General features: G+C 53.2%; 30 protein-coding genes, 2 tRNA genes, 4 pseudogenes and 1 other annotated feature (2 of these 37 running past the window's edge). Of the genes and pseudogenes, 16 read left to right on the top strand and 20 right to left on the bottom strand.

All coding sequences use genetic code 11. The features are described 5' to 3' along the window. The 3 genes and pseudogenes from FGL10_RS04460 to FGL10_RS12355 all read right to left on the bottom strand — a co-directional run. Positions 1 to 8,068, bottom strand: the 5' portion of a protein-coding gene (locus tag FGL10_RS04460) for a hemagglutinin repeat-containing protein (RefSeq protein WP_138251424.1). 1,160 nt of this gene lie to the left of the window's left edge; only the first 8,068 of its 9,228 coding nucleotides appear in the window; the start codon lies at positions 8,066 to 8,068; the stop codon falls past the left edge of the window. Between the two features lie 68 nt (positions 8,069 to 8,136). Further along, positions 8,137 to 9,882, bottom strand: a pseudogene (locus FGL10_RS12920) (ShlB/FhaC/HecB family hemolysin secretion/activation protein). A gap of 373 nt (positions 9,883 to 10,255) precedes the next feature. Continuing rightward, positions 10,256 to 11,494 (bottom strand): annotated as a pseudogene (locus tag FGL10_RS12355) (IS5 family transposase). A gap of 55 nt (positions 11,495 to 11,549) precedes the next feature. Between FGL10_RS12355 and FGL10_RS04440 the strand changes: the two are divergent. Then, complete coding sequence (locus tag FGL10_RS04440) at positions 11,550 to 11,792, top strand: hypothetical protein (RefSeq protein ID WP_036469680.1); 243 nt, start codon at positions 11,550 to 11,552, stop codon at positions 11,790 to 11,792. Positions 11,793 to 12,697: 905 nt separating this feature from the next. Continuing rightward, a complete protein-coding gene (locus FGL10_RS04430; protein ID WP_003708953.1) occupies positions 12,698 to 13,621 on the top strand; it encodes a DMT family transporter in 924 nt (307 codons plus the stop codon). Positions 13,622 to 13,685: 64 nt separating this feature from the next. On the opposite strand, the gene fumC is transcribed toward FGL10_RS04430, so the two are convergent. The 3 genes and pseudogenes from fumC to tkt all read right to left on the bottom strand — a co-directional run bounded on the left by fumC (position 13,686) and on the right by tkt (position 19,478). Then, on the bottom strand, positions 13,686 to 15,074 hold the full coding sequence (fumC, locus tag FGL10_RS04425) for a class II fumarate hydratase (RefSeq protein ID WP_036469683.1): 1,389 nt from the start codon (positions 15,072 to 15,074) through the stop codon (positions 13,686 to 13,688). Between the two features lie 139 nt (positions 15,075 to 15,213). Further along, positions 15,214 to 17,216: pseudogene (locus tag FGL10_RS04420) on the bottom strand (LTA synthase family protein). Between the two features lie 282 nt (positions 17,217 to 17,498). Then, positions 17,499 to 19,478: a transketolase gene (gene tkt, locus FGL10_RS04415; protein ID WP_003708965.1), complete on the bottom strand. Its 1,980-nt coding sequence runs from the start codon at positions 19,476 to 19,478 to the stop codon at positions 17,499 to 17,501. A gap of 528 nt (positions 19,479 to 20,006) precedes the next feature. Here tkt and ccoG point away from each other — a divergent pair. The 3 genes from ccoG (at position 20,007) to FGL10_RS04390 (ending at position 22,674) form a co-directional block, all read left to right on the top strand. Then, entirely contained in the window at positions 20,007 to 21,503 is a 1,497-nt protein-coding gene (gene ccoG, locus FGL10_RS04400) for a cytochrome c oxidase accessory protein CcoG (protein ID WP_003708970.1), read from the top strand. 2 nt (positions 21,504 to 21,505) lie between these two features. Next, positions 21,506 to 22,054 carry a FixH family protein gene (locus FGL10_RS04395; RefSeq protein WP_036469685.1) on the top strand — a complete coding sequence of 183 codons (549 nt, stop codon included), beginning with the start codon at positions 21,506 to 21,508 and terminating at the stop codon, positions 22,052 to 22,054. 461 nt (positions 22,055 to 22,515) lie between these two features. Beyond that, positions 22,516 to 22,674: a hypothetical protein gene (locus tag FGL10_RS04390; protein WP_003708978.1), complete on the top strand. Its 159-nt coding sequence runs from the start codon at positions 22,516 to 22,518 to the stop codon at positions 22,672 to 22,674. 136 nt (positions 22,675 to 22,810) lie between these two features. Here FGL10_RS04390 and FGL10_RS12485 read toward each other — a convergent pair whose 3' ends face one another. Together FGL10_RS12485 and FGL10_RS04380 are read right to left on the bottom strand one after the other, a co-directional pair. Beyond that, positions 22,811 to 22,948 (bottom strand): hypothetical protein, encoded by a 138-nt coding sequence (locus FGL10_RS12485; RefSeq protein WP_003708980.1) that lies wholly within the window; start codon positions 22,946 to 22,948, stop codon positions 22,811 to 22,813. Positions 22,949 to 22,966: 18 nt separating this feature from the next. Next, positions 22,967 to 24,142, bottom strand: coding sequence for an NAD(P)H-dependent flavin oxidoreductase (locus FGL10_RS04380; protein WP_003708982.1), 1,176 nt, complete (start codon positions 24,140 to 24,142; stop codon positions 22,967 to 22,969). Between the two features lie 129 nt (positions 24,143 to 24,271). Between FGL10_RS04380 and FGL10_RS13025 the strand changes: the two are divergent. Further along, a pseudogene (locus FGL10_RS13025) lies at positions 24,272 to 24,418 on the top strand (IS5/IS1182 family transposase); the annotation flags it as partial. A 283-nt stretch (positions 24,419 to 24,701) separates the two neighbouring features. On the opposite strand, the gene FGL10_RS04370 reads toward FGL10_RS13025, so the two are convergent. Then, a tRNA-Glu gene (locus FGL10_RS04370) sits at positions 24,702 to 24,776 on the bottom strand. A 17-nt stretch (positions 24,777 to 24,793) separates the two neighbouring features. Then, a tRNA-Arg gene (locus FGL10_RS04365) sits at positions 24,794 to 24,870 on the bottom strand. Positions 24,871 to 24,987: 117 nt separating this feature from the next. Between FGL10_RS04365 and FGL10_RS04360 the strand changes: the two genes are divergently transcribed. Continuing rightward, positions 24,988 to 26,373: a 3'-5' exonuclease gene (locus FGL10_RS04360; RefSeq protein ID WP_232043722.1), complete on the top strand. Its 1,386-nt coding sequence runs from the start codon at positions 24,988 to 24,990 to the stop codon at positions 26,371 to 26,373. 57 nt (positions 26,374 to 26,430) lie between these two features. Here the strand turns inward: FGL10_RS04360 and FGL10_RS12775 are convergent, their stop codons facing one another. Together FGL10_RS12775 and FGL10_RS04355 are read right to left on the bottom strand one after the other, a co-directional pair. Then, positions 26,431 to 26,553, bottom strand: a complete 123-nt coding sequence (locus FGL10_RS12775) for a hypothetical protein (RefSeq protein ID WP_003708989.1) — start codon at positions 26,551 to 26,553, stop codon at positions 26,431 to 26,433. 29 nt (positions 26,554 to 26,582) lie between these two features. Beyond that, on the bottom strand, positions 26,583 to 27,362 hold the full coding sequence (locus FGL10_RS04355) for a ferredoxin--NADP reductase (protein WP_036469689.1): 780 nt from the start codon (positions 27,360 to 27,362) through the stop codon (positions 26,583 to 26,585). A 273-nt stretch (positions 27,363 to 27,635) separates the two neighbouring features. Between FGL10_RS04355 and FGL10_RS04350 the strand changes: the two genes are divergently transcribed. Both FGL10_RS04350 and dinB read left to right on the top strand, forming a co-directional pair. Next, a complete protein-coding gene (locus tag FGL10_RS04350) occupies positions 27,636 to 30,725 on the top strand; it encodes a TonB-dependent siderophore receptor (protein WP_003708992.1) in 3,090 nt (1,029 codons plus the stop codon). A gap of 297 nt (positions 30,726 to 31,022) precedes the next feature. Further along, on the top strand, positions 31,023 to 32,081 hold the full coding sequence (gene dinB, locus FGL10_RS04345) for a DNA polymerase IV (RefSeq protein ID WP_036469694.1): 1,059 nt from the start codon (positions 31,023 to 31,025) through the stop codon (positions 32,079 to 32,081). Between the two features lie 69 nt (positions 32,082 to 32,150). On the opposite strand, the gene rep is transcribed toward dinB, so the two are convergent. Together rep and aroD are read right to left on the bottom strand one after the other, a co-directional pair. Further along, a complete protein-coding gene (gene rep, locus FGL10_RS04340) occupies positions 32,151 to 34,163 on the bottom strand; it encodes a DNA helicase Rep (RefSeq protein WP_036475098.1) in 2,013 nt (670 codons plus the stop codon). 22 nt (positions 34,164 to 34,185) lie between these two features. After that, complete coding sequence (aroD, locus tag FGL10_RS04335) at positions 34,186 to 34,950, bottom strand: type I 3-dehydroquinate dehydratase (RefSeq protein ID WP_036469713.1); 765 nt, start codon at positions 34,948 to 34,950, stop codon at positions 34,186 to 34,188. Positions 34,951 to 35,203: 253 nt separating this feature from the next. Between aroD and recA the strand changes: the two genes are divergently transcribed. After that, entirely contained in the window at positions 35,204 to 36,250 is a 1,047-nt protein-coding gene (recA, locus tag FGL10_RS04325) for a recombinase RecA (RefSeq protein WP_036475097.1), read from the top strand. 976 nt (positions 36,251 to 37,226) lie between these two features. Here recA and FGL10_RS04315 read toward each other — a convergent pair. The 4 genes from FGL10_RS04315 to mutL all read right to left on the bottom strand — a co-directional run bounded on the left by FGL10_RS04315 (position 37,227) and on the right by mutL (position 53,322). Continuing rightward, on the bottom strand, positions 37,227 to 47,123 hold the full coding sequence (locus FGL10_RS04315; protein WP_036475096.1) for a Hia/Hsf adhesin N-terminal domain-containing protein: 9,897 nt from the start codon (positions 47,121 to 47,123) through the stop codon (positions 37,227 to 37,229). Positions 47,124 to 48,712: 1,589 nt separating this feature from the next. Beyond that, on the bottom strand, positions 48,713 to 49,048 hold the full coding sequence (locus tag FGL10_RS04305; protein WP_002219073.1) for a YbaB/EbfC family nucleoid-associated protein: 336 nt from the start codon (positions 49,046 to 49,048) through the stop codon (positions 48,713 to 48,715). A gap of 79 nt (positions 49,049 to 49,127) precedes the next feature. Next, positions 49,128 to 51,251 (bottom strand): DNA polymerase III subunit gamma/tau, encoded by a 2,124-nt coding sequence (dnaX, locus tag FGL10_RS04300; protein WP_036469698.1) that lies wholly within the window; start codon positions 51,249 to 51,251, stop codon positions 49,128 to 49,130. After that, positions 50,023 to 50,062 (bottom strand) — a sequence feature (This ribosomal frameshift element is known only in the genus Neisseria.). (Overlaps the previous gene by 40 nt.) 94 nt (positions 51,252 to 51,345) lie before the next feature. Beyond that, the gene (gene mutL / locus FGL10_RS04295) at positions 51,346 to 53,322 is read right to left on the bottom strand and encodes a DNA mismatch repair endonuclease MutL (RefSeq protein ID WP_003709016.1); all 1,977 of its coding nucleotides are present in this window, start codon (positions 53,320 to 53,322) and stop codon (positions 51,346 to 51,348) included. Positions 53,323 to 53,465: 143 nt separating this feature from the next. Between mutL and FGL10_RS04290 the strand changes: the two genes are divergently transcribed. From FGL10_RS04290 to purE, 4 genes are read left to right on the top strand one after another with little or no spacing between them, the layout of a single operon-like run. Next, positions 53,466 to 53,651, top strand: coding sequence for a DUF3460 family protein (locus FGL10_RS04290; protein WP_002216929.1), 186 nt, complete (start codon positions 53,466 to 53,468; stop codon positions 53,649 to 53,651). A gap of 10 nt (positions 53,652 to 53,661) precedes the next feature. Next, positions 53,662 to 54,330 carry a class I SAM-dependent methyltransferase gene (locus FGL10_RS04285; RefSeq protein WP_003709017.1) on the top strand — a complete coding sequence of 223 codons (669 nt, stop codon included), beginning with the start codon at positions 53,662 to 53,664 and terminating at the stop codon, positions 54,328 to 54,330. Next, a complete protein-coding gene (locus tag FGL10_RS04280) occupies positions 54,330 to 55,043 on the top strand; it encodes a tetratricopeptide repeat protein (protein ID WP_003709018.1) in 714 nt (237 codons plus the stop codon). Before FGL10_RS04285 ends, FGL10_RS04280 begins: the two co-directional genes overlap by 1 nt. A gap of 49 nt (positions 55,044 to 55,092) precedes the next feature. Beyond that, complete coding sequence (gene purE, locus FGL10_RS04275) at positions 55,093 to 55,578, top strand: 5-(carboxyamino)imidazole ribonucleotide mutase (RefSeq protein ID WP_003709019.1); 486 nt, start codon at positions 55,093 to 55,095, stop codon at positions 55,576 to 55,578. A 114-nt stretch (positions 55,579 to 55,692) separates the two neighbouring features. On the opposite strand, the gene FGL10_RS04270 is transcribed toward purE, so the two are convergent. After that, the gene (locus tag FGL10_RS04270) at positions 55,693 to 56,136 is read right to left on the bottom strand and encodes a DNA cytosine methyltransferase (RefSeq protein ID WP_003709023.1); all 444 of its coding nucleotides are present in this window, start codon (positions 56,134 to 56,136) and stop codon (positions 55,693 to 55,695) included. A gap of 253 nt (positions 56,137 to 56,389) precedes the next feature. Between FGL10_RS04270 and FGL10_RS04265 the strand changes: the two genes are divergently transcribed. After that, positions 56,390 to 56,626: a FitA-like ribbon-helix-helix domain-containing protein gene (locus tag FGL10_RS04265; RefSeq protein ID WP_036469701.1), complete on the top strand. Its 237-nt coding sequence runs from the start codon at positions 56,390 to 56,392 to the stop codon at positions 56,624 to 56,626. After that, positions 56,626 to 57,045: a type II toxin-antitoxin system toxin FitB gene (gene fitB, locus FGL10_RS04260; protein WP_003709029.1), complete on the top strand. Its 420-nt coding sequence runs from the start codon at positions 56,626 to 56,628 to the stop codon at positions 57,043 to 57,045. The genes FGL10_RS04265 and fitB overlap by 1 nt, the downstream gene beginning before the upstream one ends. A 148-nt stretch (positions 57,046 to 57,193) precedes the next feature. Here fitB and FGL10_RS04255 read toward each other — a convergent pair whose 3' ends face one another. Then, positions 57,194 to 57,671 carry the 3' portion of a LutB/LldF family L-lactate oxidation iron-sulfur protein gene (locus FGL10_RS04255; protein ID WP_003709031.1) on the bottom strand. Its footprint extends 977 nt past the window's final position, so only the last 478 of its 1,455 coding nucleotides appear in the window; the start codon falls outside the window, past its right edge; its stop codon occupies positions 57,194 to 57,196.

Here is a 57,671-nt window from a genome sequence, read left to right as displayed (position 1 = left end):
CTTTTTTTCCGTCTTTCCGATGAAGATCCGAATAATATTTTCTATATAACTCATTGCTTTGCTGATCTTGGGCGGACAACCATTCAAATTCGGCCTTCTCCGCATTACTTGCTGTTCGGTTGAGAATTTTCTCTGCCAAAAGATCGTATCTTTGTTTGTCTTTGCTACTAAGCAGATTATTCTTTACCGCATTCTGCCCGACCGTCCCGGCAATCTGCGCATCAAACAACGCTCCGTTGCTGCTGTTCGTGCCGTTCAGGCTGCCTCCGGCGGCACCCACCACCGAAGCAAGCGCGCCGGTCTGCGCTTTGATCTCTTCTTTAATGTGCTCGGGCAGAAGGTTGGGATTGAATTTTCCGCTTATCGGGTCGATGGCAGTGCGGCCGTCGTCGTATTGTTTGGCCAGATACTCGGCTGCGCGTTCGGCAGCAACGGCAGCGCTGCCGCCGGCAAGCGGGTCGGCGCCGTTGGCGTAGGCCAAGGCCGCGCCGAGCATAAAGTGGCCGATTGCTTGCGCGGCTTCGTTTTTGTTTTCACCGTGGCCGAAGCGCTTGCCGATGGCGGCTGCGGCATACGGCGCCAACGTATTGGCCGCCAGCTGTAAATTACCCTGGCCGCCCAGGGCACCGGTAATCAGGGTTTCGGCGGCGGTAAGGGCGCGGCTTTTGCTGCCGCCTATGCCCCAGCTTCGGGCTTCTTGGTAGGCTTGGGCGTAGGCGGGGGAATGGGCCAGCATCTCCTGCTGCCGTTGTGCGTCGCTTAGGCTGAGATAGTGTTCGTAGCTGCCGTCGTTTTGTTCTTTCAGACGGCCTTCGTGGGCGGCTTGTTGTTTTTCCAGCTCTTCGGCTGCCGCTTTGGCACGGTTGCCCCTATAGGTGCCGACGGCACTGTGGATGACGGCAGTCGATTGGGCGACGGTTTGCTGTTTGTCGAGTAGGTTTTGCAGATCGGGAACGCTGTCGGCACCGTGATGGGCAGTGGCCGAATCGGTATGGATGCCGAGGGCGCGGGCACTGGTTTTTTTGCCGCCGATGGTGATGTTGCCTTCGCTGAGTACCGAGCGGGTATAGCCTTGGCTGTTGCCGCTTTCATGTTGCGGCAGGGTGGGGCTGTAGTTGAAGCCTTTATTCATGTTCTGGCCGGCGGTTTGGGACGCACGGCCGAAGGCGCTTTGATTGAAGCCGTCGCTTCCTTTCAGGCTGCCGCCGTAGCCGGCACCGATACCCATGCTTTGGGCACTGTAGCTGCTTTCGTTGCGGATGTCTTCAAAGCTGAAACTGCGGGCGGTCAGTTCGTTGTGATCTTTATCTGCGGCAGAAGCGATGGCACCACCTTTGAGCCGGACGCTGTCGGCTGTGATGTGGTAGCCGCCTTCGCCGGCAAAGAGACCGCTTTGGCTGCCGACGCTGCGGCTGTGGCCGCTGGCTTTGCTTTGGTTGTAGTTGCCGGATACGCTCCATGCGGTACCGAGCGCGACTTGGGCGCGAATGCCGCCGCCGCTTTGTTTGCTCTCCTGTTCGACAGTGTCCTGCGGGCTTTCGATATAAAGGGTGCCGCCGACATCGGCGTCGATGCGTCGGGCATGGGCTTGGGCACCATTCAACACGGTATTGCCCTTGCTGCTGAGCTGCAGTTTGTCCGATTGCAGCAGGGTGTTTTGATGGCTTTGGCTGTCGGTGCGGTTTTTGCCTTTGCCGTAGGCCGCTTCGGCATAGATATAGACGCCGGTTTGGGCACCAACGGAAACCCCGACGCCGACTTGTACGCCGGCATTGCGGTTTTTGCCGTCCTGATGTTGGCTGTCTTGGGCCGACTGCAGCAGGATATCGCGCGCGGAATCGAGGCGGATGGTGTCGCCCGCAGTAATGTTGCTGCCTTGGACGGTAATGTCGCCCTCGCGGCTGCGGATATTGATGTCGCCGCCGGCTTTCAGGCTGCTTTGCCGGCTTTGGCGGTAGTTTTGGTTTTGTTCCTTGCCGGCGGTTTTAAAGCCGAAGCCGGCTTCGACGGACAAGAGGACGGTGCCTTGCTGTCCGTTGTTGCTTTTAAGGGCGTCGGCCACTTTGCCGACGCCATCGGCCAGTTGGTAGGCTTGGGCACCGGCGGCCAGACCCTGCAGGGCGCGGGTGCGGTCGTCGGCTTTGCTTTTGGCAGCACCTTCGGCAGCGTTGACCAGATCGATCAGCGGTGAGGAGATTTTGGCGAAGGTGCCGATTTTAAGGTCGCGCTCGGACTGGCGGCTGCGGCCGTGATTGTCGGCGGTGCGGATATCGACGCTTTGGGCGCTGATGTCGATATCGCGTGCGGCGGCAACATCGCTGCCGGTTTGGCGGTAGGCGCCGCCGGCGTCGATGCGGACGCTGCCTTTCAGGCTGCCGATTTGGCTTTTGGCCTGCAGGGTTTCTTCACCTTCGCTCTCGCGGCGATTTTTCATCCAGCCGCTAAAGTGTTCGGTGTCGGAGATGACGGCGCTGCCGATGCCGGAAGAAACTTGGCGCTCGCTTTGGCTTTGGCGGTGTTCGGCGGCGCGGATGTCGATGTCGCCGCCGGCTTTGAGCAGCAGGTCGTCTTGGGAGACCAGACTGCTGCCGCTGACGGCGATATTGCCTTTTTCGGCAAGCAGACGGGTTTTACCGCCCACGGACAGGGTGCTGCCGCTGATGCTGCCGATCTCGCCCGCAGCCTGCCCCTGATCGTTAAAGGTGCCGAAGGGGGTAATATGGTCGCGGTTGTCGATGGAGAAACCGCTACGCTTGCTGCTGCCGGTTTGCCGGCGGCTGTCGGCTGCGGCCAGCAGTCGGATGTCGTCGCGGGCATACAGCAGGGCATCGCCTTCGGCGGAGATTTGTGCGCCTTTGGCTTCGATGTTGCCTTCGGTGGCACGGATGCTGAGATGGCGGCCGGCTGTCAGCGAGCTGCCGACGGCTTCGGCGCTGCTGCCATCCTGCACCTGCGTGCTGCGGCTGCGGCCGCCGCTGATGACAACGGGCGTGCCCGCCGCCTGGCTGGCTTTGGCTGAGGCGCTGCTGCGCTGCATCCAGTTACCGACGATACTGTCGCTGTACCCGCCGCCCTGCATGGCTTTGTCCCAGGCATTTTTGCCGGCGGTATAGGGGTCGTAAGTGATGCCGACCGAGAAGCCGCTCTGTTTGTGCTGCGCTTCGCTGTGCCGCTCGTTCCGTTTGTAGGCCTCGCCGAGGGAAACTTCGCGCCCCTGCAGATGCAGATCGCCGCCGGCATACAGTTGTGCGGCTTCGGTAGTCAGTTTGCCGCCCGCTGCTACGGTGGTGTTGCCTTTCAGGCTGCCTATCTGCGAGGAGATTACGGCAGACGATACGCTGTTTTGCTGCAGGTTTTCTTGGGTTTTGCCGTAACCGGCCATCGCCACACCGTTTTTCAGGCTGCCGGTTAGGCCGGACTTTTTGCGCTCGTGGTTTTCCCAATCTTGGTAGCGGTTGTCTGCGGCGTCGATGCGCACTTCGCCGCGGGCAGCAATCAGGGTCTGATCGTCGCTGATGACTTGGCTGCCGCGGATGCGGGTGTCGCCACCGGAAGCCGTTCTGACTTCTCGGCCGGTAATCACGCTGCCGGCTGCTTCGTCGTGTTGGCGCCGGTATTGGTCCAGCCGGCTTTTGCTGCCGACCAAACCGCGCTCTTTGCTGTAGGTCGATTCGTCCAGATCCAGGGTGCGGCGGCCTTCGCTGATGTCGATATTGCCGCGGGCGGCCAGGGTGGTGCGGCCGTTTTGGCTGTCGATTTGGCCTTGGCGGATGTTCAGGTCTTTGCCGGCGGATACGGTGATGTTGCCAAGCGCTTCGATGCGGCTGCCTGCTTCGGTGCTTTGGTGGACGTGGCGGTGGTTTTTGTCGTTTGCCGCGCCGTAGCTTTCGTGGTTTTCGGTGCGGACGGTGCCGAGTGTGACGCTGCCTTCGCGGGCAATCATTTGGCTGTGGCCGTCGCGGGCGCGGTTGGCCAGGCGGGCGCCGTTCAGTTTGATGTCGTGCCCTGCTTCGAGGCTGAGCAGGCCTTGGCCGTCTTCTGTGCCGCTGACATACAGTCCGGCCACACGGTCAACGGTGGTGCGGCCGTTGTGCAAATCGCCGCTTTGGGCGGTGCTGCTTTGGAGGGTGATGTTGTCGGCTTTGAGGCTGAGCAGCCGTTCGGCTTCGATGCTGCCGCCTTGCAGGGTGATTTGGTTTTGTGCTTCCAGCAGGTTTTGCCGCCCTTGGATGCGGCCGCTGTTACTGATGTCGCCGGCAGCCAGATCGACGATGCGCCGGCCGGCCAGGGTGCCGCGGTTGTCGATGCGGCCGGCTTTCAGCTGCAGGGCATCGGCGCTGATGAGTCCGCCGGTGCTGTTGAGATCGCCGGGGCGGGCGAGTACGTAGACTTTGGGTACGAGTACGCTTTGGCTGCTGCCGTCGGCCAGGGTAACGGTCTGGCTTTCAAGCCAGACGATGTCGCTGGTCAGCCGGGCAACCTGCTCGGGGGACAGGGCGATGCCGGGGGTCAGCTGCTGGGCGCGGGCGAAGCTGATGCCGGCGTCCATCAGGGCTTGGAATTGGGCTTCGTCGTTCGGGTAGCCGTCCAGACGGCGGTAGCCGGTCAGACGGGCAATCTGTTCGTTGATCAGGCGTTGCTCGTAATAGCCGTCGCCCAGCCGTTTGTGGGTGCGGTTGGGATCGGTTTGCAGGGCTTTGAGCATGTAGTCGCTGCCCAGCCAGGTGCGGTAGTCGGCATAGGCAGGATCGGTTTCCACCAGATAGCCGGGGCGGTCGGGACGGACGGTGTACAGGCTGCTTTCGGGCAGACTGAGGCTGCCGTCGGGACTTTTAATGCGCGGCGGGGCAACGGCCGCGGTGGCGGCATCGGCCGCGACGGCATGGCCGGCAGGAGGGTTCAGGCTGCCTGCCTGATCCTGATAGCTGATGTGGTTGGCAAATTTGCGGCGCTCAAGCAGGGTTTCGTTGTGTATGGGGGCACTGTAACCGGTGCGGCGTCCCCACCTTTGTCTAGATTTGCTTTTGCGGGCATAGCTGTTTTCGAAGATGCCGGACTCGATTTCGTAAACGCCGGCCAGATCGCTTAGATTTTTTAATACGCTGTCTTTTTCGCTGCCCTGCCAGACACCGCCGATCAGGATTTGGCCGTTTTGGTTGGCCAGCTCTTGGGTGTCGGCAGTAAAGTTGCCACCGATGGCAATTTGCCCGGGTTGGGAGTGGGCGATTTGGTCTTCGTGGCGTTGTATGGTGACGCGTTTTTCGTTCCAGCTGGATTGGCGAACCGGAGCACGGCCGTCGTTAAAGGTAAACTCGCCTTTGGCATGATTGGCAGTCTGCCGCCATGAGCCGTCTTTGCCAACCTGCCACCATTCGGGATTGCCGGGTTGGCTGTAGCTGTGCCGGTGTTCGGCTTGGCCGACGGCAACTTTGTGATTGACTTCCCAGCGGCTGTTGCTGTTATGGATTTTGGCAACCGACCATACGCCGTCCCCGGCCGCTTCGATGCGGCCGCCGCGGTTTTCCAGGCGCTCGGCCCGGCCTTCGGCCTGATGGCGCTCGTTCAAACGGCCGCCGATATGCAGTGTGCCTTCGCTGCTGATCAGGCTGGAGACGCTGCCGGTTTGTACTTGGCCGTTTTCAATCCGGCCAAAGCCGCTGCCGGTGTTGCTTATGCTGCGCATGCCGATGTCCAGTCGTTCGCGGGCGGCAATCACGGGGGCTTGGTTTTTGCCGTCTGCGCTTGCTTCTTCGCGGTTGTTCAGGCCGCCGCCGCCCAGGGCGAGACGGCTGCCGTAGATGCGGCCGCTGCCGATGTTGTTCAGGGCAGTCGCGGCATCAATGCGGGTCAGGCCGTTGCTGTTGATCAGGCCGCGGTTGTCCACGGTGTCGGCGCCAATACGGGTATTGCTGCCGGAAACCAGTTTGCCTTCGGCGCGGTTGTCGATGTGCCGGGCACGGATGTCGAGGGCTGCGCCGCCGGCCAAACGGTGGCGGTTGCGGATGCTGCCGCCGCTTTCGATGCTGAGTTTGCGGCCGGCTTCGATGTTGCCGCTGCTGTCAAAGTCGGCGCTGAGTTTGAGGGCGGCGTCGCGGCCGGCGGCCAGGGTGCCGCTGCCGTTCAGTACCCGGGCATCCAGTCCGATGTCCTGGCCGGCCAAGATGCTGCCGTCTTGGTTGGTGATGTTGTCGGCGGCCAGTTTCAGGCTGCCGGCAGTGGTGATTTCGCCTTGCTGGTTGTTCAGGCCGTCTGAAAGGCGGATGTCGCTTTGGCTGTTGCTGCGGATGATGCCTTGGCGGTTGTCGAGTCGGGTGCCATCCAGTTTCAGGCTGCCTGCGGCCAGGGCGCCGCCGCGGTTGTCGCTGTGGCTGCTGTGAATGTCGGCGCTGTGGGCGAGAATGTCGCCTTGGCGGTTGTCGAAACGGCTGCCGTCTGCTTTCAGGCTGCCGAGGGTGAGGTGGCCGCTGTTAGCCAGTTCGCTGCTGACGCTTAGCGCGGTGCGCCCGCCCGCTTCGATGGTGCCGCTGTTGTCCAAACGGCCGGAGACGCTGATGCGGCCGTCGGCAGGAGGGGGAACTTGGGTGTGGCTGCCGTTGCTGTTATTGCCGTTGCCGTTATTGGCGGAGGACCGCTTGTTGCCGGAGTTACCGTTTGCACCGCTGTTACCGTTGTTACCGCCGTTGTTGCCGCTACTGTTTCCACTGCTGCCGTTGTTGTTTTCCGGCAGGCCGATGCGGCCGCTGTTGGCCAGGCGGGCGGTATCGACGGCCAGATCCTGACTGCCGCTTTGGCTGATGCGGCCGCTGTTGTCCAATACGGGGGCGGCGATGTCGAGACGGCCGCCGTCGATTTGGCCGCTGTTGCCGATATGGGCGCTGCGGATGCGGGTTTCTGAGGTGCTGAGAATGCGGCCGCTGTTGTTCAGGCTGCTTGTGCTGTCGATGCTGCTTTGGCCGTGGGCGTAAAGGGTGCCGCTGTTGTCGGTTTGGCCGGCGTTAAGACGCAGGGCGCCGCCGTCTTGGGCGGCAACCGTGCCGCTGTTGGCCAGTGTTCCGTCGGCGCGGAGGGTCACGCCGCCGGCACCGGCGTAAATCTTGCCGGCATTGCGGATGCCGCTGCCGTTGTCGGCGGCAATCAGGGTGATTTTGCCGGCATACATGCCGCCAAGGGCGCCGGTGTCGATGGCAAAGACGGGGGCGGATGAAGATGGGGCGCGGGGTGCGGCGGCGTCTTTCAGGTTGCCTGCGGCATCGGTTTGGCCGCCGGCGGCAATCACTTGGACGTCCTGCCCCCAAATGCCGCCGTCAATCTTGGCGGCACGGCTGAGAATGCGGGTGTAGTCGGCATCGCGCCCGTCAAGACCCTGAGCGCCGATTTCGATGCGGCCGCTGCCGATGTCCAAACCGTCGAAACGGCCGTCTGCCAGGATGGGACGGCCGGTAGTGAGGGTGGCGCCTGCGCTGTTGATAAAGCCGCCGCCGTCGACGCGGATGCCGGCGGGGTTGGCCATTACCACTTCGGCGCGGCGGCCGGCGATTTCGATATAGCCGTTCAGCCGGCTCGGGTCGCTGCTGTTGATTTGGTTGACGATTACACGGGCTTCGCCGCGGGCGAGAAAGGGGTTGCCCTGTATCCAGCCGGCCTGGCGGGTGGATACGCTTTTATGGCTGTTGTTGAGAATGGTGCCGCGCGTGTCGACATCGAAACGGCGGTATTGGTTGACGGATACGCCGTGGGCGGTGGGGGTTTGGATATTGACCTGCGGCAGTCCGTTGCCGGTTTGCAGGATGACGGGCTGCTGGGATTTGGGGGCGGATTTGTCGGCTTGGATGTCGGCAGCGGCGGCGGGCACAATCAGGGCCGAACCGAAACCGAGCAGCAGGTTGAAAGTCAGCGTGCCCAAATGCAAACGGCAGCCTGAACGGGTTTTTAGGCTGCCGTCACCGCCACCGGTTTCTCCGCCTGAGCGCTCGCCGGGACTTTTGCCCTGCCCGATGGCAGTCTCGGCTACGGCCATCAGGATGCCGCAGGTGCGGTTGAAGACGGTTTTATGGCGGTGTTTGTTCATGTTCTTGCGTCCGTGTGGAAATGGGAAACAGGCAGCCCAAATGCAGGTGGTGCACGTGTTTTCTCCGGTTAAAACGAATAGTTTAGGTTGAAGCCGAAAACGGCGGTACGTTTGCTAAAGCCTTGCGGTTTTTTAATCGGTTTGCCGACAAACAGGTCGTAATTCAGGCTGCCGCCTGCTTTAAACTGGCCGCGCAGGCCGGCGGCGGCGCCGATTAGGGTTTGGCCGAGCAGGTATTGCGCCGAGTCGCCGGAAACATGGTCGCCGTCTAGCGCCAGATAAAACTGGTGGGCAGCCTGAAAATACCAGCCGGCTTCGTTGCGCCAGTACCAGCCGCGCTCGGCCGACAGTGAGCTTTCGCCGTCGAAGACGCGCACGGTGTAGCGACCGCCGATGGCGATTTTGTCCAAAGGCGTCAGCGGGGTTTTATTCCACTGGGCATGCAGGGCGGTGTCATATACGAAGTGCTGCCGGCCGATTTGGAAGGGGTGGTTATAGCTGATGTCGGCAGTGATCACCTTCATTCTCGAAGTGCCTTCATCAAACACCTCTTCAGGGGCGGCAATGGCATCGGCCATGCCGGTGCCGCGCTTGTAGCCAAGGCCGATATCCAAAGTGCTGCGGCCGATGTATTCCTTGTGTTTTAGGCTCAACTGCCAACCGGCGGTTTTACGGCGCTGTACTTCGACTTCGGCATCATCGATAAAACTTTGGTTTTCTTTCTGCCACAGTTTGAAGCCGATATGGCTCTTGCGCCGCTCATCACGGTACAGCAGGCGGGTAAATCCGATGTCGCTGCCACGGCTTTTGCCGTTGTAGTCGTACACTTCATTGATACCCGCCACGGCTTGGTGGTAGCGGTAGTAGTTGCGGTTCCAGCTCCACAGCCAGTTGCCCGCAGGAACGGAATAGTGAAAGGCGTAGCTTTGGGTGCCGCCGGCGGTTTTTTTGCCCTCGGAGTCGGTATGGGCGTCGGTATGGCCCAGATGGCGGCCGTAGGACAGATAAAACAGATCGCTTAAGCCGAAAGGGTTGTCGGCAGAGAAAGTCAGGCTGCCTTGGTATTTGCCGGTGGTTTTGCTGCCGGAGTCGTCCACACCGAGCGACAGGCGGTAGGGCAGCAGCCGCTGCCGCTAGGCAACAATGATGTCGCTTTCATCGGGTGCATCGGCGGGAACGATTTGAATATCGGCTTCCGCGGTGGGTACGCGCTTGAGATTTTCCAGCCCCTGCTCGATACGGCGCAGATTCAGAATATCGCCGCCTTTCAACGGAATTTCGTTTTGAAAGGCGGCAATGCGCGCGGCACGGGTTTGGTCGTTGTGCGAAGTATCAGTGCGAACCGAGCGCACTTTGCCGGGCAAAACGGTTAATTCCAAAGTTCCGCTGTTTAAATCCTGCGGTGCGGCCAAAATACGGGTAGTGGTATAGCCGCGGCCGATAACGGCGTTTTGTGCCGCAACCATAATGCGGTTGATGCCTTGCACACCCAAACATTGTCCGGATTGGAAGCCGGTTTCTTTCAAGGCTTTTTTAAGTGCAAACTGAAAACGGCCGGCAGCATCGCCGGTCAGGGTAACGGTATGAATGGGGAAACAGGGGGATTCGGCCGATTCGGCCGCAGACGGAGTAAGCGTACTTTGCCGCGTATCGTCCAAACGCACATCGACTTCGTGCTGCAGCTGCTGCTCCTGCTGCCGGCGTCGCATTTCCTGACGTCTGGATTCGCTTTCTTCAATGGTATCGGCAAGTGCAGCCTGAAAAGAAAAGGCTGCCAAAATAGCTAAACTCAGATGGGTGTGTATGGCGGACATAATGCTAAACCCAGTATATTTTCACTTGAAAATAAATTCACTAAATTTTACAAAATCATTGATAAAATGTCAATTTCTTAACTTTATCTATAGATATCTGGCGCTGTTTACAGTATCTGAAGATTTCAAGAATGATACTGTGAAGCCTTATGGCAGCCTGAAAGGGTTGCAGTGTTTGAGATGTTGCCGGCGTATTTTTCTTAAGCTGTTGTGTAAAACACTGTTAGAGACCTTTGCAAAAAAGCCCTTCCCTCGACAGCCGGAACCTAAACAAAGATTTTCGGCTGTTTCTCTCCCCCAATACCTCCTGATTTTACCCAAATACCCCCTTAATCCTCCCCGGACACCCGATAATCAGGCATCCAACCGCCTTTTAGGCAGCAACAGGCACACTTAGCCTGTTGGCGGCTTTCAACAGGTTCAAACACATCGCCTTCAGATGGCTTTGCGCACTCACTTTAATCAGCCCGAAATAGGCTGCCCGGGCATAGCGGAATTTACGGTGCAGCGTACCGAAGCTTTGCTCGACCACATAACGGGTTTTCGATAAATACCGGTTACGCTTCGTTTGATTTTCCGTCAGCGGACGGTTGCGGCAGGCTTTGCGCATAATGCCGTCCGGTAACCGATGCTCTTCCAGATGTTGCCGGTTTTCCGCACTGTCGTAGCCTTTATCGGCATAGACGGTCGTACCTTCGGCAATGCCTTCCAGCAAAGGCGACAGGTGGTTGCACTCATGGGTATTGGCTGGGGTGATGTGCAGTTTCTCGATATAGCCTTCCTCATCGGTACGGGTATGTTGTTTGTAACCGAGTCTGTATAAACCGTTTTTCTTTGTCCAACGGGCATCTTTGTCCTTACTCGGTGTGGTTTGGCCGCTGACTTGTCCTTCCTCATCGACTTCTATGGCCTGACGCTGTTTGCCGCCGGTGGTCTGAATAATGGTGGCATCAATGACGGCGGCGGATGCCTTCTCTACTTTTAGGCCTTTTTTCGGTCAGTTGGCGGTTAATCAGTTCCGGCAATTCGGACAGGGTGTCGTCTTGCGCCGCCGGTTGCGGTAGCGGCATAAGGTGCTGTAATCGGGGATGCCCAGTTCGTCAAAACGGCAAAACGGGTTGAAATCGATGCGGGTGATGAGGCTGTGTTCGAGTTCGGGATCGGAGAGGCTGTGCCATTGTCCGGGTAGGACGGCTTTGAACATGGGTAGCAGTGGATAGGCGGGGAGGCCGCGGTGGTCTCTAAGGTAACGGGTTCTTTGACGGTTCAGGTATTGCTCGATCGGTTGCCAATCAATCACCTGATCCAATTTCCACGTTGGCAATTCTGCTACATCAAAACGACTGGCGTGTTGCGGATAGGTGTGTAAAACACGAATTGCATCTTTTGTGCCTACACCCACAATTGGAATTTGCAACTCATTGCACAATATTTTAATCGCGTTCATCACTTGGCGTTGTAAACGCGGTGTTCCTACAAGCAACGAATGAAACTCATCAATAATCAGCATTTCTACTTTGTATTCATGGAATAAATGAATCGTTTGATAACGTAATTTAGCGATACTATCCGTTGCCCGATAAGGAATATAAAAACGTTCCAGTAAGGAGATATAAAGCTCTTATTTGTAACTTTGACAGCAAGGTGGCGGCACCGGTTGGCAAACCGTGCCGAAAAATCCCGAAAAAGTGAAAGCCGTGGTTTACTACGAACCCGGCACCGAGTTTGTTTTTCCTGAAGACGACTTGCCGAGTGTCGCCGCTTCCGCTAACGACGCTGCCAACATTTCACTCTCGCAGTCTATCAGTGCCGAACGCTTCGCCCTGCTGCCCAAAATGCCTATCGTCATCTACTTACGGCGACTACATTTCGGCAGACAACCCACATTGGGCATCACAGCGTCGGATTAAGCGCATCCATATGGTGCAAGCCTTCACCGACTGTGCCAACCGCCACGGCGGCTAAGCCAGCGTTGTGTGCTTGCCTGAAATCGGCATACGCGGCAACAGCCATTTCGCCTTTGCCGAAGCAAATAACGTGGAAGTCGCTGATGTGTTGGAAAACTTGTTGGCAGAAAAAGGATTGAAATAAGAGCAAATAAAGGGCTGGCTCTTGAAAGCAATTCATACAAATCCTGCACTAATTGTGTAAAATATAGGGCTATTATTATTCAATTGCGGGTACTATTTTTACGTATTTCAAATAATTATGTTGCTTTTAATTTATAATACATTGGAACTATTGTAATTTTATTTTTACAGTTTCTATTATATAGAAACAACCGTTCTGAATTTTACGGCCGGACATCCTCGCGGAGGGAAATCATAAAAGGACGGAGAAACCTTAAACCTTACGGTGCAGGGTTTCTCTTTTTTGCATCCGGGCCGGCTTGTTGCCGCCCCTTGCGTTGGGCGGAGCGTTGCAATTACGCCGTTCTGGCGTTTTGAGGCAGTGATGCCTGCCGCACGTCCCCGCTGTTTTCAGACGGCATAGTGGATTAACAAAAATCAGGACAAGGTGACGAAGCCGCAGACAGTACGGATAGTACGGAACCGATTCACTTGGTGCTTCAGCACCTTAGAGAATCGTTCTCTTTGAGCTAAGGCGAGGCAACGCCGTACCGGTTTTTGTTAATCCACTATATTTTAAAATTCAGGCGGTGTTTTCAAATAGCGTGAAGCAATAGTCGGGTTTCAGTCGGTGTGTTTGAAACCAAAGGTTGGGAATCAAACGCCAAACGTTTGAACCATTATTGCCCGATGCGGCAAACCGGCATCGTCCGGCAATACGGTTGTTTAAAAATAGGAAAATCAGGATGGAAAACCAAAGGCCGCTCTTGGGCTTCTCGCTGGCACTTTTGGCGGCGATGACGTGGGGGACGCTGCCGATTGCCGTGCGGCAGGTATTGAAGTTTGTCGATGCGCCGACGCTGGTGTGGGTGCGTTTTACCGTGGCGGCGGCGGTATTGTTTGTTTTGCTGGCATTGGGCGGGCGGCTGCCGAAGCGGCGGGATTTTTCTTGGCATTCATTCAGGCTGCTGCTGCTCGGCGTGGCGGGCATTTCGGCAAACTTTGTGCTGATTGCCCAAGGGCTGCATTATATTTCGCCGACCACGACGCAGGTTTTGTGGCAGATTTCGCCGTTTACGATGATTGTTGTCGGCGTGTTGGTGTTTAAAGACCGGATGACTGCCGCGCAGAAAATCGGCTTGGTTTTGCTGCTTGCCGGTTTGCTTATGTTTTTTAACGATAAATTCGGCGAGTTGTCGGGTTTGGGCGCGTATGCGCAAGGCGTGTTGCTGTGTGCGGCAGGCAGTATGGCCTGGGTGTGTTATGCCGTGGCGCAAAAGCTGCTGTCGGCGCAATTCGGGCCGCAACAGATTCTGCTGTTGATTTATGCGGCAAGTGCCGCCGTGTTCCTGCCGTTTGCCGAACCGGCACACATCGGAAGTTTGGACGGTACGTTGGCGTGGGTTTGTTTTGTGTATTGCTGCTTGAATACGTTAATCGGTTACGGCTCGTTCGGCGAGGCGTTGAAACATTTGGAGGCTTCCAAAGTCAGTGTGGTAACAACCTTGCTCCCTGTGTTTACCGTAATATTTTCTTTGCTCGGGCATTATGTGATGCCTGATACTTTTGCCGCGCCGGATATGAACGGTTTGGGTTATGCAGGCGCACTGGTCGTGGTCGGGGGCGCGGTTACGGCGGCGGTGGGGGACAGGCTGTTCAAACGCCGCTAGTTTGCAGGCAACGGAAAATGCCGTCTGAACGAGGTTTCAGACGGCATTTTATTTGAGGGAAGGATTAGCGCGGATGAACCATATCGGCAGGGACGACCAGTTCGTCAAATTCTTCGCCCGTCAGCAAGCCCAACTCAACGGCGGTTTCGCGCAGCGATTTGTCGTTTTTGTAGGCGGTTTTGGCGACTTTGGCGGCGTTTTCGTAGCCGATTTTACGGTTTAACGCGGTAACGAGCATCAGGGAATGGTGCAGGAAATAGTCGATTTTTTCCGGTACGGGTTCGATACCGGCGGCGCAGTGTTCGTTGAAGCTGTTGCACGCGTCGCCCAACAGGCGGACGGATTGCAAGAGATTGTAAGCGATGACGGGCATATAGACGTTCAGCTCGAAATTGCCCGACGCGCCCGCCATACCGATGGTAACGTCGTTGCCGAACACTTGGCAGCACACCATCGTCATTGCTTCGCATTGGGTCGGGTTGACTTTGCCCGGCATAATGGACGAACCCGGCTCGTTTTCGGGGATTTTGATTTCGCCCAAACCGCAACGCGGGCCGCTTGCCAGCCAGCGGATGTCGTTGGCGATTTTGTTCAGGCTTGCCGCCAGCGTTTTCAATGCGCCTGAAGCGGCAACGGCGGCATCGCGTCCGCCCAAGGCTTCAAATTTGTTCGGCGCGCTGACAAACGGCAGGCCGGACAGTTCGGCGAGTTTGGCGGCGGCTTTTTCGGCGTATTCGGGATGGCTGTTCAAACCCGTGCCGACCGCCGTGCCGCCCAAAGCGAGTTCGTACAGACCTTTGAGCGCGTCGTTCAGACGGCCTAAGCCGTGATCAAGCTGGGAAACGTAGCCGGAAAATTCTTGTCCCAAAGTCAGCGGCGTCGCGTCTTGCAAGTGGGTGCGTCCGATTTTGACGATGGGGGCGAAGTCTTTGGCTTTTTTGTCCAAGGTGTTGCGCAAGGCTTTTACCGCCGGAATGAGGTGGCGGTTGATTTCAATCGCGGCGGCGACGTGGATGGCGGTCGGGAACGCGTCGTTGGTCGATTGCGCGTGGTTTACATGATCGTTGGGATGGACGGGCCGGTACGCCGCCAAACCCGTACCGGCGATTTCGTTGGCGCGGTTTGCCAGCACTTCGTTCATGTTCATATTGGACTGCGTGCCGGAGCCGGTCTGCCAAACCACTAAAGGAAACTGTCCGTCGAGCCTGCCGTTTAACACGTCATCCGCCGCCTGCGTAATCAAATCCGCCTGTTCGGGCTTAATCCTGCCGAGGGAAACATTGGTCGCGGCGGCGGCTTTTTTCACCAACGCCAAAGCATAAATCAGCGGCTGCGGCAGGGTTTCGCCGCCGATTTTGAAATTGTTGCGGCTGCGCTGGGTCTGCGCGCCCCAATAGGCTTCGGACGGGACTTCGACATTGCCCATCGTGTCGTGTTCGGTGCGGGTGTTCATACGTTTCTCCTTTTGAAATGTGAATAAGAGTGATTCGCAAATATTATAATGGAGATTGGCGGAATGAGGAAGCATCAAGGCGGAGGGCAAAAAAATGCCGTCTGAAAAGCGTTCAGACGGCATTTGGCGATAAACGGATTTATTGGGTGCTGACAATCCGGTTAATCTGCCATTCAAGAAACGGCGTATATGCCGAGGCGCGGCGGATAATGGCTTGGTCTTCGCCGTCCGGCGTGCTTGGGCGGCTTTCGGCGGTTTGGATGTTTTTGTTGTCCCATTTGTGGAATGCTTTGCTGTGTTGGTGATAGAAGCCGCGTTCGGTGATGATGACTTCGGGGTTGTAGCCGTAGCCGCACCAAGGGGAATCGGGTCGCGGGGCGGTGAGGTTGCAGCCGGTTCGGTAGTAACGCGCTTCGGACAGGCTTAAGTTGTAGAGGGTCGGCAGGATGTCTTTGTGCGAACCTGCGCGTTCGGGATGGTATTCGGCGCTGCCGCGGTAGGCTTGCGGAACGTACAGATAGAAGGGGACGCTGTGACCGAGTGCGGCATCGGCGGATTCGGGATAGCCGATGGCGCGCATATTGTGATCGCCGGTGGCGGCAATAATGGTGTCGGGCGCGATGGTTTTTACTTTGCCGATAAAGCGTCCGAGTTGGTCGTTGCTGTATCGGAAGGTGTTGAAAATTTCATTCAACTCTTTGCCTGAGGCGAGATTCGCAAGGCGTTTTTGCTCTTGTTCTTCCAAACGGAAGTTTTTGAGCTGGTGCGGTGCGGGCAGGTGGTAGGGCGGATGGTTGGTCACGGACATCATCATGATGAATACGGGCGTGCCGCTTTTTTCGGCGCGAGCGAGTTCTTCTTCCGCATAACGGAACATATATTCGTCGGGTACGCCCCATGTGCCGGATTTTGCTTCGGGATAGCGGGTTTTGAGGGTGTTTTCATCGATGATTTCATTGACGCCCAAATGCCGCAGGAAGGTGTCGAAATCGCGCCAGCCGCCGTTGCCCGCCGTAATATAGACGACGCGGTAGCCGGCATCGAGATAGGGTTTGAACATATTGCCGGGGAAGGTTTTGTTTTTGGCGAGGGATTGGCTGAGGTTGAGGCGCGGGCTGCGGACGAAGAAGCGGTGCAGTGTGTCGCTGGTGCCGTCGCCCTCGGAAACGAATTTGCGGTACACCCAGTCTTGCTGCCAGTGTTTGCCCAGTTCGCCCAAGAGGTCCCGTTCGGGATTGTCCATGTTCAAGAGGTGTGCGCTCATGCTTTCCATGACGGTAAAAACAACGTTGGGACGGTGTTTTTCGACGGCGGCGTTTGCGGAGGTTTGGGCAAAGAGCTGCGTCAAGTCGGCGTTTGTTTTTTTATCGAGCAGGGTGCTGATGAGCCGGCTGCCGTCTTCATCGGAGACGGGATGGAAGTTGTTGCTGTTGCGGTATTCGTTGACTGCCCAGCTTAGGGAAGTCAGGGCATTGGGAACGAGTTTGTTGATTTGGGGTGCGGCGGAAATCTGCATGGCGGTCTGACGCAGGGGGAATTTGCCGAACGAGCCGCGTATGCCTGCGGAAAGTGCGAGGACGGGTAAGAGGACGGCGGCAATCCAAGCGGTTTTCCCCCACGAGGCCGTCTGAAAGCGGGGGGGGGACTGAATATTTTGCCGAAAACGAAAGTTGCGGCAATCAATGCGGCCAGACAGGGGATGACGGGATAGTCCGACCAGACGGTTTTCAGGACGGCGCGGGTGTCTTCGTCCGCCAGCCCGAAGACGAATACGTCAAATTGACGGTCGTACACGCTGAAATAGAACCAGTTGCCCAGCGCGGCGGCAAAGGCGGTTAGGGAGAGGACGGTTGCGACGGTAGGCAGGAGGCGGAGGGCAAATGCGGCGGTTTTCTGCGTAGCCAGTCCGAACAGCCCGATCAGGAAGGGGAAGGCGGCGGCAATGGAGGCGATTTTGATGTCGAACAACAGCCCTTTGACAAACAAAGCCGCCAAGTCGCCCGCATAACGGCTGCGGATGTCGTCTGAAACGAAATGGTGCAGCATGAAGAAACGTTCGGCGGAGAAAACGGCGACGATGGATGCCCATAAAATCAGGCAGGTGAGGAGGGTTTTCCGATAGGCGGCAAGGCGGGTCATCATAATTGGCGGGTAAGATGGGTTGGATGTAAATTTATATCAAATTGGGTAAGGTGTGATTTTACGGTTTGGCGGTGCGGCTTTCAAGATATGGCAAAAGATTATCGGGAGTAAAAGGGGATTCAGGTGATGCTTTATCCGGCATTTCTGAGCTACTTTATTTATGTAGGAAGGGTTGCGTCGCCGTATGGGTATTTGGATTTTCGTTAAACCAGTTTGGGCGGTTTTAAAGGAAAAATGCCGTCTGAAAAGCGTTCAGACGGCATTTGATGCGGCGGCTGCGGTTTACAGCACGGATTTCACCGTATCAACCACATTGTCCACGGTAAAGCCGAATTCTTTGAACAGCAGATCGGCAGGGGCGGATTCGCCGAAGCGGTTGATGCCGACGACTGCGCCGTTCAAACCGACGTATTTGTACCAGCCGTCCGCGTGTCCGGCTTCTACGGCGATGCGCGGCAGGCTTTCGGGCAGGACGGCGGCTTGATAGGCGGTGTCTTGGCGGTCGAATACGTTGGTGGACGGCATGGAAACGACGCGTACGGCGATGTTTTGCGCGGCGAGTGCTTTTTGCGCTTCCAAAGCCAGCTCGACTTCGGAACCGGTGGCAATGATGACGGCTTGGGCGTTGCCCCGGGCTTCGCTGATGACGTAGCCGCCGCGTTTGATGTCGTTCAGTTGTTGCTCGCTGCGCACTTGGAATTTCAGGTTTTGACGGCTGAAAATCAGGCAGGACGGATGATCGGCGGCTTTGACGGCTTCTGCCCAAGCCACCAAGGATTCGGCGGTGTCGCACGGCCGCCATACGTCCATATTCGGAATCAGGCGCAGGGTGGCGGTCTGCTCAATCGGTTGATGGGTCGGGCCGTCTTCGCCCAAACCGATGGAATCGTGGGTAAACACAAATACAGGGTTGATTTTCATCAACGCAGCCATACGCAGGGCGTTGCGCTCGTATTCGCTGAACATCAGGAAAGTCGCGCCGAAGGGTTTTACGCCGCCGTGCAATGCCAAACCGTTCATAATCGCACCCATACCGAACTCGCGCACGCCGTAGTGGATGTAGTTGCCGCCTTTGTCGCGGGTAACGGAGATGCTGTTTGACCAGTCGGTAAGGTTGGACGGGGTCAGGTCGGCAGAGCCGCCCATCAGTTCGGGCAGCTCTTTTGCCAAGATTTCGATGCTGTTTTGGCTGGCTTTTCGGGTGGCGACGGTTTCGGCTTTGGCGCACACTTCTTTCAATGCCGTCTGAACGTACTCGTCAAAGTTTTCCGGCAGTTTTTTATCCATACGGCGCACGAATTCTGCGGCTTCGGCGGGATATTTGGCTTGATATTGCGTGAACAGTTCGTTCCATTCCGCTTCCAGTTTCGCACCTTTTTCTTTGGCATTCCACGCATCGTAAATTTCTTGCGGAATTTCAAACGCAGGATATGCCCAACCCAGATGTTTGCGCGTGGCTTCGATTTCGTCCGCGCCCAAAGGCGCGCCGTGGGTTTTGTGGCTGCCTTCTTTGTTGGCGCTGCCTTTGCCGATTAAGGTTTTGCAGCAGATGATGGACGGTTTGCCGGTTTCGGCGCGGGCGGCTTCGATGGCCGTCTGAATGGCGGCGGTGTCGTGGCCGTTTACGTTGGGAACGACGTGCCAGCCGTAGCTTTCAAAGCGTTGCGGGATGTTTTCGGTAAACCAGCCGTCCACTTTGCCGTCGATGGAAATATTGTTGTCATCATATAAAACAATCAGTTTGCCCAAGCCCAAAGTGCCGGCGAGCGAGCAGGCTTCGTGCGATACGCCTTCCATCAGGCAGCCGTCGCCCATAAAGACGTAGGTGTAGTGATCGACGATGTTCAAACCGTCTTTATTAAACTCGGCGGCAAGGATTTTTTCCGCCAATGCCATACCCACTGCGTTGGCAATGCCTTGTCCCAACGGGCCGGTCGTGGTTTCCACGCCGTCGGTGTAGCCGTATTCGGGATGGCCGGGGGTTTTGCTGTGCAGTTGGCGGAAGTTTTTCAAGTCTTCAATGCTTAGGTTGTAGCCGGTCAGGTGCAGCAGGCTGTACAACAGCATAGACGCGTGGCCGTTGGAGAGGATGAAGCGGTCGCGGTTGTAGAATTTGGGGTTGGCGGGGTTGTGATTGAGGAATTTCGTCCACAATGTTTCCGCCATTTCCGCCATACCCATAGGCGCGCCGGGGTGGCCGGAATTGGCTTTTTGAACGGCATCGGCCGAGAGGAAGCGGATTGCGTTTGCCAGTTGAGACATTTTGTATTTTCCTTGCTGGTGTTTCGGATAAGTGGATAATCGGAAGGCGTTGATTATCGCCCGATTCGCTTATGCTTTCAAGAAAAGGGCGGACGCGTGGGAAGGCGGCGGCAGGGGACAGGCGGGGAAGGGTTTTCGGTTTGCGGGCGAAGCCTGCCATTATTCCTTTTGAAATAAAATGTTATAGATTGTGTGCCGGATTGCTGATAGCGTTTGTTTATGAGCTTGCGCCGGCGGTTCTGCCGATATGGGAGTGTCGGTTTTTTTATTCTTTGTTTTTTAAGCGTATTTGGATTTTGTTCGGGCGATACGGTAAAATCCGGACGTTTTGATGCGGATGGGAAATGTATTCGCCCAATACATCCTGACGGCGCATAAAGTTGTACAATAGCGGAAATATATTTTGGGAAAAACGGATTTTCTCAAAACTTGAAACACAACGCCTTAAAAAACAAGAAAAATGCCGTCTGAAAAGCAAACGGCGGCGGTAACGGGCAAACCATCAATCAAAAATCTAAGGAATGCAGAATGACCACGGAAAACCAAGCCGGCAATCCGGCATCCGGAATCGGCACGTCCGAACAAACAAAAGCCGCGCCGAAAGTGAAAAAAACGTTTGATCCGCGAGCAAGCGTGATTCAAATCCATCCCGAAGGCGAACGCATCCATCCCAAAAAGGCGGAAGGGCGGTTCGCCAAACTGCGTATTGCCGCCGTATTGGCGACGCAGTTTGTGTTTTATGTGATTCCGTGGTTCAACTGGAGCGGCAGGCAAGCCGTCGTTTTCAATATCCCCGAACGGCATTTCTTTATTTTCGGGCTGTCGTTGGGGATGGGCGATTTGATTTACCTTGCCCTGCTGCTGATGATTTGCGCCTTCGGGCTGTTTTGGTGGACGACGATTGCAGGGCGACTGTGGTGCGGCTATTCCTGCCCGCAAACGGTTTACACCGAAATTATGCTGTGGATTGACAACCTGGTCGAAGGCGATAGAAACAAACGGCTGAAGCTGGAAAAATCGCCGTGGAATTTCACTAAAATCCGCATCAAAGCCACCAAATACCTGCTGATTTTCCTTGTCTGCGCGTGGACAGGCATCACGTTTGCCGGCTGGTTTGTCCCTATCCGCCAGTTCGTTCCCGATTTATTCACCGGAGCAGCAGGTGGCGGCGCGATATTTGCCGCAGCGTTTTACGGCTTTATGACCTTCTTCTTCGCCCATATTATGCGCGAAAAAGTATGCCTGCATATGTGTCCGTATGCACGTTTCCAAAGCGCGATGTTCGACAAGGATACGCTGATTGTTTCTTATGACGCGGAACGCGGCGAACCGCGCGGAGCCCGCAAGAAAACGGTCAACAAGGAAGAGGCGGGTTTGGGCGACTGCATCAACTGTGCGATGTGCGTCCAAGTCTGCCCTGTCGGCATCGACATCCGCAACGGACTGCAATACCAATGTATCGGTTGCGCCGCCTGTATCGACGCGTGCGATGAGATTATGGACAAAATGGGCTATCCGCGCGGATTAATCCGTTATACGACCGAAAGCGCGCTGGAACACGAATATTCTGAAAAAGACATTAAAAAACGGCTGCTCAGACCGCGCGTGGCAGGTTACGGCGCGGTGTTGGCAGTGGTTATCGCCGCCTTCTTGGTCGGTTTGTCCACGCGCAAAATGGTCGAAGTCGATATTTTGAAAGACCGTGGCGTAATGGTGCGCGAAAACGCCAAAGGCTGGCTGGAAAACGCATACAGCCTGCGTATCATCAACAACAGCGAAAAAGAACAGTTGGTTAGCGCAAGTGTCAAAGGCTTTGACGAAATCGCTCTGACCGGGCTGCCCGAAGGCGGTATCAAGGTTGCCCCGCGCGAAACGGTAACCCTTCCCGTCCAAGTGTCCACCATTCCGGAATACGCGGACAAAGGCAGCCACCCTATCGAATTTACCTTCCAATACCGCGAAAGCGGCGCGCCCGACGGCAAGCCGGTCGTCTTGGAAGAAGATGCAACCTTTATCGGAGAATAACCGTGTCTCAAAACACTCCAATCAAGCCTTGGTACAAACACGTCTGGCCGTGGGTCTTGATGGCGGGACCGATTTTTGTCGTCATCGCCAGCGTCGCTATGTTTTTTGTCGCGCAACAGCACGCGACAGATTTGGTTACGGACGATTATTATAAAGACGGCAAGCATATCGACATCCAGCTTCATCGGGATGAAGAAGCCGTCAGACGGCATATCGGGGTGCAGGTCCTCATTTCCCCCGATATGAATGCGGCAAAAGTGTTTGTCGGCGGCGAGTTTGACGGCAAACAGCCTTTGAACCTGCTGCTGATGCACCCGACCCGCAAGGCGGACGATCAAACCGTCGCCCTCAAGCCCGTCGGCAGCGCGCAGAACGGCAGGGCGGAATATGAGGCGGTGTTCAAAACCCTTCCGCCGACCAACCACTGGTATGTGCGCGTGGAGGACGCGGCAGGCGTGTGGCGCGTCGAGAACAAATGGATTACCAGCCAGGGCAATGCGGTCGATCTGACCCCGATGGACAAACTTTTCAATAATGCTGGGGGCAAATAAAAAGCCGTGTTTTCATTGCATTGGTTTGTTATATGCAATGTCGGACAGGCATTGTTTGATTATTCGGCGTGATGGTCTGATTTGCCGGACGAAAATAAATGTATCTCATCCCGTTTATTTTTTAACACCATTCCGAAACGCAGCCTGAAAAATGCCGTTTGAAGGGCTTCAGACGGCATTTATGTTGTATGCCCGACACAATGTGGAAGGCGTTTTGTTCACATAAAAACGTTTTTATTTCTCTCCGTTTTTTTGACACTATTTTGGAAAAAAACGATTAGGCAAATTGCTATCTAAATGGTTTGAAAGTATTTACAAAAATTTTGCCACTCGCGCGTGTACAAATACTGCTGCCGCTCGTTGGCGCTCACCTGTTACAATCGCCCTAATGGGCTTGTAAAATTTATCCCTACGCAAATTCTGCGTAGGGATTTTTTGAATTATTTTATTGAAGATACAAAATGGAACTATGGAAAGCTATTTGGCACACTGTCTTTGATTTTTTTAGTGAACTTTTTGATGAAAAACCGTGGCAAGAGAAAGATACAAAAAGTAAATTAAAAATACTAGGTGCATTATTGCTAGGTGCTATATTAACTTTTATATTTTATATTTTATAAAGTTGAAATTCTAAACATCGTGCATAGCCGTAAAAATTATCCCGACTAATCGCCCTTCCCCCCCAGCATCCGCCGCAGTTCTGCCAGTTTTTGGCGCGCTGCGGCGTTTTCTGTGCGTTTTAGGGCTTCGGGTAGGCTAGCCGCCCCCTAATACTTTGGCGATATTGCTCGGATAGGGCTTTCTCGCGCCCGCAATGCGGGTTTCTGCTTCCGCTCCGGAACACAACCTGAAAAATGCCGTCTGAAAGCCCTTCAGACGGCATTTTGTTTGCAAATCAAATCCTACCTGACATCAGCGTCCGAGCGTTGCAACAGGTTCGCTCCCCGTCAGCAGATATTGTATTGTCTCGCGGACGGTGCGGATGGCATTGCCGAAGGGAAGAGGGTCTTTACCTCTGAAGAACAGGCCTTTATCTACTTCTCCACGGAATGCGGCGGCAAGCTGGATATCAATACAGAATTGCCCTGCTTTGGCAAGCCCGTCGCGCAGGCCGCAACTGGTCAGGCAGTTTAAACCTTGGGTACAGCGGCGCGGGTCAGCTTTGGCGTTTGCCTGAAGTTTGCTTTCACGCTTGATGTAGCTGTCTAGGAATTTGGTGCGGACACCGCGCGCCGGCAAACCGGCAACAGACATAAATTCGACTACTTTTTCAGTTTCCGCACCGGCGAGCGTTTTTTTGAAGTTAAGGTGCGCGTCCCCTTCTTCGGTAACGGCAAAAGCCGTACCGATTTGAACGGCGGAGGCTCCCCAGTTCTTTAGGGCGGTTTTGACTTTTTCAAAATTTGCCATACCGCCTGCCAAAATAAGCGGGATTTTTTCGCTTTCCAGCCCCAAATTTTTAAACACTTCAAACGTTTCCTCAATCACGCGTTTGAAGTCGAATTTGGCATCGTTTACGCCTTCAACGGTTGATGCACCCAAATGTCCGGCCGCGTGGGCAGGATGTTCGACTACAATCGCATCGGGCAATATGCCTTTTTTCATCCAACGTTTCAAAACAATATTGATGCCGCGCGATTCGGACAGAATCGGCAGCAGCGCGACATCCTTATGATAGCCCTCGGTCATTTCCGGCAGGTCTAAAGGCAGGCCTGCGCCCATCACGACTGCATCCGCCCCTGATTCGCAAGCCTGGCGGACATACGCGGCGTGGTCTTTGACCGCCTTCATCACGTTGACCGCAATCAGTCCTTTTCCCTCTGAAGCACTCTTGGCTTTTTGGATTTCCCTATCTAATGCGGTACAGTTCAAAGACGTATATTTCTCTTCACTCGGATTGATTTGGGATTCGGCGAGCAGGTCTTCGTGAAGGTGGCGCAAATCCACACTGGCAATCGTTCCGATACCGTTTTCACGCGCCACCGCGCTAGATAAACCCGATGCGGAAACACCGACCCCCATACCGCCTTGCACGATGGGAATAAGGGATTTTCCACGAATAATCAAAGGGTCAAAAATATTCTGCATCAGTTTCTCCGAGTATACGAATCAGTCAGGCTCATGAAAAATGGTTCTAACTGTTTTAGAACCATTGCTCAAATTTGGTATTATACTCTAAATATCGTAGCGGTAAACAAGAAAGCAGCCGGGGCTTCGGGCATATGTCGTTATGCTTGTTTCAATCGGGAAAGAAAATATTATAGTGGATTAAATTTAAATCAGGACAAGGCGACGAAGCCGCAGACAGTACAAATAGTACGGCAAGGCGAGGCAACGCCGTACTGGTTTAAAGTTAATCCACTATAAATTTGATGATGGCATAAAAAAGCCCTAGTCAGTTGCTGTCAAAGGGGATTGTTAAGAAAAGTAATGCCACGTTGATGGGGTGCAATATATCAGACGTTTCAATCGGACAAAATGTTGGACGGACACCGTATCCGGTTATGGGATATCGGTTTGCACGGCAAAGGTTTGAATATGATTCGATTACGTCTGAGATTTCGATGAAGGGGGTAGGTAAAGATATGGTAACGAGTTGCCGAGGCAATAAAAAATCCCCGAGGGATAATCTCAGGGATTTGGAATTTGGCACGCCCACGGGGAATCGAACCCCGGTTACCGCCGTGAAAGGGCGATGTCCTAACCGCTAGACGATGGGCGCATATTGTATTTTCTTACTGGCGCACCCGGAGCGATTCGAACGCCCGACCCTCTGGTTCGTAGCCAGATACTCTATCCAACTGAGCTACGGGTGCGCTGCAAGAAAGATTTGAATTTTAGGGTAATTATCGGATTCTGTCAATTGTTTTGTTGGATGAAATGCCTCAAAAGTGTAAAATATCGGTTTGTTGTTTGAATTTAAAGAGAATAAAATGATTGTTACTTCTCGCTGGCCCTTGCTGGAAAAGGCATTTTTACGGTTTGGAATGCCTGTTGCCGTGGTTGATTTGGAATCGACGGGCGGCAATCTGTATGAAGACAGGGTAACCGAAGTGGCTTTGGTCAAGTTTGAGCAGGGAAGGGTGGTGAGGCATGAGTGGCTGGTTAATCCTCAAAAACCGATTCCGCAGTTTGTGGCGGAGCTGACGGGGATTTCAGACGGCATGGTTGCCGACGCACCTGTTTTTGCAGAGATTGCCGGCGAGTTGTTTTCGGTATTGAAGGGTTGTGTGTTGATTGCACATAACAGCCGTTTCGACTATACGTTTTTAAAGCATGAGTTTCATCGTGCGGGTATCGGATTTTCATCGCCTGCTTTGTGCAGTGTGCAGTTGTCCCGATGCCTGTATCCGCAATTTTACAAGCACAGCCTGGACAGCATCATCGAAAGGTTGGGGATTGTTGTAGAAGACAGGCATCGTGCGATGGCGGATGTATCGGCATTGTGTGATTATTTGGAATACAGCCTGTCGGAACATGGGGTTGAGGCATGGATCAGGCAGTGTTTCCGTTTGATGAATCCGAAACCGCTGCCTGCCGCGCTGCCCGAACGGTTGAGGGAACAGTTGTACGGTTTGCCTGACGGTATGGGGGTGCTGGCTTGTTTCGACGGCGGGGGAGCAATAAATTATATCGGTACGTTTGAACGGGTATATAGCGAGGTTTCGGCTTTATTGGATGCTGGAAAAGTTCCGTTTGATTGGTGCAATACGGAGGAAGTCCGTTTTTTTCCCGCATTGGGCAGCCTGCATGCATATAAGATTAAAGCGGAATTGGTCGGGCATTATCATTCGGGTTGTTATGTGTCTGCCAAAAATCTGCTTAAAACATTTACGACAGTCAGGTTTGAAAAAGGTTCAGACGGCATGTTGAATGCGAAAACAGCGGCTTTGAAAAACGGTGTGGCGGATAATCCGCCTACCGGATTATTTGCCAATAAAAAGGCGGCGAGACGGGCTTTGTCGTCGTGGGCGGAAACATACGGATTGTGTCCTGCCGCAGCCGGTATCCTTCCGGACGGTTATGCAGAGGACGCGCCGTGTCCCGTGTATGTTTCGGGCAAATGCGATGAGGCGTGCGGCCGTTCTGACGAACAGGTTTTGGCGTTTGCACACAAACTGCCTGTTTTGGATTGGGGAAAAATGCACGAAGTGGAAATTACCGAAACCGATCCGCTGACGGGGAAAACAATCATTCTGCACGGAATGGGCGGCGCATTGGAAATGGATGACGGGCTTTGGTATTTCGATAAAGATTTACCGGATGTGTTTAAGGCGAAGTTTAAAACGGACAGGAAAAATATTAAGGAAATCGGTTAAATCGATACCGGTTGGTGAAAGCCGGCAAGTATGTAAACAGCCGTTCGTATTGATTGCCTAATCGGTTTGGGTTGGAATGTGTTGCCGTTTGCAGGCAATGTGTCCGAAGATGCCGTCTGAACTTTTCAGACGGCATTTTTGCCGACGCGGTTTTCGTGCCGTGTCGGTTTGCCCGTCCATCCGAAAGCATCGGACAAGCAGGGTGGTTTTTAGAAGCCGTTTTCCATCATGATTTGACCGGGAATGCGGTTGCGGTGCATGGCGTAACCCATGTCAAGCAGCGTTTGGAAAGTGTCTTTGACCATTTCGGGGTTGCCGCAAATCATAAACCGTGTGGATTCCGGGGTGAACTTGGTATGCAGTGCCTGTTCGATGCTGCCGTTTTTTAAGAGTTCGGGAATGCGTTTGCCGCCCAATCCGTCGGAATTGGCGGCACGGGTGGTAACAGGGACGAAACGGAACGAGTGTCCGTATTCGCCTACCAGGGGATGTTCGGACAATGCGGCGAGCCGGTCGTTGAAAATCAATTCTTCGGGAAAAGATACGGAATGTATCAGGTTGACGGTATCGAAACGCTGCCGGATTTCGGGTTGTTCGAGAATGGAAAGGAAGGGGGCGATGCCGGAGCCGGTGCAGAGCATCACCAAATCCTTGCCGTCGGGGAAGCGTTCGGGCAGGAGGAAGCCGGTGGCATTTTTATCGAGCAGGATGGTGTCGCCCTGTTGCATTTTGGCGAAACGGGCCGACATGGGGCCGTCTTGGATGAGTACGGCAAAATATTCGAGCGTGTCGGCATATTCTGCGGAAACGATGGAGTAGGCACGCCAAATAAAGCCTTCCCCTTCGTAGAAACCGAGTCGGGAGAACTGTCCGGCTTTAAAACGGTAGGATTCGGGACGGCTGATGGTGAAAGTGATGAGTTTCGGCGTGTGGTGTTTGACCCACAAAATCTTTTCTTCAGTGAATTTTGCTTCGGGCGAGGCTGCCATGTTGTTGTCCTTGAGTGTGTTTGTCGGGATTATAGCCAATTTGGGTGTTTTTTTCTGCATTGACGGTCTGTATTTAAATTCGGATATTTTTCAATACAATATTATCGTTTTTTGAAATAAACGGTAAGGAGCAGTTTGTTTTTTGTCAAAATGGGAATACAATCCTATCTATAAATTTAATTGAGAATTACTTTTTTTCAATTAATATAAAAAATCAAAACAGTTGTGAGAGCCTTTGGACGATTTGCACACTTGCATATTACAGAGGTCTCTATGAATCAAAATCATTTTTCACTTAAAATTCTGACCGTTATGCTGTTATCGGCTTACGGTGGTTCTTTTGCAGACGGTGTTGTGCCTGTTTCAGACGGCAATACCGTCAATCTGGATACGGTCAATGTACGCGGCTCTCATGCTTTGTCGGGCAAGACTGAAAAGACCCGTTCTTATACGATAGATCGGATGTCCACCGCCACAGGTATGAGGATTGCGGGCAAGGATACGCCGCAGTCGGTCAGCGTCATCACGCGCAGCCGCCTTGACGATAAGGCGGTGCATACGCTTGAAGAGGCAATGAAAAACACGACGGGTGTCAACGTTGTGCGCGATTCAGGCTTGCAGACGCGGTTTTTGTCACGCGGTTTCTATATTGATCAGATTGGTGAAGACGGTATTACCGTCAATGTTGCAGGCCGTTCGGGATATACGGCGAAAATCGACGTGTCTCCGAGTACCGATTTGGCGGTTTATGACCATATTGAAGTTGTACGGGGTGCAACGGGGTTGACCCAATCCAATTCAGAGCCGGGCGGAACCGTCAATTTGATCCGTAAGCGACCTACCGCTTCTTTCAAACATACCGGGGAGCTGACCGCCGACCATCGCGGCAGCCGGCGTGCAGTGTTGGATGTTTCAGGCAGCCTGAATAAGGCGAATACCTTACGCGGAAGGTTGGTGGGTGCGGAAGAGTATAAAAAATCGTTTAAAGACCGCGTTTGGGGCAGGAAACATATGGTTTACGGCATTGCCGAAGCCGATGCGGGCGACAGCAGTGTGCTTACTTTGGGCGGTATGTATCAGAAGAGTAGGGAGGTTCCTGATTTTTCGGGCATTATTTTGCCCTGTGAAAATCAGAAAACTGCCTCGTTCAGTTCTACGCCTGCCTGCAACCGGCCGTTGCAACTGCCGCGCAACACTTATTTGGGGGAGGATTGGTCGCGGTTAAGTGCCGACAAATACAACCTTTTCTCAGGTTTCAAACATGTGTTTGACAACGGTTGGCAGCTCAATGCCGAAGTGTCTTATACCAAGAATGAATCCGATGCGAAGGTGGGGCAGTTTTTTCTGAAAAACGAATATGCGGCGGGTTTGTCAGGTGAGGATGCGGTAGGCTTTTTGACCGAAAAAAACGAAGTCATCCCGTTCGAGCCGAAAGATAAGGCATTGGAGAAACTGAAAGCATATCGTGACGAAACCGCCAAGGAATACCGTGAGCGCAAAGACGATTTTGTTAAAAACCGTTTCGATAATACTGCTTTCGAACAGTACCGCAGCCGCCGTGCCGCAGAACGCAAAGCCGGTTTTGACGAGTGTATGAGTGCCCCTTTCGCGCTGGACTTTATCTGTCAAGGTTCTTGGGGGGATCCGGGCGTTGATGCCGACAAGGCGGAATTTGTCGATAAAGCCCTTGCGAAGGAGGGCATCTTTAATAATGCGGCACAACGTTTTCCAAACAGCCTGTATGACTCTTCCTTTAATCGGAAGGCTACCGCCAACCGACGATACAGTTATATGCCGTTGCGGCATACCAAAGACGACCGCCAATGGGGAATCAAACTTGACCTGACCGGCACATACGGGCTGTTCGGGCGGGAACACGATTTCTTTGTCGGCTATGCCTACGGCGATGAAAAGATACGTTCCGAATATCTGGAAATCTACGAACGCCGCCACAGAGTACGTCCGAATACGGGGGCAACGCACGGCGTGTATGCGGGAAGTTGTCAGGAGGAGCCGGACGGCGATTTGTCGTCTCCTTTGGTCAGGGGGCATAAAGAACCCGATTGGAAGGCGTACGATGAAAAAGGCAACCGTACCGTTTATGCCGAAGAATGCAGGAATGCCAAGAAAATAAAAACTGAGCCCAAGCTCGATGCCGAAGGCAAACAGGTATATTACTATGACGAATACAGCGGCAGCCGGACGCCTGTATATGTCGATGTATATGAACTGGACGAAAAAGGCAACAAGATTCAGGAGACCAATCCCGACGGCACGCCTGCCTTTACCGGTTTTTCCGGTACGGTGCCGGTTTGGAAAACCGTCAAAGTGGCCGACGACCATGTTCCTGCGCTGTATAACTACGCCAAATACCTCAACACCAACAAAACCCATTCGCTGACTGCCAGCACGCGTTTCAACGTAACCGGCCGACTGCACCTTTTGGGCGGGCTGCACTACACGCGCTATGAGACCTCGCAAACCAAAGATATGCCTGTCCGCTATGGGCAGCCGGCAAGCGATTTTCAGACGGCATCGAGCATTAAGGCGGATCAGGACCATTACACGGCCAAGATGCAAGGTCATAAATTGACGCCCTATGCAGGCATTACCTATGATTTGACACCGCAACAGAGTATTTACGGAAGTTATACCAAAATCTTCAAACAGCAGGATAATGTTGATGTCAGCGCCAAAACCGTTTTGCCGCCTTTGGTCGGCACAAACTATGAAGTAGGTTGGAAAGGCGCGTTCTTGCAAGGACGGCTGAATGCTTCGTTCGCATTGTTTTACCTCGAACAGAAAAACCGCACGGTCGTCGATTTCGGCTATGTTCCCGGAGCAGGCGGCAAGCAGGGGTCGTTCCAAACCGTTGCCAAACCGATAGGCAAAGTGGTCAGCCGTGGGGCGGAATTCGAGCTGTCGGGCGAATTGAACGAAGATTGGAAAGTCTTTGCGGGCTACACTTACAACAAGAGCCGCTACAAAAACGCCGCCGAAGTCAACGCCGAACGCCTCGCCAAAAACACAGGCGCAGACCCGTACAACTTCAGCAATTTCACACCCGTGCACATATTCCGTTTTGGAACGAGCTTCCATATACCGAATACGGGGCTGACCGTCGGCGGCGGCGTGTCCGCACAAAGCGGCACAAGCAGCCTGTACAACATCCGTCAGGGCGGCTACGGGCTGATAGACGGTTTCGTCCGTTACGAATTGGGCAAACACGCCAAATTGAGCCTCATCGGTACGAACTTAAACGGACGCACTTATTTTGAGAACAACTACAACCGTACGCGCGGCGCAAACAACTTCTATGGAGAGCCGCGCACTGTCAGCATGAAACTGGATTGGCAGTTTTAATTGAAAACCGTAGTTTTGCGGATGCCGTCTGAAACAGGGTATGTTTCAGACGGCATTTTTATGGAGGCAGGCCTATCGGGACGTATATAGTGGATTAACAAAAATCAGGACAAGGCGACGAAGCCGCAGACAGTACAAATAGTACGGAACCGATTCACTTGGTGCTTGAGCACCTTAGAGAATCGTTCTCTTTGAGCTAAGGCGAGGCAACGCCGTACTGGCTTAAATTTAATCCACTATATTTGGAATTTGCCCGATGCCGGCAGTAGAATATCCCTTTTATCCTCAGCAGAGCCGATGTCTTCACGCAAAATCATCCACATCGACATGGACGCGTTCTACGCATCGGTAGAACTGCGCGAACAGCCGCATTTGAAAGGGCGGCCGGTGGTCGTCGCGTGGGAGGGCGCGCGTTCGGTGATTTGCGCCGCATCGTATGAGGCACGGCAGTTCGGGCTGCATTCCGCGATGTCGGTGGCAACGGCGAAAAGGCTGTGTCCGCAAGCGGTGTATGTGCCGCCGCATTTCGACTTGTACCGTCAGGTTTCCGCGCAGATTCACGCCGTATTCAGGCGTTATACCGATTTAATCGAACCCCTGTCGCTGGACGAAGCCTATCTTGACGTTACCCGTAATTTCAAAAACATCCCTTACGCCGGCGACGTTGCCAAAGAAATCCGCGCCGCCATTTTTGCGGAAACGGGTTTGACCGCATCCGCAGGCATCGCGCCGAACAAATTTCTGGCGAAAATCGCGTCGGACTGGCGCAAGCCGAACGGGCAGTTTGTGTTGCCGCCGCACAAAGTCATGGCATTTTTGGAAACCCTGCCTTTGGGCAAAATCCCCGGAGTGGGCAAGGTAACGCTGAAAAAAATGCAGTCGCTGGGTATGCGGACGGCGGGCGATTTGCGCCGTTTCGAGCGCGGCGAGCTTTTAAACCATTTCGGACGCTACGGCTACCGCCTCTATGATTTGGCGCGCGGTACGGACGAACGCCCCGTCGAAGCCGAACGCGAACGCCTCCAAATTTCCACAGAAATCACCCTGCCCGAAGACCTGCCGCTCGAGCAGGCTGCCGGACACCTGCCCCATCTTGCCGAAGACCTGTGGCGGCAAATCACGCGCAAAAACGTCGAAGCCCAAAGCGTAACGCTCAAGCTGAAGACCTACGATTTCCGCATCATCACGCGCACGCTGACTTATTCCTCCGTATTGCCCGACTGCGCCTCCCTGCTTCAGGCGGCGCAAATGTTGACAAACCGCGTTCCGCCGCAGACGGAAGACGCGTTCCGCCTCATCGGTATCGGCGTCGGCAGGCTTGTGCCGAAACACCAACAGCAGGATTTGTGGGCGTAAACCGCTTGATGCACGCCGTTCAAAAAATATGCCGTCTGAACGGTTTTCAGACGGCATTGCGACTCCGGTTTAATCCGCCGCGCCGTTTTTTTTTAGGTTGTCGAGCCTTCCGATTATATCGGCAAGGTTGCGCCTGCCTTCTTCCTTGCTGACAATCGGCTCACCGCCTTTGCGCCCTAGGATTTTCAAATCTTCCTGCGGCATTTCGCCTATGAAGCGGCTGGGTTCGGGGAACTGCCATATGCCTTGTTTTTTGCGTTTGACGCAGTGGGTCAGTGTGAGCCGGCGTTTGGCGCGGGTAATGCCGACGTACATCAGGCGGCGTTCTTCTTCGACGTTGCCTTCTTCGATGCTGTCGTTGTGCGGCAAAACACCTTCTTCGCAACCGACAAGGAAAACATACGGATACTCCAAACCTTTGGCGGCGTGTAGCGTGGATAGCGAGACGGCATCGGCTTCTTCTTCGTCTTTTCCCTCCAAAAGCGTCATCAGGGCGACGGTTTGGGCGAGTTCGATGATGTTTTTGCCGTCTTCTCCGCCTTTTCGCGCAAACCATGATACCAACTCGCCGACGTTGCGCCATTTGATTTCGCCGGCCTTGCCTTCTTCGTTTTGCATCAAATGGTTTTCGTAGCCGATTTCTTCGAGCAGGCTGTTGATGAACTCGCCCGCTTCGCCTGTTTCGGCTTTGGCGCGGTAGCTGCCGAACATATCCATAAAGGCTTGCAGGTGTTGGCGGTTGGTATTGTTCAGCGCGGCAAGGGCTTCTTCGTTTTGCGCGGCTTCATACAGGCTGCATTCGTGTTCGTGCGCGTAAGTGTTGAGCTTGCCCAGCGTTACATCGCCGATGCCGCGTTTGGGCGTGGTAACGGCACGCAGAAAGGCGGGATCGTCGTTGGGGTTGGCAAGCAGCCGCACATAAGACAACACGTCTTTGATTTCGGCTTTGTCGAAAAAGCTTTGTCCGCCGGAGAGCCGGTAGGGGATGCGCGCGCCGCGCAATGCTTCCTCGAAAATCCTCGCCTGATGCTTTCCGCGGTATAACACGGCGAAATCGGCATATTGGGTTTTGTCGCCGCCGATGAGTTTTTGTTTGACGATTTGGCTGACAACCCAGTCGGCTTCGTGCTGCTCGTTTTGGCAGGCAACGACTTTGACGGGTTCGCCTTCGCCCAATTGCGACCAAAGTTTTTTGGTAAACAGCTTGGGGTTGTTTTCGATGACTTTGTTGGCGATTTTGAGAATCCGCGCGGTGGAGCGGTAGTTTTGCTCCAGTTTGACGACCTTCATCTGCGGATAGTTTTCCTGCATTTTGCGCAGGTTTTCCATATTCGCGCCGCGCCACGCGTAGATGGACTGGTCGTCGTCGCCGACGGCGGTAAACATCCCTTCCGCGCCGGTCAAGAGTTTCATCAGTGCAAATTGGCAGGTATTCGTATCTTGGCATTCGTCAACCAACAGATAACGCAGCCGCCGCTGCCATTTGTTGCGTACTTCGCTGTTTTGCTGCAACAGTACGGCGGGCAGGCGGATTAAGTCGTCGAAATCCACAGCCTGATAGCTTTTGAGCGTTTCCTGATAACTTGCATACACGCGCGCGGTTTGTTGTTCCCAAATGTTCGATGCCGTCTGAAGTACGTCTTCAGGCGTTTTCAAATCGTTTTTCCACAGGGAAATCTGATGCTGCGCTTTGAATATGGCTTCTTTGCCTGTGCCGCCCAAAAGTTCGCCGATGATTTTCGCGCTGTCGGTGGAATCGAGGATGGAAAAGTTTTTTTTGTAACCGATATGGTTCGCCTCTTCGCGCAGAATCTTCATGCCTAAAGCGTGGAAGGTGCAAATCGTCAGCCCGCGCGTTTGCGGTTTGGGCAGCATTTTGGCGACGCGCTCCTGCATTTCCGCAGCGGCTTTATTGGTGAAGGTAATCGCGGCGACGGTATGCGGCAGATAGCCGACATTGACAATCAAATGTTTGATTTTTTGCGTAATCACGCCGGTTTTGCCGCTGCCTGCGCCGGCGAGGACGAGCAGGGGACCGCCGAGGTAGCGGACGGCTTCGAGCTGTTGGGGATTGAGTTTCATTGTGTCTTGATGCCGTCTGAAATCAGTCTGCGCCGCTTTCGAGGCAGTCGAGTGCCGCACGGAGGGCGGATACGCCGATTTGCCCCGGCGCGGAGTTTTGCGTTCCCGAACCGAACGTGATGCTTGAGCCGAACACCTGTCCGGCAAGCCGGCTGACCGCCCCCGTCTGCCCCATCGACATCGTCACAATCGGTTTGTCGGCAAGCTGTTTCGCTTTGAGCGTGGCGGAAAGCAAAGTCAGCACATCTTCCGCGCTTTGCGGCATCACCGCGATTTTGCAGATGTCCGCGCCGCAGTCCTCCATCTGTTTCAGACGGCATACGATTTCTTCTTGCGGCGGCGTGCGGTGAAACTCATGATTGCAGAGCAGGGCGGCGATGCCGTTTTTTTGAGCATTTGCCACAGCGCGCCGGACGGCGGTTTCGCCGGAAAACAGCTCGATATCGATAATGTCGGGCAGGCGGCTTTCGATCAGCGCGTCGAGCAGTTCAAAATAATAACCGTCCGAACACGGGAACGCGCCGCCTTCGCAATGCCGTCTGAACGTAAACAGCAGCGGCTTGTCGGGCAGCGCGTCGCGGACGGTCTGCGTGTGGCGCAATACTTCGCCGATACTGCCCGCGCATTCCAAAAAATCGGCGCGGAACTCGACGATATCGAAGGGCAGGTTTTTGATTTGGTCAAGTACGGCGGAAAGTTCGGCGGCATCGCGGGCGACAAGCGGCACGGCGATTTTGGTGCGTCCGCTTCCGATAACGGTATTTTTGACAACAAGGCAGGAACACATAAAACAGGCACACACAGAAAAAACAGCCGCCATTATAACAAAGCCGGCAGCCTTTCAGACGGCATCCGGACCCCATTCCGGCACAAACCGCCGCGTCCTGCCGCGTATCGGCAAACAAGGAAATATGCGATAATGGCAGCCCCGTGAAGCAGCATTACCGATAGCCCGCACATCGGGAAAACGATACACATCCCGCGCCGCAGCCCGTGTTGCGCCGCATCCCACATACCGCATTTGTTCCGGAGTAACCCCAATGTCAGACGACAAAAGCAAAGCCCTTGCCGCCGCCTTGGCGCAAATCGAAAAAAGTTTCGGCAAAGGCGCCATCATGAAAATGGATGGCAGCCAGCAGGAAGAAAACCTCGAAGTCATTTCCACCGGATCGCTCGGATTAGACCTCGCACTCGGAGTCGGCGGCCTGCCGCGCGGGCGCATCGTCGAAATCTTCGGTCCCGAATCCTCCGGCAAAACCACCCTCTGCCTCGAAGCCGTCGCCCAATGCCAGAAAAACGGCGGCGTGTGCGCCTTTGTCGATGCCGAACACGCATTCGATCCCGTTTACGCCCGCAAACTCGGCGTAAAAGTCGAAGAGCTTTACCTGTCCCAGCCCGATACCGGCGAACAGGCATTGGAAATCTGCGACACGCTCGTCCGTTCGGGCGGCATAGATATGGTAGTCGTCGATTCCGTAGCCGCACTCGTCCCCAAAGCCGAAATCGAAGGCGATATGGGCGACAGCCACGTCGGACTGCAGGCGCGCCTGATGAGTCAGGCTTTGCGCAAACTGACCGGACACATCAAAAAAACCAACACGCTGGTTGTGTTCATCAACCAAATCCGGATGAAGATCGGCGTAATGTTCGGCAGCCCCGAAACCACCACCGGCGGCAACGCGCTGAAATTCTATTCTTCCGTACGCCTCGACATCCGCCGCACCGGATCCATCAAAAAAGGCGAAGAAGTATTGGGCAACGAAACCCGCGTCAAAGTCATCAAAAACAAAGTCGCCCCCCCGTTCCGTCAGGCAGAGTTTGACATCCTCTACGGAGAAGGCATCAGTTGGGAAGGCGAATTGATCGACATCGGCGTGAAAAACGACATCATCAACAAATCCGGCGCGTGGTACAGCTACAACGGCGCGAAAATCGGTCAGGGCAAGGACAACGTCCGCGTCTGGCTGAAGGAGAATCCTGAGGTTGCCGATGAAATCGACGCAAAAATCCGCGCCCTCAACGGCGTAGAAATGCACATCACCGAAGGGACGCAGGACGAAACCGACGGCGAAGGCCCCGAAGAATAAAACTTAAAATCCCGATAAACGGTACTTCTGTTGCGAAGTACCGTTTTTTTGAGCCGCCTGCCGGCTTGGTTTATTTTGTCCGGATTCGGCCGGCATTGGTTTTCAGATCGGATGGTGTTCGAATATGCGGGGCGGCATCGGCATTGTTTGATATGGAATCCCGATTAATATTGTTTCCGTTCGGCAGTGTTGTAGAGGCGGACTGCGGATTGTGGTGTAGGGCAGCCGTAGGGCGGATGCGTAGAGTGGCGGTAGGGCGGATATATGGTGTGATGTAGGGTGTGATGTAGGGTGTGATGTAGGGTGGGCTTCAGCCCACCAATCCCACTAATCCCACCATTTCCGCCATTCCCACCCAATCCACCAATCCCGCCAACACATCCGCCAACCGCCGGCAAGCAAATGCCGTTATTCCCGATAAATTCCCACAACTTAAAATCCCGTCATTCCCGCGCAGGCGGGAATCCAATCCGTCCGGTTCCGGTTTTTTTCCGATAAATTCCTGCCGTGTTGCGTCTCTGGATTCCCGCTTTTGCGGGAATGACGGCGGTGGGGTTTCGGTTTTTTTGGACTTCGGGGTAAGTTTCTGCACCGACAGCCCTAGATTCCCGCCTGCGCGGGAATGACGATTCGGGTATTTTTGATGATTCAGATTCCGCCAAACAGGCTGTCAAACGGTTCGGTGTCTTTATGATGAGGCAAATCCGAATATCCCTATCCGCCAAAACCGCAACGCCGCTTGGAAACGGCGAGATCGACGGGGATACGGGAGGTAATGAAAACGGTGGGAGCGGTGGGCTGAAGCCCATCCTGCATCCGCATCCTGCACCCATCTCCTACGCATCCGCCATTCACACTCTAAAACACACATCCGCCCGTTATGCGATACGCTTTTCCCGTTGCGAACCATCGGACGGGGCAATAAAAATGCCGTCTGAAAGCCTTTCAGACGGCATTTTTCAACGCTTCGGGGTTGTTACCAGATATAGCCCACGCCGACACCGCCGCCGGCTTTGCTTCGGGTATTGACGTTGAGCTGGCCTTTGACCACCCATTTGCCGTTGTCGCTGATGCTGGAGTAGCCGACGGCGAGTGCGCCTGTCGAACCGTATGCGCCCGTTGCGGCGGAAATCATCGATTTTCCGGGCAGGTACGATTGCGGCAAGGCGGCTGCGGCATTCGCACCGGCGGCAACACCTTCCAATTCGCGTTTCAACGCCCTGACCATACCGACGGCCTGATCGGCGATGCCTTTGGTTGCCGCATACAGCTGGCTGCCGTTAATCGCATCGGTGGAAGTGGCAGAAATTTCGCCTGCCGCGACGTTTTGGATACGTCTTTCTTCGCCGCTCGCGCCGACAGAAACCGCACCGTGCGCCGTTGCGCCGGCAAAGCCGTTTACCGTACCCGTCGCGCCGGCACTTGTGGTATTACCCGCCGTGCCGTCGGATTTCAGGTTGCTGCCCGGTTTTTCTGTCGCGGTCGATTTATTACCCAAATAAACAGAGTTTTCAACTGTAGCCCCTAACGCTTTAGGAACGGTAACGGTAGTATTTTTACCGTCTTTGTCCTTAACGGTTACGGTTTCCGTCTCAACATCTCCATTGGCTTTATATTTCGCATTAACCCCATTACCCAACACAAAAGTGTTTTTAGAAGTAATACGGTTATCGTTACCGAAAGCGTAGCTGCCGCCGGCTTTATCTTCGATGTAGTTCGGATCGCCGAATGCGCCGGATTTTTCCGCATTCACAACGTTGCCCGTACCAATCGCCACCGTGTTATCGCGCAAGGCTTTTGAGCCGTAGCCGAAGGCAATGGCATTTTCGCCTGCCGCATCGGCTTTCGCGCCGATTGCCGTTGCAAATTTGCCGCTTGCGCTGGAATCGATTTCATTGCTTCGTTCGATTCTGCTAGTCGCTTTGCCGTCGTTGGAGTGGAAGAACTTAATCCCTTGCTCATTCATATTGTAGATGGCTTCAACCACCGAATTGGTGATAATTTCTTTTCTGCCTTCCACATTATAAGTGGTCAATAACGGGGTTTTACCGTCTTCGCCCACCACGACGTTGTGATACGTTTTGTTGGTATCGTTCGCGTTTCCGGCTGTGCCGACGTTCACCGTTTTACCATCCTTATCTACCGTGATACTCGTGATATTCGGTGTTTTGTTGCCGGTCAATGCGAAAATCTGGCTGCCGTTTACCGCCTGTTTGCTATTTGGCGAAATATCGCCATTAGCCACATTGTCAATGACCACGCCCTTACCGTTCGATTGATTGTTCGGATCAAGGCTGACAACGTGTTTTTCATCGGTGGAAACTTTTGAATCATCAACCGCTTGTGTTGATGTATCCGCAGTACCGTCGGCTTTGGCGTGATACCACTTGCCATCGTTGTCTTTCACAACTTTCTTGCCGTCTGAATCCACGTTGCCGAGGGTAACTTCTTTGTCCATATCAGTCGAACCGTCATTTTTCAGTTCATACCATTTAGTTTGACCATTTTCGACAACTTTAGTGATTTTCTTACCGTTTGCATCGGTGTTGTAGATTTGCGTTAAAGGCAATTCCACATCGGTTTTCACAAAGGTTGTGGTTACTTTTTCGCCGTTTGCATCGATGCTTTCCACCGTTGCCGCGCTCACTTTGGTATGTTTGCCATCGGCAAAACGGACTTTATCGTTGGCATTTACAGTTTCCGCTTTAGTATTAGACAAGGCTTTTGTCTTATCATCAAACGCTGCTTTCGCATCAGCTTCATTTGCCAAACCAAGCTCAAAGCCTGATTTCGCAATCGCATCTGCCACTTGGTTACCTGTTACATAACCGGAACCTTTGTTGTCTGTTGACTTAATATCTGTAGATGAAATTTCCTTATCTAATTTAGGCTTACCGTTTTCATCACGTTCATAGTATTTCCCATCGATAACAACCGCTTCAACAGTAGAATTATCGTTCTTGGTTACACTGACTTTATTGGTTACTTCGCCTTTAGCCAATTCAAAGGTGATTTCACGCGTACCGTTATCCAATGTTTTACCGGAAACACTGATACCGTTGCCGCTTTTGAATTTCACTTCGTTCGCATTCCGCACCTGAGCGTGATATTCCTCTGAGCCGCCTGTGGTTTTGTCCGCAGAAATGACCCAGCCCAAGCCGCGCAAATCGCCCACGGTTGCGGCGGTATTGTCAGCAACAGCCAGAGTTTGCTTGTCCGCGTCTTTTTCATCCAAATTGGTCAAGCCTTTATAGGCATCGTCGGCATTTTTAGTGATGTTATCTAAATCCTTACCGACAATCGGATTCGCAGGATTAAATTTCTTCAGTCCGCTCACAACGTTTTTAACCGCTTTATTACCCGCGCTGATGCCGTCTGAAGCCACTTTAATCTTGTCGGCATCAGTCGCCGCCGCACCATTCGCGCCGTTTGCCGGCGTAATGGTCAAGCCGTCTTTGGTAATCTTCGTACTTGCACCGTTCGTACCGCCGTTTGCGTCTTTAAACTCCACGCTCTTCACGCCCGTCAATTCATCTTTGAGCGCGTAAGTGAAGTTTGTACCGTCTTGTTTGACCTTCAGATTGTCGCCGGCTTTCAAAGTTACTTTATCGCCCGACTTCACTAAAGTATCGTTGGATGTGCTTTCAGTTGCTCCTGTGCCGTCTTTATCAACGCCCACTTTCCAACCCAGTTTGTTCAGGCTGTCAACCAGTTTTCCAGCCTCAACCAAACCTGTGGTCGTTTCCGCACCCTTTTGGATAGTAGCCTTACCGTCGTCGCCAACCTGAACAGAACCCTCTTTCGGCGTAAAGGTAACTGTGTTGCCGGCCGCACTAATTTTCAACAACTCGCGGTCTGCGGATTTAAATTTAAAATTCAAACCATTACTTAAAGTTTGAGTTGCCTTGCCGTCGTCGGTATCTGCACCGCCATTGGCATAAGCATTGCTCGCAGTTAAAGTAACCTTTTGGTCTTTCAAGGCTTTCAACTGCTTAAAGCTGACCGCATCGTTTTCATCCGTACCTTCCGCAACATTGGTGATTTTCACCGGATCTGCACCGCTTGCCGATACCAATTTCACTTTGGTTTTCGCCAGCTTGCCATTTTCGACTTGTTTATTCATATCCGCCGAACCGTCATCTTTGGCTTCGTAATACTTATTGCCCACTTTCACAACGGTTTTGTCGTCTTCCGTAACATATTGGACCGGCAAGCCCGTTACATCCACACGGACGGTTGTTTTTTTGTGATCCGTATCGGTTGCAAGGATCACATTGGCATTCGCACCCCCGACAAATTCAACGGTGTCGTAAGTCGAAACAAAATCAACATTATCAACAGCACCACCTACAGTCTTAGCACCTTTAATATTCCAACCTGCACGCAACACATCTTCGATACTTGCTGCATTGGATTTTTTCGCTGCATCCACATTTAAATCAACGTGTGAAGACTTCGCTCCTGCACTTGGCTCAGTTAAAGTCGTCGCAACACCTTTCAAATAAACATTTTTAGAACCTGAAGCATCAGCTGTCACATTCGCAAAGTTCAAGCCATCAGCTGTACTAGTAATACTTACTTTTGGCGTTGCAGTACCACCTGCATCTTTATTACCGCCAATCGTTAAGGTATCACTCACTTTCGCAGTTTTCACATCAAGGTCTTTTGCCAAAGCGAAGGTTACATTAGTCCCATCACGTTTAACTTTTAAGTTTTTACCCGCTTTTAAGGTTAAAGTGTCGCCTGCTTTAAGGGCTTGGTCTGCATTATCAGCTGGTTGATTGTCCTCAATTTCATCTTCTGTGCTTTCCACTTTCACAAAGGTTGCCGCACTGTTGATAGCCTCCGCAACGTCGCCGACAGTCGCCACTTTTTTCTTGTCAGCCTCGGTTGGTGTAGCATTTGCATCAGTAGCTGAAGCCTTAACAACCACTTTACCGCGATTAGCATCCGCAGTTTGACCTTGCGTAGGCGCATTAGTGTTTACGTTAGCAAAGCTACCTTTGGCAACAGACGCACCGTCAGCATCTACAGTTAATAAATTATCCTCGCCAGTTTTAGTTTTAACCTTGAGTTTGATTTTGCCATCAGCAGTATCTTTCTCAAGACCATCGCCAACTTTGGTTTCTGCCACATCAATGGTAATGGTGTGTTTGCCGTTTGCAGAAGTAGAAGTAGAAGTAACCTTCGCACCGCCTTTGCCTTCAAACAACACTTCATCCGCCTGTTTGACTTGTTGGCTTGTCTCGTCTGTTGTGCCGTTTTTGCTAGACAATACCCAGCCCAATTTACGCAAATCGCCTACGGTTGCCGCCGTATTATCAGAAACTAACGGCTGTTTATTCACACCTGTTTTTTCATTCAGGTTTAATAAACCTTTATAAGCACTATTAGCATCAAACTGTCTCTCTAAATCGGCTGCAGAATTAGCTGTAGCATCGAAATTAGTATTCGTATCGCCATAAGCCTTCAAACCGCTTGTAACATTCTGAACAGTTTTACCGCCGACGCTAATGCCATCTTTGGTTACGCTGATGGTGTTTCCGTTAGACGCACCTGTGCCTGCCGCAGCACCATTTGCCGGCGTGATGGTCAAGCCGTCTTTGGTAATTTTGGTACTTGCGCCAGTGCCGCCGTTTGCGTCTTTGAACTCTACGCTGGTCAGGTCTTTCAGCTCTTTTTTCAGCGAGTAGGTGAAGTCTTTGCCGCTTTGTTTGATTTTCAGGTTGTCGCCCGCTTTAAAGGTTACTTTGTCGCCTGCTTTGACTTCTTGTTCGGTTGCGTTACCCTCTTTTTCACCACCGTCTTCTGCATCAGCAGTCGCCGTCCAGCTTAGGCTGTTTAAGGCAGTTACCAAATCGCCTGCTTTAACCAGTTTTTTCTTGTCGTCTTCAGAAGTAATCTCTTTGACTTTACCTTTCGGAGTTGTGTTATCAACAGCACCATTTGCAGCCGCTCCATTCACAGTAAGCGTGGTCGTATCTGCAGCGATTCCTTTAGTCGCATCCACTTTTAAGCCATCAGCAGCTTTTACATCATACTTAACAGTAATACCATTGCCGTTAGCATCTTTAGTTACTGATGCAGTTGTACCATTGCCATTATCAAAGGTTACATTTGTGCCTGATGCAACGGTTTCAAAGCCATCTTGATCAGCCTGACCATTGGCAGCGGTTGTTTTAATTCTCCAACCAGCTTTGTTCACTGCATTGATAACAGTCTCCGCAGTTACTAAGCCTTTGCCTTCGTCTTTTCCGTCAGCTTCAGTAACAGTTACACCATTATGGTTAGCATCTTTCAGGTCTTTGCCTGTAAACAGTTTGCCGTTGTGGTCTTTGATAACAGAAGTTCTCGCACCGATTTTAACGTCAGCACCTTTGCCATTCTCTTTTTGGGTTACAGTTACTGTCGTTGTTCCTTGACCATCATCAGTAAAGTTTACTGTGTCATACGTCGCCACATAATCAACATTATTGCCATTGCCTTGAATATTCCAACCTGCACGCAACACATCTTCAATACTTGCCGCGTGAGATTTTTTCGCTGCATCCACATTTAAATCAACGTGTGAAGACTTCGCTCCTGCACTTGGCTCAGTTAAAGTAGTTGCAATACCATTTAAATAAATTCTCGTATCAGGCGTACCATTTCCTGCTACAGGTGTTCCATTTTCTTTTGCAAAGGTCAAACCGTCAGCCGTACTGGTTACATTAACCTTGCTCGCCGCATCTTTACCAATCGACAACTTATCGCTCACGGTCGCGGTTTTCACATCAAGGTTTTTCGCCAAGTCAAAAGTAATTTCTTTTCCACTACGTTTAACTTTCAGGTTTTTACCTGCTTTAAAGGTCAAGGTATCGCCTGCTTTAAGGGCTTCTTCGGTATTATCTGCCCCATTGGCTGCTGCATCTTCAATATCTTCAGTAGTGTTTTCTACTTTTACGAAAGTTTCTGCTTTGTTAATAGCCTCGGCAACATCCTTCACTGTTGCCACGTCCTTATCGGTAGCATCAGTTCCATTCGCACTTTTCGCTTTTACCTGACCTTTTTTGTCGCCGTTGGCTGTGGTGCTTACAACTTCAAGCTTGCCTTTGGCAACAGAAGCACCTTTCGTTGCATCAACAGTTAAAACATTGTTTCCATCTGTGTTGTCCACTTTCAGCTTAATTTTGCCGTCATTGGTCTTCTCGATGCCGTCTGAAGTCTCAATCTCGGCTTTTTGTACGTCAACGGTAATGGTGTGTTTGCCGTTTTCGGTTTTTGCGGAAACGGTAGCCGCACCTGTGCCTTTGAACTCGACTTCTTCGGCGTTCTTAACGGCGGCGTGGAATGCGGTCGTGTCTGTGCCGTTTGTGGTTTTATCAGCCGAAAGCACCCAGCCGAGTTTACGCAAATCGCCTACGGTTGCGGCTGTGGTGTCGGCTACGGACGTGCCTGTGCCCACACCATTTGCAGGTGTTGTAGCAGTATCTAAATTAATCAAGCCATTTTTAGCCGTATTGGTGTTGGCTGCGGGTTGTCCGTTTTGGGTATCCCCGTAGGTTTTCAAACCGCTTGCAACGTTGGTAATGGCTTTATTACCTGCACTAATGCCGTCTTTAGTTACGCTGATTTTGTTTGCATCAGTCGCACCCGCACCATTCGCCAGCGTGATGGTTAAGCCGTCTTTGTCAATTTTAGTGCTTGCACCGTTCGCGCCAGTTCCGCCATTTGCTGTATTACCCAAAGTAACGCTTGTCAAACCCGTAAGTTCGTCTTTCAGCGAATAAGTAAAGTCTTTTCCAGACTGTTTCACTTTCAAGTTCTTGCCTGCTTTGAAGGTTACAGTTTCGCCTGCTTTGACTTCTTGTTCGGTTGCTGTTGTTGGGTCAACTTCGCCATCGGTATCCTTGTCAGCTTTCGCTTTCCAGCTTAATTTGTTTAACGCATCAGCCAAACTGCCTGCATCAACAAGTTTCTTCGTATCGCCGTTAGTGCCATTAGGGGCGGTAACTTTACCGTCTGTTACGGTAAGCTTGGTCGTGTCTGCAACGATTTTTTGGTTATCCAGCTTCAAACCGTCGCCAACACTTGCAACAACTTTTCCGCCTTCAACTTTCAAGCCGTCGCCGGTATTTACGGTGATTTTTTTATCATCTACCTTCAAACCGTCGCCGGTGTTTACATCGTATTTGACGTTGATGTTGCCATTATCTTTGCTTACGGTTGCTGTGGTCGCATTGCCGTTTTTGAAGTTCACGCTCGTGCCGGATGTAACGGTTTCAGCAGTGCCCGCATTCACGGCGGTTGCACCGGTTTCGGCAGTCGTACCCTCGCCGCTTACCCTCCAACCGCTCTTGTTCACGGCATCAATTACGGCTTTTGCAGTAACCAAGCCGGTGCCGGTGTCATTATCATCAGTAGCAGGGGTGGTATTTGTACCGCCGTTTGTTTGATTGTCCTTACCGGTAAGCAACTTACCGTCTTTTGCAGCGATAACGGAAGTTTTCGCACCGATTTTAACTTTAGTGGTTTTTCCACTATTTTCACTATCCACAGTTACGGTTGTTGTATCTTTATTTTCACTCAAGAACTCAACTGTGTCGTAAGTATGAACAAAATCGACACTTTCTGATTGACCAGTTGTTAAACCGGGTTTAACACCCTTAATATTCCAACCCGCATTCAATACATCTTTAATACTTGCTGCACGAGTGTAATGTGTACTTTGGTTGCCCGCATCAACGTGAGTAGCAGGAGAACCCGCAAGCGTATCGTGTAAAGTTGAACCAATACCATTCAAGTAAACCGTAGTATCGCCATTAGTACCCGTAGCGTCTTTCGCAAAGTTCAAGCCGTTTGCCGTGCTAGTGATATTTACTTTTGGCGTTGCAGTACCACCTGCAACTTTATTACCGCCAATCGTTAAGGTATCACTCACTTTCGCAGTTTTAACATCAAGGTCTTTCGCTAAAGCAAATGTTACATCTTTACCATCACGTTTAACCTTTAAGTTTTTACCCGCTTTTAAGGTTAAGGTGTCGCCTGCTTTAAGGGCTTGGTCTTTAGTTGCATCTTGGGTTGTAGCACCATTTTCAATATCTTCATCTGTGCTTTCCACTTTCACAAAGGTTGCCGCACTGTTGATAGCGTCCGCAACGTCGCCGACAGTCGCCACTTTTTTCTTGTCGTCTTCGGACACCGTGCCGTTTGAAGCCTTAACCGTAACTTTACCGCGATTATTGGCACTTGCACCTTGACCTGTAGTCGTTGTTGTCTCTACTGTATTAAACTCGCCTTTGGTAACGGACACGCCGTCATTACCTACGGTTAATAAGTTTTCTTCTCCTGCTTTGGATTTGACTTTGAGCTTAATCCTGTTACCGGTAGTAGTATCTTTCTCAAGACCGTTTCCGGCTTCTACTGTTGCCACATCTACCGTTACGGTGTGTTTACCGTCAGTACCAGTTTTTGCGGACACGTTTGCGCCGTTTTTGCCGACAAACTCAACTTCCGTTGCGTTTTTAACGGCAGCGTGGAATGGCTTATCAGCAGTTTCGTCCGTTGTTTTCGTAGATGAAAGCACCCAGCCTAAGCCTGCCAAGTCGCCTACGGTTGCGGCTTTGTTGGCTAAACCATTATTTGTTGTTGTACCGCCAGTTGCGGTGTTTGTCAGGCTGCTTAAATCAACCAAGTCTTTCTTAGCGTCATTATTATTGCCATTGTATTTAGACAAAGCACTCTTAACGTTGGTAATTTCTTTGCTGCCCGCGCTGATGCCTAACGTGGTTACGCTGATTGTGTTTCCGTCAGGCGTAGTTGTGCCTGCCGCACCACCATTCGCCGGCGTGATGGTTAAGCCGTTTTTGTCAATTTTGGTGCTTGCGCTGCCTGTGCCGCCGTTTGCGTCTTTAAACTCTACGCTGGTCAGGTTTTTCAGCTCTTTTTTCAGCGAGTAGGTGAAGTCTTTGCCGTTTTGTTTGATTTTCAGGTTGTCGCCCGCTTTGAGGGTTACTTTGTCGCCTGTATTGACTTCTTGTTCGGTAGGTGGGTTGTTTGCGGGATCGACTTCGCCCGTGCCTTCTTTGTCGGCGATGATTTTCCAAGCGCCGCCTTTGTTTTGGGCGGCTTTGATGGTAACGGTGTGTTTTGTTCCCGTGCTTGTCGTGGTTACTTCAACGCCTTCGCCTTTGAACTCGACTTCGTCGCCGCTTTTGACGGTCGAGGTCGCGTTAGTGCCGGCTGCGGCAGCACCGTTGGTGGTTTTAAGCTGCCAGCCTAAGCTGTTTAATGTGGTTGCCAGATTGCCGGCGTTGACGAGTTTTTTGTCGTTGCCATTAACATCGCCTACTTTGCCGTTGGTAACGGTAAGGTCAACGGTATCGGCAACGAGTTTGTCGGTGTTGGTGTCAATCTTCAAGCCGTCGCCGTGTTTTACTTTGAATTTGGCGGAACGTCCTTCTTGGTCGATTTCAATCCCGCCGTTTTCGCGGAGGTAGAGATAGCTGCTTTTCAGCTTGGGGCGACTCTCTGAAGCCTCAGAATCTTCTACTGAAATTGTGCGCTTTCCTTGTTCTTCATCACTACCATTGATAGCATTTTCATCCTTGACCTTTCCATCTTTATCAGTAACAAGCAAACCAAACTTGTAAGTAGTGTTACTATTTTCATCACTAGTTTCATAAGATTCGTCAAAAACCGGTTTAAGTGGATCAGCATCTCCATCAGTCCCCGACAAATTTGTACTCGCCTGAGCCGTTGCGGACAACAGGGTTGCCAATACGGCGGTTGCCACGGTTGCGGAGGCGCGTTTGGTGTGGTTGCGTGTGAGCTCGGATACGACTACCCAGGCGTTGAGGGCACTATTCCAAATGATGCGGTATATTTTGTTCATTTTGTTTTTTCTTTCGGTTTGTTTGAATGGTTAATCGGGGTTTGGGGGCGGATGGCGCGGCATCCGCCCGGTTTTTTGGGGGTTGGGGGTTTTCTGATAAATTCCCCCAACTTAAAATCCCGTCATTCCCGCCTGCGCGGGAATCTAGTCCGTTCGGGTTGGGGTTTTTCCGATAAATTCCTGTTGCGTTGTGTTACTGGATTCCCGCTTTTGCGGGAATGACGCGGTGGGGGTTTCTGTTTTTTCCGATGGATTCCTGTTGCGTTGTGTTGCTGGATTCCCGCTTTTGCGGGAATGACGGTCGGTGGGGGTTTCTGTTTTTTCCGATAGATTCCTGTGGTTTTTCCTATGGATTCAATCATTCCTGATAAATTCCCCCAACTTAAAATCTCGTCATTCCCGCGCAGGCGGGAATCTAGTCCGTTCGGGTTGGGGTTTTTCCGATAAATTCCTGTTGCGTTGCGTTTCTGGATTCCCGCTTTTGCGGGAATGACGGTTGGTGGGGTTTGGTGGTGCGGTGCGTATGACGGGGCTTTGAGGGGCTTTCGCTTGGAATATATCATTTTTTTTGCGGGGGGGGGATTTTACATTATTGGATGATTTTGAGGGAGGGGGGGTTTGGGGCTTTGGGTTGGTGTGGGCGGATTGGTGGAGGCGGCAATATTCAAAGATTATCTGGAAGTTTAGAGGTTTTGGATTCCCGCGTTCGCGGGAATGACGGTGTGGGGGTTTGTGTGGTTGTTGGCGGATTGGTGGGCTGAAGCCCACCCTACAGCCTATCTTACAGCCCAGCCTACCGGATTCCCGTTTTCACGGGAATGACGAAGCTTCAGACGGCATCGGAATTTTTGTGTTTTGGTGGGCTGAAGTCCACCCTACGATATACGGATGCGGAAATGAATGGCAGGGCGTAATGGTAGGGTGGGCTTCAGCCCACCGCTCCGACGGTATTTCAGACGGCATTTAAGCGGTACGGACGTGTAAATAATGGCAGGGTAGGCTTCAGCCTGCCGATTCCCGCTATTTTTGCCGTTTTTGCGTTCTTATCGTTCTCTCTGTTTTTACCGTTTCCGCCGAATCCTGCAAACTGATGCCGTCATTCCCGCGAAGGCGGGAATCCAGACCCGTCGGCACGGAAATTTATCGAGTAAAACGGTAATGGTAGGGTGGGCTTCAGCCCACCGATTCCGCCGAATCCCGCAACCTGCACGGGAATGACGAAGTTTCAGACGGCATCGGGGCATTGTTGTTTTGGTGGGCTGAAGCCCACCCTACGATATGCACCCTACGATATACTGGAATGACGGCTGTGGGGGTTTCTGTTTTTTCCGATGGATTCCTGTGGTTTTTCGGTTACTGGATTCCCGCGTTCGCGGGAATGACGCGGTGGGGGTTTGTGTGGTTGTTGGCGGATTGGTGGGCTGAAGCCCACCCTACAGCCCAGCCTACCGGATTCCCGTTTTCACGGGAATGACGGGGGTGTAAGTTTCTGTTCCGACGGGGCTGAATTTCCGTTTTCGCGGGAATGACGAAGTTTCAGACGGCATTGCCCTCCGTCATTCCCGCCTGCGTGGGAATGACGGTCGGGGTCAGCGGAAGAAGTCGCCCACGCCGGGGGGGAGTCCTTGAGTGAATGCGCCCATTGTTTTGTTTGCGGTTTCTTCGGCTTTGCCACGGGCGGATTTGAGGGCGGCGAGGATGAGGTCTTCGAGCATTTCTTTGTCGTCGGCGGCTTCTTGAATCAAATCGGGGCTGATGTCGATTTTGCGTACTTCGTGCGCGCAGGTCATTGTGATTTTGACCAAGCCGTTGCCTGCTTCGCCTTCGATTTCGGTTTCGGCAAGTTTGGCTTGCGCTTTTTTCATATTTTCCTGCATTTGCTGCGCCTGCTTCATCAGGCCGCCTAATCCGGCTTTTCCGAACATACTGAATACTCCTGTCTGTTTTGATTGAATGAGGGAAACGGCAATGCCGTCCGAAGGGTTCGGGCGGCATTATATCTGTTTACGGCCGGTTTGCCGCCAATTCCAGTGATTCGGGCTGCCATTGCGCGCCGAATGCTTGGAGGATTTTTTGTGCGGCGGGGTCGGCTTCGAGCAATGCTTGTGCTTTTTGCCTGTCTTCGATTTGGACGCGCTTGTCCTGCATCGCGGGGGTTTCTCTGCCGGCTTCGTCGCGCCAGTCTTGGGTTTGCAGGGTGAGTTGCAGCCCGTAGGCTTGGGCAAGGGTGTCGCGGATTTTGTCGAGGCGTTTTTTATCGGCGGTGGCGCGTGCTTCGGCGGTCATCGCCAAAACCATCAGACCGGTGTCGGGATGGTATTCCGTCCACGCGGAGTGTTGCGCCGGCATTTGCGCCGCGCCGAGTTTGCGGGCGAAATGCCGGACGATGGCTGCCCAGTTTTCGGTGGAAAATTCGGGCGGCGGGGCGGACGGTGTGTTGTTTTCGTCGTTGCTGCCTTCGTCGGCGTTGTTTTCTTCTTCCGCATCGGCAGGGGCGGCGTGTTCCCAATCGGGCGGCGGGATTTCCGCGTTGTCTTCTACGGGGCAGTCATCATCCGGAAAGCTGTAACCGTTGAAAGGTTTTGCAGGAGCTTCGTGTGCAAATGTTTCTGTTTCAACGGCTTCATTATTCGGTGTTGCCTGAATGGGGTTTTCAGACGGCGTTTCGGACAAGGAAGCCTCGGTTTCGTTGTCGGCTGCCTTGTTCTTGGAAACTTGATTTTCCGGCAGCGTTCCGGCTTCGGATGCCGTCTGAATGCTTTTTGCCGATGCTTGCGCGATCGTGCCGGCTGCGGTTTGGGCTTCGTCCGGCGCGTCTTCCCAAGGCGGAACATCGTTGTTTTCTTGATTGGAAACGGGTTCGGCAGTTTTGCCTTCAGACGGCATTGCCGCTGCGGATGCCGTCTGAACGGGTGTTTGGGCGGTTTCCGCTTCAGGGCGCGGTTGGGGCTTTTTTGCGGCGGTTTCCTTTTCGGCGGTTTGTGCCGATGGGGATTTTAGTTCGGTATTTTCAATCACGGCATTTGCATCACACGAAGCTGCCGCCAAGGGCGCAAACGCCAGCATACGCAGCAGGGTCATCATAAAGCCGGCGTATTCGTCGGGGGCGAGGCTCAGGTCGCGTTTACCGTGGACGGCGATTTGGTAGTAAAGCTGGATTTGTTCGCCGCTTATGGTTTGGGCGAGGCGGTGCAAAATATCGGAATCGGGGTCGTCGTGCGCCAAGGCGGAGGGGACTGCCTGTATCAGGGCGAGGTGTTGCAGCAGTATGGCAAGTTCGCCCAAGGCGTTGTCAAAGCCGACGGCACACGCCGCCATTTCCTGCGCTTTGGCGGTCAGGGCCTCGCCGTCTTGGTTGATGATGCCTGTCAGCAGTTCGTAAAGGTATTGTTTGTCAACCGCACCAATCATTTGGCGGACATCGTTTTCGGCAACTTTGCCCGAACCTAGGGCGATGGCTTGGTCGAGCAGGCTTAAGGCATCGCGCATCGATCCGGCGGCGGCGCGTCCCAAAAGTTGCAGGGCGGCGGGTTCGTAGGCGATTTTTTCGCTGTCGAGGACGTGGGCGAGGTGGTCGGCAACCTGCTGCGCGGTCATATTGCGCAAGACGAATTGCAGGCAGCGGCTCAAGACGGTAACGGGAACTTTGTGCGGATCGGTCGTGGCAAGGATGAATTTGACGTGTTCGGGCGGCTCTTCCAGCGTTTTGAGCATAGCGTTGAACGCGCTTTTGGAAAGCATATGCACTTCGTCGATGATATAGACTTTGTATTTGCCGGCGGTCGGCGCGTATTGGGCGTTTTCCAAGACTTCGCGGATGTTGTCGATGCCTGTGTTGGAGGCGGCATCGATTTCCAGCAGATCGACGTAGCGTCCGGCATCAATCTGCGTACAGCTTTCGCATACGCCGCAAGGTTCGCCGTGTTGCGCGTTTTCGCAGTTGAGGCTTTTGGCAAGGATGCGGGCGATGGTGGTTTTGCCCACGCCGCGCGTTCCGGTCAGCAGGTAGGCGTGATGCAGCCTGCCTTCGTCCAAGGCATTTTGCAGGGCTTTGACGACGTGTTCCTGACCGACTAAGTCGGAAAAGGTTTTGGGCCGCCATTTTCGGGCGAGAACTTGATAGGCCATATTTTTCTCTTGGTTTCGGTCGTGATGTTTCTGTCGGTGCGTCGGAATGCCGTCTGAACGGCGGTCTCGGGCGGCGTATTCTAGCACTTTCGGCTTACTGTCCGCGCAAGAACAGTGCGTCCAATTCTTTCAAAGTCAGTTTGACCCAAGTCGGCCTGCCGTGGTTGCATTGGTTGCTGCGCGGCGTGTTTTCCATATCGCGCAGCAGTGCGTTCATTTCGGGCAGGGTAAGCCGGCGGCCGGCGCGGATCGAGCCGTGGCAGGACATGGTGGCGAGGATGCGGTTTTCGTGTTCCTCGATGGTTTGGCTGCTGCCGACTTGGGCGAATTCGCCCAATACGTCGCGGGCGAGGGAGACGACATCGGATTTGCCCAACATTGCGGGTGCGGCGCGGACGGCGAGGGTGTTGCCGCCCATATCGGACAGTTCCAGCCCGAAGCCTGCCAGTGTTTCGGCATAATCGGCAAGGGCGGCGCATTCTTCGTGGGACGCGGCAAAGGTTACGGGAATAAGCAGGCGCTGGCTTTGCAGCCTGCCATTTTCCCGACGTTGGCGTTTCATTTTTTCGTAGTTGACGCGTTCGGCAGCGGCGTGCATATCGATGAGCAGCAGGCTGTCTTCGGCTTGGGCAAGGATGTAGATGCCAAGTAATTGGGCAATGGCAAAACCGAGCGGCGGCAGTTCGGATGGGGACGGGATGCCGTCTGAAAGCGGCGTATCTGTTTGGGGAGCAGGCGTTTCAGACGGCATATTGCCGAAACGTGCCTGCTCGAATCGGCTTAACTCAAGGTCGATGTCGTCGGTTTTTTTGTAGAGTTCGGCATAGGTGTTTATTGCCGCGCGGCTTTCGCGCAGGGACAGGCTGCGTTGTTGCGGCGCACGCGCGGCCTGGTAAGGCATGGGCGCGGTTTTGCCTGATGAACCGAAGGCATTGCGCGTATCGGGTTTGTTGCCTGTCGGGTAGTCGGATGCGCTATCAAACAGATTTTCGTTGTCGTTTTCAGACGGCATTGGTGCAGGCGTAACGCCGGTAATGTCATGCAACACTTCGCCTGCGTTGCTGACGCTTTCGGTCAGGTCGGCGCGTGTGTCGGCAAGGGCTTTGTTGAGCGTGTGGAACACGAGTTGGTGCACCTGCCGGCTGTCGCGGAAGCGGATTTCGGTTTTGGTCGGGTGGACGTTGACATCCACGGCTTCGGGCGGCAGGTCGAGGAAAAGGACGAAAGCGGGGGTGAGGGCGTTGTGCAAAACGTCGCGGTATGCCTGCTTGACGGCGTGGAGCATGACTTTGTCGCGCACGAAGCGGTGGTTGACGAAGCAGTATTGTTTGTCGGTTTTGCCTTTGGCAAAAGTCGGCTTGGCAATCGCGCCGTAGAGCCGCAGCGCGCCGTTGCCGCTGTCTATTTCTAAGGATGCCGTCTGAAAGTCTTCGCCGACAATGGCGGCAATCCGTTCATGCAGGCTTTGGGCTGGAAGTTTGAACACTTGTTTGCCGTCGCGTTTGAGTGAGAAGGCAATGTGCGGATGCGCCAGCGCGAGGCGTTCGAGCATGGTGGCGCAGTGGGCGTATTCGGTGTTTTCGGATTTGAGGAACTTGCGCCGCGCGGGTGTATTGAAGAAGAGTTCGGCAGCTTCGATGGTCGTGCCGACGGGGTGGGCGGCGGCGGTGGGGCTGCTGAGTTTGCCGTCTTCGGCTTTGACTTGGGTCGCGTGCGAACTGTCTTCTTGACGGCTGGTCAGGGTCAGGCGGCTGACGGAGGCGATGCTTGCCAAGCCTTCGCCGCGAAAGCCCATACTGGCGACGTGTTCCAAATCGTTTAAGGTTTTGATTTTGCTGGTGGCGTGGCGGTGGAGCGCGAGTTCGATGTCGTCCGGATGGATACCGCCGCCGTTGTCGCTGACGCGAATGAGGCGGATGCCGCCGCCCGCCAGCTCGACATCAATCGCCGTCGCGCCTGCGTCTATGCTGTTTTCAACAATTTCTTTCAAGGCGTTGGCAGGGCGTTCGACCACTTCGCCGGCGGCGATTTGGTTGACAAGATGGTCGGGCAGGGCGGCAATGCGTGGCATAAGGTAGGCTTCCGTTGCAAAAAACGCTTCATTCTATAATAAAACCCCTTACTTTTCTGCCCGTATTCTTGATAAAAGCCGTTTATCCCGTTTGGAAAATACCAGTATAATCACGCCGTATCCCATAAAATTGGAGCGTAAAGATGTACCACTACCAATCCGAAGCCACACAATTCCTCAACCGCCTGATTGAAGAAAAACCTGAGTTGGAACAGCAGCGTTTGGAAAACAGGGGGCTTTTGTGGGATGTCGAACTCAATCCCGAAGAACAGGAAAACTTCGAGGCGGCAAAAGTAGCGAAAAAACCTTATACCTATTACCAAGACTGAACCCGCCGAAATGACGACCCATCTGTCCAATGTCGCACCGGACCTGCAAAACTATTTGAACGCCATCGGCGAACCCGAACATCCCGTTTTGACGCGGCTGCGCGAGAAGACCGAGCATCACCGTATGGGCAAAATGGCGATTGCGCGCGAACAGGCGGCGGTTTTGGTTTGGCTGGCAAAGCTGATTCGCGCGGAAAAATATCTGGAAATCGGCGTATTTACCGGATACAGCAGCACCGCGCTTGCATTGGCGTTGCCCGAACACGGGCGGATTACCGCCTGCGATATCAATGTAACCTTTACCGATACGGCGCGTCAGGTTTGGAACGAGGCCGGTGTGGCACATAAAATCGGCCTGCACCTGCAACCCGCATTGCTGACATTGGATGATTTGATTGCACAGGGTGAAGCCGGAAGCTACGATTTGGCACTGATAGACGCAGACAAACCGCCCACGCCGCAATATTTCGAGCGTTGCCTCAAACTCGTCCGGCAAGGCGGCATTATTGCCATCGACAATATTTTGTTGAACGGAAGGGTGATGCGCGAGGCCGCTTCCGATGCGCCGCCCAGTGTCGGCATCCTCAAAGATTTCAATCAAAACCTGCCGAACGACCCGCGCATCGTCCCCATCACCCTGCCCGTCGGCGACGGCTTGACCCTGCTTCTGAAAAAATAATGAAGACCAAATTACCGCTTTTTATCATTTGGCTGACTGTGTCCGCCGCCTGTTCTTCCGTTTCACCTGTTCCGGCAGACAGCCGAACCGAAATGCCGACACAGGAAAATGCTTCAGACGGCATTCCCTATCCCGTTCCGACCTTGCAAGACCGTTTGGACTATCTGGAAAACAGGATTATTCGCCTGTCGAACGAAGTGGAAACCTTAAACGGCAAAGTCAAAGCACTGGAACACGCAAAAACACATTCTTCCGGCAGGACACCCGTCCAAAAACTCGACGACCGCAAGTTGAAAGAGCATTATCTCAATACCGAAGGCGGTAGCGCATCCGCACATACTGTCGAAACCGCACAAAACCTCTACAATCAGGCACTCAAACACTATCAAAGCGGCAGGTTTTCTGCAGCGGCCGCCCTGTTGAAAGGCGCGGACGGAGGCGACGGCGGCAGCATCGCGCAACGCAGTATGTACCTGTTGCTGCAAAGCAGGGCGCGTATGGGGAACTGCGAATCCGTCATCGAAATCGGAGGGCGTTACGCCAACCGTTTCAAAGACAGCCCAACCGCGCCCGAAGCCATGTTCAAAATCGGCGAATGCCAATACAGGCTGCAGCAAAAAGATATTGCAAGGGCGACTTGGCGCAGCCTGATACAGACCTATCCCGGCAGCCCGGCGGCAAAACGCGCCGCCTCAGCCATACGCAAACGATAGTTTTTTCCGTTTTTCCGCTTTTTACCCCATCCCCACCAAGGAGAGATTTATGATTCAAGTCGGCATCATCATGGGCAGCAACAGCGATTGGCCCGTTATGCGGCAGGCAGCGCAGTTTCTTGAAGAGTTCGGCGTAGAATATGAGGCGCGCGTTGTTTCCGCACACCGCACCCCGGATTTAATGTTCCAATACGCTGAAACCGCACGGGCGCGCGGCATCAAAGCCATTATCGCGGGCGCGGGCGGCGCGGCGCATTTACCCGGTATGGTTGCCGCCAAGACTACCGTCCCCGTTTTGGGCGTACCCGTCCCCAGTAAATACCTGCGCGGCGAAGATTCGCTTTTATCGATTGTACAAATGCCCAAAGGCGTACCCGTCGCCACATTCGCCATCGGCGAGGCAGGCGCGGCAAATGCCGCATTGTTCGCCGTTTCCATGCTGGCCAATGAAAATCCCGAACTGGCGCAAAAACTGGCAGACTTCCGAGCCAAACAGGAACAGGCTGTTTTGAGTATGGAATTGGAACAGATTTAAAACCCTCCGTCCGCGAATACACAAATGCCGTCTGAAGCCCTGTTTCGGGTTTCAGACGGCATTTGTTTGCATGAGTCCATTGCCGGAAGATTTCGCCCGCCCCTGTTTTGGGGTTTAACAATCTGTGCGGGTTTCAATTTCTGAAATAAATGTCCCGATTTTCCTGACGATTTCAGTAACCGGCGCATTACCCATAAAAAACATACGCATCTTGTCGGAAACTTCGGCGACTGTGCCGTCGGCAAGTTTCTTCCGGGCTGTCCAACCGTCGGGGAAATCTTGCAGCCTTTCGGCTTCGACAGGTGTCAGCAGCCGGTGTTTTCCGTTTATTTTCAAAAGGTGCGTCGGCCTGCTGACCGTCCCTTCGGAAGTCAGCATTGTCCGTCCTGGCAGGTTTAAATCGTCGTAGGGCGGCATTCCGCCTTCCGAGTAAATGTAGGTATGCCCGTCGGAAGAAACGCGTTCGATTTTTTTTGCGCCGCGCAAATACCGGAACTTTTCCAATTTGGCAGTATCTGTCAGGAAATATTTTTCAGGCACATCGCTTTCGGGCTGCACTATTTCGCCGAGCGTGATGGGTTTTCCGCCATAATCTGCTTCCGTTTCGACCGAGCAGCATTGCCCGTTGTGCCAAAACGCCGCAGAGCGGCTGTTTTTATTTATCAGAAAGGGGGAGGGAGACGTTTTTCAGATGCAAAAAAACGCCTGCGGCCACCTGAATTTTCAGGCATCCGCAGGCGTTAAAAAATAGATTGCTATCATTTTTTTATTTTGATAGCATTTGGAAAACTTTTTTCAGGAAGGAAAGGCAATGGCTTCTGTTGTGATTAGAAATTTATCCGAGAGCACGCACAACGCACTCAAATTCCGCGCGCGAGCCGCAGGGCGCAGTACCGAAGCAGAAATCCGCTTAATCTTGGATAACATCGCCAAAGCACAGCAAACGGTACGTTTGGGGTCAATGTTGGCATCAATCGGGCAGGAAGTGGATGGTGTGGAGTTGGATAACGTGCGTGATTTCGATACCAAGAATGAGGTATCCTTTTGATGATTTTACTGGATACAAATGTGATTTCCGAACCTTTGCGCCCACAACCCAATGAACGTGTGGTGGCATGGTTGGATAGTTTGATATTGGAAGATGTGTATTTGTCTGCCATGACTGTTGCAGAATTGCGTTTGGGTGTGGCGTTGTTGCCCGACGGCAAGAAAAAGAATGTGCTGCACGAGCGTTTGGAACAATCCATTTTGCCTTTATTTGCGAGGCGGATTCTGCCTTTTGATGAACCGGTTGCCGCAATCTATGCGCAAATTCGTTCCTATGCCAAAACACATGGCAAAGCGATTGCCGCCGCAGACGGCTATATTGCAGCAACGGCCAAACAGCACCGTTTGACAGTTGCTACGCGTGATACCGGCCCATTTTTTGCGGCCGATGTCGCGGTGTTCAATCCGTGGTACGATTAAAAAACGCTTCTAAGCAGCCTTAATGTCAGGCTGCCTGAAAGCGTCTTAGCGTTCCGTCTCATCATTTATTTTTGCGCGGTCAGGCTGCTTTTCAGGCCGTCTGAAGCCCTGTTTTCGGGTTTCAGACGGCATTTTTGCAAACAACTGTTTATGCCTGTTCTTTTTGGCGCATTTTTTCCGCCATCAGTTCGTGCAGGGTTTTCTTCGCCGGTTTCATCGGCACGCGGTTGTCCGTCCAACCCAACTGTTTGCGCGGGGTCAGGTTGCGGAACTTGGTGGCTGCCCAACCGAAGGCGCGGTAGGTTTTGCTGCCGCTGAAAATGCCGTTGAATGTGCGCCACGCCATTTGTTCGCCGAAGGTATGCGATGCGCCTTGTCCGCGGATGGGATGAGGCACGGTTTCGGTCGGCGAACGTTGCGCTTCGACACGAAGCCGCTGCATTTGTTCGGTAATCGGGATGCGTACCGGGCAGACTTCCACACACGCGCCGCACATCGTGCAGGCGGTCGGCAGGTCGCGGGTGGCATCCAGACCCAACAGGTGCGGGGAAATAATCTCGCCAATCGGGCCGGGATAGGTTGTGCCGTATGCCGCGCCGCCGATACGGGTATAAACCGGACAATGG

The sequence above is a fragment of the Neisseria lactamica genome (assembly GCF_901482445.1).
Lineage (GTDB): Bacteria > Pseudomonadota > Gammaproteobacteria > Burkholderiales > Neisseriaceae > Neisseria > Neisseria lactamica.
Note: the sequence above shows the minus strand (reverse complement) of the source record. Positions and strands in the feature narration are given on the sequence as shown.

Coding starts and splice junctions, on each gene's coding strand:
- tkt (WP_003708965.1), bottom strand. CDS start 19,478: ATGTCTCAACTGGCAAACGCAATCCGCTTCCTCTCGGCCGATGCCGTT.
- FGL10_RS04290 (WP_002216929.1), top strand. CDS start 53,466: ATGTACCACTACCAATCCGAAGCCACACAATTCCTCAACCGCCTGATT.
- FGL10_RS04305 (WP_002219073.1), bottom strand. CDS start 49,048: ATGTTCGGAAAAGCCGGATTAGGCGGCCTGATGAAGCAGGCGCAGCAA.
- aroD (WP_036469713.1), bottom strand. CDS start 34,950: ATGTGTTCCTGCCTTGTTGTCAAAAATACCGTTATCGGAAGCGGACGC.
- FGL10_RS04315 (WP_036475096.1), bottom strand. CDS start 47,123: ATGAACAAAATATACCGCATCATTTGGAATAGTGCCCTCAACGCCTGG.
- FGL10_RS12775 (WP_003708989.1), bottom strand. CDS start 26,553: ATGGACGGGCAAACCGACACGGCACGAAAACCGCGTCGGCAAAAATGC.
- FGL10_RS04285 (WP_003709017.1), top strand. CDS start 53,662: ATGACGACCCATCTGTCCAATGTCGCACCGGACCTGCAAAACTATTTG.
- FGL10_RS04280 (WP_003709018.1), top strand. CDS start 54,330: ATGAAGACCAAATTACCGCTTTTTATCATTTGGCTGACTGTGTCCGCC.
- fumC (WP_036469683.1), bottom strand. CDS start 15,074: ATGAACACCCGCACCGAACACGACACGATGGGCAATGTCGAAGTCCCG.
- FGL10_RS04380 (WP_003708982.1), bottom strand. CDS start 24,142: ATGCAGAATATTTTTGACCCTTTGATTATTCGTGGAAAATCCCTTATT.
- recA (WP_036475097.1), top strand. CDS start 35,204: ATGTCAGACGACAAAAGCAAAGCCCTTGCCGCCGCCTTGGCGCAAATC.
- FGL10_RS04265 (WP_036469701.1), top strand. CDS start 56,390: ATGGCTTCTGTTGTGATTAGAAATTTATCCGAGAGCACGCACAACGCA.
- purE (WP_003709019.1), top strand. CDS start 55,093: ATGATTCAAGTCGGCATCATCATGGGCAGCAACAGCGATTGGCCCGTT.
- mutL (WP_003709016.1), bottom strand. CDS start 53,322: ATGCCACGCATTGCCGCCCTGCCCGACCATCTTGTCAACCAAATCGCC.
- dinB (WP_036469694.1), top strand. CDS start 31,023: ATGTCTTCACGCAAAATCATCCACATCGACATGGACGCGTTCTACGCA.
- dnaX (WP_036469698.1), bottom strand. CDS start 51,251: ATGGCCTATCAAGTTCTCGCCCGAAAATGGCGGCCCAAAACCTTTTCC.
- FGL10_RS04430 (WP_003708953.1), top strand. CDS start 12,698: ATGGAAAACCAAAGGCCGCTCTTGGGCTTCTCGCTGGCACTTTTGGCG.
- FGL10_RS04355 (WP_036469689.1), bottom strand. CDS start 27,362: ATGGCAGCCTCGCCCGAAGCAAAATTCACTGAAGAAAAGATTTTGTGG.
- fitB (WP_003709029.1), top strand. CDS start 56,626: ATGATTTTACTGGATACAAATGTGATTTCCGAACCTTTGCGCCCACAA.
- ccoG (WP_003708970.1), top strand. CDS start 20,007: ATGACCACGGAAAACCAAGCCGGCAATCCGGCATCCGGAATCGGCACG.
- FGL10_RS04360 (WP_232043722.1), top strand. CDS start 24,988: ATGATTGTTACTTCTCGCTGGCCCTTGCTGGAAAAGGCATTTTTACGG.
- FGL10_RS04390 (WP_003708978.1), top strand. CDS start 22,516: ATGGAACTATGGAAAGCTATTTGGCACACTGTCTTTGATTTTTTTAGT.
- FGL10_RS04350 (WP_003708992.1), top strand. CDS start 27,636: ATGAATCAAAATCATTTTTCACTTAAAATTCTGACCGTTATGCTGTTA.
- rep (WP_036475098.1), bottom strand. CDS start 34,163: ATGAAACTCAATCCCCAACAGCTCGAAGCCGTCCGCTACCTCGGCGGT.